60 protein-coding genes and 1 tRNA gene (1 of these 61 cut by a window edge) are annotated in these 55111 nt (G+C 59.4%); 24 read left to right on the top strand and 37 right to left on the bottom strand.

What is annotated here, in order from left to right; genetic code table 11:
* Positions 1–114: 114 nt before the first annotated feature.
* Positions 115–191 (bottom strand) — tRNA-Arg (locus JZX87_RS16625).
* A 262-nt stretch (positions 192–453) separates the two neighbouring features.
* Here JZX87_RS16625 and JZX87_RS16630 point away from each other — a divergent pair.
* Complete coding sequence (locus JZX87_RS16630) at positions 454–666, top strand: DUF3329 domain-containing protein (RefSeq protein ID WP_148145743.1); 213 nt, start codon at positions 454–456, stop codon at positions 664–666.
* Positions 667–683: 17 nt separating this feature from the next.
* On the opposite strand, the gene JZX87_RS16635 is transcribed toward JZX87_RS16630, so the two are convergent.
* From JZX87_RS16635 to JZX87_RS16650, 4 genes are all read right to left on the bottom strand, one after another.
* Positions 684–1187 (bottom strand): hypothetical protein, encoded by a 504-nt coding sequence (locus JZX87_RS16635; protein ID WP_183821269.1) that lies wholly within the window; start codon positions 1185–1187, stop codon positions 684–686.
* Positions 1188–1252: 65 nt separating this feature from the next.
* Positions 1253–2074 carry a transglutaminase family protein gene (locus tag JZX87_RS16640; protein WP_206826854.1) on the bottom strand — a complete coding sequence of 274 codons (822 nt, stop codon included), beginning with the start codon at positions 2072–2074 and terminating at the stop codon, positions 1253–1255.
* A 32-nt stretch (positions 2075–2106) separates the two neighbouring features.
* The gene (locus tag JZX87_RS16645; protein WP_148145740.1) at positions 2107–3051 is read right to left on the bottom strand and encodes an alpha-E domain-containing protein; all 945 of its coding nucleotides are present in this window, start codon (positions 3049–3051) and stop codon (positions 2107–2109) included.
* A gap of 12 nt (positions 3052–3063) precedes the next feature.
* Positions 3064–4473 carry a circularly permuted type 2 ATP-grasp protein gene (locus tag JZX87_RS16650; RefSeq protein WP_206826855.1) on the bottom strand — a complete coding sequence of 470 codons (1410 nt, stop codon included), beginning with the start codon at positions 4471–4473 and terminating at the stop codon, positions 3064–3066.
* Between the two features lie 305 nt (positions 4474–4778).
* On the opposite strand from JZX87_RS16650, the gene JZX87_RS16655 reads away from it, so the two are divergent.
* Positions 4779–5687, top strand: a complete 909-nt coding sequence (locus JZX87_RS16655; protein ID WP_183822324.1) for an EamA family transporter — start codon at positions 4779–4781, stop codon at positions 5685–5687.
* Here JZX87_RS16655 and JZX87_RS16660 read toward each other — a convergent pair.
* From JZX87_RS16660 to JZX87_RS16685, 6 genes are all read right to left on the bottom strand, one after another.
* Positions 5659–6207, bottom strand: coding sequence for a hypothetical protein (locus tag JZX87_RS16660; RefSeq protein WP_206826856.1), 549 nt, complete (start codon positions 6205–6207; stop codon positions 5659–5661). The two genes, JZX87_RS16655 and JZX87_RS16660, sit on opposite strands and share 29 nt — an antisense overlap.
* An 85-nt stretch (positions 6208–6292) precedes the next feature.
* Positions 6293–8083, bottom strand: coding sequence for a DEAD/DEAH box helicase (locus JZX87_RS16665; RefSeq protein ID WP_206826858.1), 1791 nt, complete (start codon positions 8081–8083; stop codon positions 6293–6295).
* 321 nt (positions 8084–8404) lie between these two features.
* Positions 8405–9739, bottom strand: a complete 1335-nt coding sequence (locus JZX87_RS16670; protein ID WP_148145736.1) for a solute carrier family 23 protein — start codon at positions 9737–9739, stop codon at positions 8405–8407.
* Between the two features lie 252 nt (positions 9740–9991).
* Complete coding sequence (locus tag JZX87_RS16675) at positions 9992–11353, bottom strand: sensor histidine kinase (RefSeq protein ID WP_206826861.1); 1362 nt, start codon at positions 11351–11353, stop codon at positions 9992–9994.
* The gene (locus tag JZX87_RS16680) at positions 11350–12009 is read right to left on the bottom strand and encodes a response regulator transcription factor (protein WP_206826863.1); all 660 of its coding nucleotides are present in this window, start codon (positions 12007–12009) and stop codon (positions 11350–11352) included. Before JZX87_RS16680 ends, JZX87_RS16675 begins: the two co-directional genes overlap by 4 nt.
* A 5-nt stretch (positions 12010–12014) precedes the next feature.
* Positions 12015–12326 (bottom strand): PepSY domain-containing protein, encoded by a 312-nt coding sequence (locus JZX87_RS16685; RefSeq protein ID WP_206826865.1) that lies wholly within the window; start codon positions 12324–12326, stop codon positions 12015–12017.
* A gap of 138 nt (positions 12327–12464) precedes the next feature.
* On the opposite strand from JZX87_RS16685, the gene JZX87_RS16690 reads away from it, so the two are divergent.
* Positions 12465–12755, top strand: a complete 291-nt coding sequence (locus tag JZX87_RS16690; protein WP_183821278.1) for a PepSY domain-containing protein — start codon at positions 12465–12467, stop codon at positions 12753–12755.
* Positions 12756–12824: 69 nt separating this feature from the next.
* Here the strand turns inward: JZX87_RS16690 and JZX87_RS16695 are convergent, their stop codons facing one another.
* Together JZX87_RS16695 and JZX87_RS16700 are read right to left on the bottom strand one after the other, a co-directional pair.
* Positions 12825–13175 carry a hypothetical protein gene (locus JZX87_RS16695; protein WP_206826867.1) on the bottom strand — a complete coding sequence of 117 codons (351 nt, stop codon included), beginning with the start codon at positions 13173–13175 and terminating at the stop codon, positions 12825–12827.
* 205 nt (positions 13176–13380) lie between these two features.
* Positions 13381–14970, bottom strand: a complete 1590-nt coding sequence (locus tag JZX87_RS16700; protein ID WP_206826868.1) for a trimethylamine methyltransferase family protein — start codon at positions 14968–14970, stop codon at positions 13381–13383.
* Positions 14971–15238: 268 nt separating this feature from the next.
* Here JZX87_RS16700 and JZX87_RS16705 point away from each other — a divergent pair, with 268 nt between their 5' ends.
* A complete protein-coding gene (locus tag JZX87_RS16705; protein ID WP_206827096.1) occupies positions 15239–18877 on the top strand; it encodes a PAS domain-containing hybrid sensor histidine kinase/response regulator in 3639 nt (1212 codons plus the stop codon).
* 9 nt (positions 18878–18886) lie between these two features.
* Here JZX87_RS16705 and JZX87_RS16710 read toward each other — a convergent pair whose 3' ends face one another.
* The 5 genes from JZX87_RS16710 to mnmC2 all read right to left on the bottom strand — a co-directional run bounded on the left by JZX87_RS16710 (position 18887) and on the right by mnmC2 (position 22739).
* The gene (locus JZX87_RS16710) at positions 18887–20023 is read right to left on the bottom strand and encodes an acyltransferase family protein (RefSeq protein ID WP_206826869.1); all 1137 of its coding nucleotides are present in this window, start codon (positions 20021–20023) and stop codon (positions 18887–18889) included.
* 181 nt (positions 20024–20204) lie between these two features.
* Positions 20205–20774 (bottom strand): NADPH-dependent FMN reductase, encoded by a 570-nt coding sequence (locus JZX87_RS16715; protein ID WP_183821282.1) that lies wholly within the window; start codon positions 20772–20774, stop codon positions 20205–20207.
* A gap of 203 nt (positions 20775–20977) precedes the next feature.
* Positions 20978–21337: a hypothetical protein gene (locus JZX87_RS16720; RefSeq protein ID WP_286194789.1), complete on the bottom strand. Its 360-nt coding sequence runs from the start codon at positions 21335–21337 to the stop codon at positions 20978–20980.
* A gap of 155 nt (positions 21338–21492) precedes the next feature.
* Positions 21493–21891 carry a hypothetical protein gene (locus JZX87_RS16725; protein ID WP_206826871.1) on the bottom strand — a complete coding sequence of 133 codons (399 nt, stop codon included), beginning with the start codon at positions 21889–21891 and terminating at the stop codon, positions 21493–21495.
* Positions 21892–21974: 83 nt separating this feature from the next.
* Positions 21975–22739, bottom strand: a complete 765-nt coding sequence (gene mnmC2, locus JZX87_RS16730) for a tRNA (5-methylaminomethyl-2-thiouridine)(34)-methyltransferase MnmC2 (protein ID WP_206826872.1) — start codon at positions 22737–22739, stop codon at positions 21975–21977.
* On the opposite strand from mnmC2, the gene JZX87_RS16735 reads away from it, so the two are divergent.
* Positions 22738–23961 carry an NAD(P)/FAD-dependent oxidoreductase gene (locus JZX87_RS16735; RefSeq protein ID WP_206826873.1) on the top strand — a complete coding sequence of 408 codons (1224 nt, stop codon included), beginning with the start codon at positions 22738–22740 and terminating at the stop codon, positions 23959–23961. The genes mnmC2 and JZX87_RS16735 overlap by 2 nt on opposite strands.
* A gap of 126 nt (positions 23962–24087) precedes the next feature.
* Entirely contained in the window at positions 24088–24795 is a 708-nt protein-coding gene (locus JZX87_RS16740) for a DUF1045 domain-containing protein (protein ID WP_183821286.1), read from the top strand.
* Positions 24796–24803: 8 nt separating this feature from the next.
* Here the strand turns inward: JZX87_RS16740 and JZX87_RS16745 are convergent, their stop codons facing one another.
* Positions 24804–25520 (bottom strand): TetR/AcrR family transcriptional regulator, encoded by a 717-nt coding sequence (locus tag JZX87_RS16745; RefSeq protein WP_206826874.1) that lies wholly within the window; start codon positions 25518–25520, stop codon positions 24804–24806.
* Between the two features lie 159 nt (positions 25521–25679).
* Between JZX87_RS16745 and JZX87_RS16750 the strand changes: the two genes are divergently transcribed.
* The 10 genes from JZX87_RS16750 (at position 25680) to JZX87_RS16795 (ending at position 31558) form a co-directional block, all read left to right on the top strand.
* Positions 25680–26633, top strand: a complete 954-nt coding sequence (locus tag JZX87_RS16750; protein ID WP_206826875.1) for a homocysteine S-methyltransferase family protein — start codon at positions 25680–25682, stop codon at positions 26631–26633.
* Between the two features lie 13 nt (positions 26634–26646).
* A complete protein-coding gene (locus JZX87_RS16755; protein ID WP_148145721.1) occupies positions 26647–26862 on the top strand; it encodes a hypothetical protein in 216 nt (71 codons plus the stop codon).
* An 88-nt stretch (positions 26863–26950) separates the two neighbouring features.
* Positions 26951–27895, top strand: a complete 945-nt coding sequence (gene puuE, locus JZX87_RS16760; protein WP_210349070.1) for an allantoinase PuuE — start codon at positions 26951–26953, stop codon at positions 27893–27895.
* Positions 27892–28389: a 2-oxo-4-hydroxy-4-carboxy-5-ureidoimidazoline decarboxylase gene (gene uraD / locus JZX87_RS16765; protein WP_148145720.1), complete on the top strand. Its 498-nt coding sequence runs from the start codon at positions 27892–27894 to the stop codon at positions 28387–28389. Before puuE ends, uraD begins: the two co-directional genes overlap by 4 nt.
* Before the next feature lie 60 nt (positions 28390–28449).
* Positions 28450–28743, top strand: coding sequence for a nucleotidyltransferase family protein (locus tag JZX87_RS16770; protein WP_148145719.1), 294 nt, complete (start codon positions 28450–28452; stop codon positions 28741–28743).
* The gene (locus JZX87_RS16775) at positions 28740–29099 is read left to right on the top strand and encodes a HepT-like ribonuclease domain-containing protein (RefSeq protein WP_206826877.1); all 360 of its coding nucleotides are present in this window, start codon (positions 28740–28742) and stop codon (positions 29097–29099) included. Before JZX87_RS16770 ends, JZX87_RS16775 begins: the two co-directional genes overlap by 4 nt.
* The gene (locus tag JZX87_RS16780) at positions 29083–29601 is read left to right on the top strand and encodes an ureidoglycolate lyase (protein WP_502711320.1); all 519 of its coding nucleotides are present in this window, start codon (positions 29083–29085) and stop codon (positions 29599–29601) included. Before JZX87_RS16775 ends, JZX87_RS16780 begins: the two co-directional genes overlap by 17 nt.
* The gene (gene uraH / locus JZX87_RS16785; protein WP_206826881.1) at positions 29598–29954 is read left to right on the top strand and encodes a hydroxyisourate hydrolase; all 357 of its coding nucleotides are present in this window, start codon (positions 29598–29600) and stop codon (positions 29952–29954) included. The genes JZX87_RS16780 and uraH overlap by 4 nt, the downstream gene beginning before the upstream one ends.
* A complete protein-coding gene (locus tag JZX87_RS16790) occupies positions 29954–30700 on the top strand; it encodes a metallophosphoesterase family protein (RefSeq protein WP_206826882.1) in 747 nt (248 codons plus the stop codon). The genes uraH and JZX87_RS16790 overlap by 1 nt, the downstream gene beginning before the upstream one ends.
* Before the next feature lie 93 nt (positions 30701–30793).
* On the top strand, positions 30794–31558 hold the full coding sequence (locus JZX87_RS16795) for a hypothetical protein (RefSeq protein ID WP_183821291.1): 765 nt from the start codon (positions 30794–30796) through the stop codon (positions 31556–31558).
* A 7-nt stretch (positions 31559–31565) separates the two neighbouring features.
* Here JZX87_RS16795 and JZX87_RS16800 read toward each other — a convergent pair whose 3' ends face one another.
* Both JZX87_RS16800 and JZX87_RS16805 read right to left on the bottom strand, forming a co-directional pair.
* Positions 31566–32498, bottom strand: coding sequence for a lytic transglycosylase domain-containing protein (locus JZX87_RS16800; protein WP_206826883.1), 933 nt, complete (start codon positions 32496–32498; stop codon positions 31566–31568).
* 54 nt (positions 32499–32552) lie between these two features.
* Positions 32553–33698, bottom strand: a complete 1146-nt coding sequence (locus JZX87_RS16805) for an alpha-hydroxy acid oxidase (protein WP_206826884.1) — start codon at positions 33696–33698, stop codon at positions 32553–32555.
* Positions 33699–33876: 178 nt separating this feature from the next.
* Between JZX87_RS16805 and JZX87_RS16810 the strand changes: the two genes are divergently transcribed.
* Both JZX87_RS16810 and JZX87_RS16815 read left to right on the top strand, forming a co-directional pair.
* A complete protein-coding gene (locus JZX87_RS16810) occupies positions 33877–34122 on the top strand; it encodes a type II toxin-antitoxin system Phd/YefM family antitoxin (protein WP_206826885.1) in 246 nt (81 codons plus the stop codon).
* Complete coding sequence (locus JZX87_RS16815; protein ID WP_206826886.1) at positions 34112–34393, top strand: type II toxin-antitoxin system RelE family toxin; 282 nt, start codon at positions 34112–34114, stop codon at positions 34391–34393. The genes JZX87_RS16810 and JZX87_RS16815 overlap by 11 nt, the downstream gene beginning before the upstream one ends.
* Before the next feature lie 3 nt (positions 34394–34396).
* Here JZX87_RS16815 and guaD read toward each other — a convergent pair whose 3' ends face one another.
* The gene (guaD, locus tag JZX87_RS16820; RefSeq protein ID WP_206826887.1) at positions 34397–35707 is read right to left on the bottom strand and encodes a guanine deaminase; all 1311 of its coding nucleotides are present in this window, start codon (positions 35705–35707) and stop codon (positions 34397–34399) included.
* A 22-nt stretch (positions 35708–35729) separates the two neighbouring features.
* Positions 35730–36959: a urate hydroxylase PuuD gene (puuD, locus tag JZX87_RS16825; protein WP_183821297.1), complete on the bottom strand. Its 1230-nt coding sequence runs from the start codon at positions 36957–36959 to the stop codon at positions 35730–35732.
* A 316-nt stretch (positions 36960–37275) separates the two neighbouring features.
* Between puuD and JZX87_RS16830 the strand changes: the two genes are divergently transcribed.
* Complete coding sequence (locus tag JZX87_RS16830; RefSeq protein ID WP_206826888.1) at positions 37276–37734, top strand: GyrI-like domain-containing protein; 459 nt, start codon at positions 37276–37278, stop codon at positions 37732–37734.
* 18 nt (positions 37735–37752) lie between these two features.
* Here JZX87_RS16830 and JZX87_RS16835 read toward each other — a convergent pair whose 3' ends face one another.
* On the bottom strand, positions 37753–39240 hold the full coding sequence (locus JZX87_RS16835) for a S10 family peptidase (RefSeq protein WP_206826890.1): 1488 nt from the start codon (positions 39238–39240) through the stop codon (positions 37753–37755).
* A gap of 339 nt (positions 39241–39579) precedes the next feature.
* On the opposite strand from JZX87_RS16835, the gene JZX87_RS16840 reads away from it, so the two are divergent.
* The gene (locus tag JZX87_RS16840; RefSeq protein WP_394353617.1) at positions 39580–39951 is read left to right on the top strand and encodes a hypothetical protein; all 372 of its coding nucleotides are present in this window, start codon (positions 39580–39582) and stop codon (positions 39949–39951) included.
* 18 nt (positions 39952–39969) lie between these two features.
* On the opposite strand, the gene JZX87_RS16845 is transcribed toward JZX87_RS16840, so the two are convergent.
* The gene (locus JZX87_RS16845) at positions 39970–40866 is read right to left on the bottom strand and encodes a LysR substrate-binding domain-containing protein (RefSeq protein WP_206826892.1); all 897 of its coding nucleotides are present in this window, start codon (positions 40864–40866) and stop codon (positions 39970–39972) included.
* Positions 40867–40981: 115 nt separating this feature from the next.
* Between JZX87_RS16845 and JZX87_RS16850 the strand changes: the two genes are divergently transcribed.
* Positions 40982–41218 carry a hypothetical protein gene (locus JZX87_RS16850; protein WP_206826894.1) on the top strand — a complete coding sequence of 79 codons (237 nt, stop codon included), beginning with the start codon at positions 40982–40984 and terminating at the stop codon, positions 41216–41218.
* Between the two features lie 13 nt (positions 41219–41231).
* Here JZX87_RS16850 and JZX87_RS16855 read toward each other — a convergent pair whose 3' ends face one another.
* Positions 41232–42176 carry a LysR substrate-binding domain-containing protein gene (locus JZX87_RS16855; RefSeq protein ID WP_206826896.1) on the bottom strand — a complete coding sequence of 315 codons (945 nt, stop codon included), beginning with the start codon at positions 42174–42176 and terminating at the stop codon, positions 41232–41234.
* Positions 42177–42301: 125 nt separating this feature from the next.
* Between JZX87_RS16855 and JZX87_RS16860 the strand changes: the two genes are divergently transcribed.
* Entirely contained in the window at positions 42302–42556 is a 255-nt protein-coding gene (locus tag JZX87_RS16860; RefSeq protein ID WP_206826898.1) for a hypothetical protein, read from the top strand.
* Here JZX87_RS16860 and xdhC read toward each other — a convergent pair.
* Complete coding sequence (gene xdhC, locus JZX87_RS16865) at positions 42530–43384, bottom strand: xanthine dehydrogenase accessory protein XdhC (protein WP_206826899.1); 855 nt, start codon at positions 43382–43384, stop codon at positions 42530–42532. The genes JZX87_RS16860 and xdhC overlap by 27 nt on opposite strands.
* Before the next feature lie 198 nt (positions 43385–43582).
* Between xdhC and JZX87_RS16870 the strand changes: the two genes are divergently transcribed.
* Positions 43583–44527 carry a sensor domain-containing diguanylate cyclase gene (locus JZX87_RS16870; protein WP_206826900.1) on the top strand — a complete coding sequence of 315 codons (945 nt, stop codon included), beginning with the start codon at positions 43583–43585 and terminating at the stop codon, positions 44525–44527.
* Between the two features lie 118 nt (positions 44528–44645).
* Here JZX87_RS16870 and JZX87_RS16875 read toward each other — a convergent pair whose 3' ends face one another.
* From JZX87_RS16875 to JZX87_RS16900, 6 genes are all read right to left on the bottom strand, one after another.
* Positions 44646–44897, bottom strand: coding sequence for a hypothetical protein (locus JZX87_RS16875; RefSeq protein WP_206826901.1), 252 nt, complete (start codon positions 44895–44897; stop codon positions 44646–44648).
* A 196-nt stretch (positions 44898–45093) separates the two neighbouring features.
* A complete protein-coding gene (locus tag JZX87_RS16880) occupies positions 45094–45594 on the bottom strand; it encodes a GNAT family N-acetyltransferase (RefSeq protein ID WP_502711324.1) in 501 nt (166 codons plus the stop codon).
* A 75-nt stretch (positions 45595–45669) separates the two neighbouring features.
* Positions 45670–48006: a xanthine dehydrogenase molybdopterin binding subunit gene (gene xdhB / locus JZX87_RS16885; RefSeq protein WP_206826903.1), complete on the bottom strand. Its 2337-nt coding sequence runs from the start codon at positions 48004–48006 to the stop codon at positions 45670–45672.
* 1 nt (position 48007) lies between these two features.
* The gene (gene xdhA, locus JZX87_RS16890; RefSeq protein WP_206826904.1) at positions 48008–49480 is read right to left on the bottom strand and encodes a xanthine dehydrogenase small subunit; all 1473 of its coding nucleotides are present in this window, start codon (positions 49478–49480) and stop codon (positions 48008–48010) included.
* A 207-nt stretch (positions 49481–49687) separates the two neighbouring features.
* The gene (locus tag JZX87_RS16895; RefSeq protein ID WP_206826906.1) at positions 49688–50464 is read right to left on the bottom strand and encodes a 3-hydroxybutyrate dehydrogenase; all 777 of its coding nucleotides are present in this window, start codon (positions 50462–50464) and stop codon (positions 49688–49690) included.
* A gap of 111 nt (positions 50465–50575) precedes the next feature.
* A complete protein-coding gene (locus JZX87_RS16900; protein WP_206826908.1) occupies positions 50576–51517 on the bottom strand; it encodes a GGDEF domain-containing protein in 942 nt (313 codons plus the stop codon).
* A 268-nt stretch (positions 51518–51785) separates the two neighbouring features.
* On the opposite strand from JZX87_RS16900, the gene JZX87_RS16905 reads away from it, so the two are divergent.
* Entirely contained in the window at positions 51786–53027 is a 1242-nt protein-coding gene (locus tag JZX87_RS16905; RefSeq protein ID WP_206826910.1) for a D-alanyl-D-alanine carboxypeptidase family protein, read from the top strand.
* Between the two features lie 4 nt (positions 53028–53031).
* Here JZX87_RS16905 and JZX87_RS16910 read toward each other — a convergent pair whose 3' ends face one another.
* The 4 genes from JZX87_RS16910 to JZX87_RS16925 form a co-directional block, all read right to left on the bottom strand.
* Positions 53032–53643 (bottom strand): SH3 domain-containing protein, encoded by a 612-nt coding sequence (locus JZX87_RS16910; protein ID WP_286194794.1) that lies wholly within the window; start codon positions 53641–53643, stop codon positions 53032–53034.
* Positions 53644–53653: 10 nt separating this feature from the next.
* Complete coding sequence (locus JZX87_RS16915; protein ID WP_148145695.1) at positions 53654–54148, bottom strand: invasion associated locus B family protein; 495 nt, start codon at positions 54146–54148, stop codon at positions 53654–53656.
* A 245-nt stretch (positions 54149–54393) separates the two neighbouring features.
* Positions 54394–54924 (bottom strand): TadE/TadG family type IV pilus assembly protein, encoded by a 531-nt coding sequence (locus JZX87_RS16920; RefSeq protein WP_206826913.1) that lies wholly within the window; start codon positions 54922–54924, stop codon positions 54394–54396.
* Positions 54921–55111, bottom strand: the 3' end of a protein-coding gene (locus JZX87_RS16925; RefSeq protein WP_206826914.1) for a TadE/TadG family type IV pilus assembly protein. It continues 328 nt past the right edge of the window; only the last 191 of its 519 coding nucleotides appear in the window; its start codon lies beyond the right edge, outside the window; its stop codon occupies positions 54921–54923. The genes JZX87_RS16920 and JZX87_RS16925 overlap by 4 nt, the downstream gene beginning before the upstream one ends.

The following is a 55111-nucleotide window of genomic DNA, read 5'->3' on the forward strand; positions in this document are numbered from 1 at the left end:
AGGCCGGACATATGAACGCAAGCGATCAGATCAAATTGTCTCGAAATATCTTGCGGGTCAGGGGCCGTCCACATATGGGATCTCGGCTTACTTGGCCGGGCAGAGAAAAATAAATGGCGCACCCGACAGGATTCGAACCTGTGACCTTTGGAATCGGAATCCAACACTCTATCCAGCTGAGCTACGGGTGCTAACCGTGATGACGATGACTCGTCAGTGTCCGATGGGTGGTTCTTAGCCTAGCTCGGCAAAGGCTTCAATGCCAATCGCGCCATGGATGACGGAAAAATCGATGCTGAGGTGAGCGTCGATGCGGAATGTGAATATTGACGGTGAACGTGAGCAGGAATCGTGCCTGTGAAGAGAGTTTGTCTGCTAGTGATCTTGCATTTTCCCTGTCAACCCGGATACCCCGTGAAAGCCGAGTGTGTCCGGTCGGAGGAGGCAATTTATATGATCGATCCTAACCATCCATTTTATGATGCGCTCTGGCGCCGAGTGCTTATCCCGGCCGTATGTTTCGTCTGGGTCGGAATCGAGCTTTATGCCGGCGAGGCGGTATGGGCCGGGATCGTCGCCATCGTCGGCTTGTTTGCCACCTACAAGCTGTTCTTTGACCGGAAGGCCTCACAGGATGTGAAGCCGAGGGAGCGGCCAGAGGATTGACCCTCCGCAAAAGCCGTTTACTTGCGCCAGTAAAGAGCGTTTAGGGCCTGATCGATCAAAAGATTGGCGGTTTTCATCCTGATCGTAGCATTGTCGCGAAATTCCGCATCTATCCGATCCGGATGATTGAGCTTGGCAAATTTCCGGCGTTTTTCGTTGAGCGATGCCTCATTATCCAGTGAGGAAATTGCCAGGTCCTCGGCAATTTCCGCTTCCGTCAGGCGATTGAGATGCGCTGGCATAACGGGTTTTTCCGGCGGTGGCGCAGCCTCTTCATCCGTCGCCGCGCCTGAGTTCAGTGTCACGCGGTCAGGCTCGCTTGCGGGCCAATCGGCAAGATAGTCGAAATAGCTACCCGCATCTGCTTTTGCAGATTCCGGGCGACCATCGGGCGTCAGAAAACCGGCGCCAAGACCGCGAATGCGGAAATCCGCCGTATCGGGTACCGTATCCTCTTCGTCTCGCTGTTCTTCCTTCAGCCGGGTCAGGACCGACTGGAATATAGACTGCCCTAACAGCATGCACCCTCCGGTCCAGAAATCTCATTCTGGCAGGCGGACATGGCGCCGGGCTTGCGTTCGTCCATTCAGGACTGCGTCTGGCTTTGTTCCTGGCTCGGTTTGACCGTCAGGCTTACCGTGAGGTTTTCCCCGGCCGGTCCGATCCGCATGCCGGAAACCGGAGCGCAGTCTCGGTAGCAGAGGCCCGACGCGATGCGGACATAACGGTCATCAGGGCAGACATTGTTGGCGGCATCGAAGCCAACCCAGCCGAGGCCTGGGACATGGGCTTCCGCCCACGCATGGGTTGCCACTTGTTCCGGCCTATCCTCCATCAAAAGATAACCTGAAACATAACGGGCCGGAATGCCGGAAAACCTCGCGGCTGAAATGAAGATATGGGCGTGGTCCTGGCAGACGCCGGTCTTTGCCGCCAGCGCCTCTTCGGCCGTCGTTTCGGTCGTGGTGGTGCCGGGATTGTAGGCGACCGCCTCGTGGATTGCGTCCATCAGCGCATGCATCTGCGCCAGTTCGCTGTCACCTTTCACGTTTTTCGCCAGATCCTTGACCAGCTTGCCGGGCTTGGTGCGGCCGGTGTCGCGCAGGTAAAGCCAGAGCGGGGTACAGCCGAGATGGGCGCCGAAGACGCCGGCCTTGTCGAGCGTATCGACCTCTCCTGTGGCGGTGATGCGGATCACATGTTCCGCGCCCTCGACAGAAACAAGCTCGACATGATTGCCGTATTGGTCGAAATACCCCGTCTCGATCTTGGCGCCGTCGACCTTCACACTCCAGTTCAGCACCTTTTGCGTCGGCCCGCTGATCGGGGTCAGCCGCAGGCGCTGCAGCAGATAGGGAACGGGTTCGTCATAGAGATATTCTGTCGTATGCGAAATCTTCAGCCGCATGGGTGGTCCTTCGGGTCGAGCGGTTGGGCTGATTACTGATAAAAGCGGTAGCCGTCGGAAATCTCGGCGCTGAGCTGGTTGTTGCGATAGACGAAGTCTTCGAGGAATTCGTGCAGGCCCTGGTCCATGATCTCGGTGACGGAGCCGCGCTTGAGCATGGTCCGGATCGCATCAGCCGTGTCATGCGCCGTTAGCCGCTCGCCGCCGTAATCTTCCGACAGGTAATGCAGGTTGCTGACAATCTTCTCGTAACAATAGGCGAGCGAGCGCGGCATCTGCACCTGCAGGATCAGCATATCGGCGATGTTTGAGGCTTGGTATTCGCCGTCATAGACCCAGCCGTAGGAGCGATGGGCCGAGACAGATCGTAGGATCGATTCCCACTGGAAATTGTCGAGCGCCGAGCCGACCTGACTGACAGAGGGCAGGAGCACGTAATATTTGACGTCGAGAATGCGGGCGGTGTTGTCGGCCCGTTCGATGAATGTGCCGATGCGGGCGAAATTGTAGATTTCGTTTCTGAGCATCGAGCCGTGAAATGCGCCGCGGATGAGACCGCAGCGATGTTTTATGACGCCGATCAGCTCGGGCAGGTCGGCAGCCTTGGGCTTGCGCGACATACGGGCCTTGAGGTCGATCCACGCCTCGTTGGTCGCTTCCCAGGTCTCGCGCGTCAGGGCGGTTCTTACCATGCGGGCGTTGTTACGGCCCGCCTCGATGCAGGACATGACGCTCGACAGGTTGGTGCGGTCGCGCAGCAGATAATCGACCGCGTCGGAGGCGGTCATCTTGTCGTGGACCTCGGAATAGGCCTCGCGCACCCCCGCACTCTCGAGCACGCCGTGCCAGTCCTCATCCGAAGAGCCGGCGCGGGTCAGCGATACGCGCAGGCCGGCATCGACGAGACGGGCGATGTTTTCGGCGCGCTCGATGTAACGGAACATCCAGTAGAGGCCGTTTGCAGTTCTTCCCAGCATTCTTCTACGCCCTCAATCTTCCAGTACCCAGGTGTCCTTGGTGCCGCCGCCCTGGCTGGAATTGACCACCAGCGAGCCTTGCTTGATCGCCACGCGGGTGAGACCGCCTGGAATGATCTTCACCTTGTCGGAAACCAGTACATAGGGCCGCAGATCGACGTGGCGCGGGGCGATGCCCTTGTTGACGAAGATCGGCACGGTGGACAGAGCCAGCGTCGGCTGGGCGATGTAGTTGGACGGGCGTGCGCTGAGCTTTTCGGCAAAGTCGGAGCGTTCCTTTCTTGTCGCCGTCGGCCCCACCAGCATGCCGTATCCGCCTGACCCGTGAACTTCCTTGATCACCAGGTCCGCGATATTTTCCAGCACGTATTTGAGGCTGGCCGGCTCGGAACAGCGCCAGGTCGGCACGTTTTCAAGAAGCGCCTTGCGACCCGTATAGAATTCGACGATTTCCGGCATGTAGGAATAGATCGCCTTGTCGTCGCAGATGCCGGTTCCCGGTGCATTGGCGATCGTGACATTGCCGGCGCGGTAGACATCCATGATGCCGGGAATGCCCAGCGCCGAATCCGGGCGGAAGGTGAGAGGGTCGAGGAAATCGTCGTCGACTCGGCGATAAAGAACGTCGATCGCCTCGTAACCGCGGGTGGTGCGCATCTGCACCTTGCCGTCGAGCACGCGCAGATCCGAACCTTCCACCAGTTCGACGCCCATCTGGTCGGCGAGGAAGGAGTGTTCGTAGTAGGCGGAATTGTAGATGCCGGGAGTGAGCACGGCAACGCGCGGCTTGCCCTTGCAGCCGGGAGGGGTGACAGCCGCGAGCGACTGGCGAAGCAGGCGCGGATAATCCTCGACCCGCTGCACCTTGTTCAAGGTGAACAGTTCGGGGAACATCTGCATCATCGTCTCGCGGTTCTCCAGCATGTAGGAGACACCGGAGGGCGTGCGGGCATTGTCTTCCAGAACGTAGAACTGGTCTTCGCCGGTGCGCACGATGTCGGTGCCGACGATATGGGTATAGACGCCACCCGGTGGCTTGAAGCCGATCATCTCGGGCAGGAAGGCGACGTTCTTCTCGATCAGTTCGCGCGGGATGCGGCCTGCCTTGATGATCTCCTGCTTGTGGTAGATGTCGTCGAGAAAGGCGTTGAGCGCCAGAACCCGCTGCTCGATGCCCTGGGCCAGCTTGCGCCATTCGCGAGCGGAGATGATGCGGGGAATGATGTCGAAGGGGATGAGTTTTTCTGAACTGTCCGCGTGGCCGTAGACTGCGAAGGTGATGCCGGTCTTGCGAAAAATGTTTTCCGCATCCTGAGTCTTGCGGATCAGATGTGCGGTGTCCTGCGCCGCGTACCACTCGTGGTAGTCTTTATATGGTGGGCGCGGAAGGTTCTCCGCAGTTAACATTTCATCAAATGCCAAAGAAGCGTTCCCCTTTTTTTGGCCATAAGAATACAACGCAGAGGGCAATGCAAGAACCATGCGCAGTTGCCGAAGATAAAATCGAAACTCCACTTGGCGCTTAGGAAATAGGGTATTTGAGGCTGCCGCCCAGAGCTGAAACCGATAGGTCAAGATTTGCTAACATTCGTCAAATCAATGTGTTGCCCGTTAAAGCGCCAAGTGCTCACGGGATGATCAACGTCATTGACGATTGCCGTCAGATTTTCTGCTTTGACCGGGAAATATTGTCCGCCTATGGGAACTAACCTCTTTGACGGAAGCCAATCATGCTTGACCGCCTCGCGCCGGCGATATTTGCCTTTCTATGGTCCACGGGCTGGATCGTTGCGAAATATGCGGCCATGCATGCCGACCCGATCACCTTTCTCGCCGTGCGCCATGCTCTCGCGGCGTGCGCCTTTGCCGGCCTCTGTCTGCTGATCGGGGCAAAGTGGCCCAAGAGCGGGGTGGGATTCGGCAAGGCCATTCTCTCCGGCGTGTTTCTGCACGGGCTTTATCTTGCCGGTGTCTGGTATGCGATCGGGCAGGGGGTGCCGTCGGGCCTGTCCGGCATCATCGCCGGGCTGCAACCGTTGTTGACTGCATTGGCAGCCACCTTCCTGCTTGGCGAACGGCTTTCTTCTCGCCAGCGCATCGGCCTCGGGCTCGGCTTTGCCGGCATACTGATCGCGATTTCACCGCAGCTTCTGGCCAGCCTTGCTGCCGGGCTGACGGGGCTCGGCATTCCACTGATCATCAATCTCGTCGCCATGACATCGGTGACCTACGGAACCATCTATCAGAAGCAGCATCTGCAGCAGGCAGACCTGATGGCGACGGCGACGCTGCAGTTCGTCGGCGCCTTGATCGTCACCCTGCCGATCGCCCTTCTGACAGAGGACATGCGTTTCGACTGGACATGGCAGGCGATCGCGTCGATGGCATGGTCGGTGATCGGCATTTCGATGGGGGCGGTGTTCCTGCTGCTTCGGCTCATTCGGCACGGACAGGTCTCGCGCGCGGCATCGCTGATCTATCTGATGCCGCCCATGGTGGCTATCGAGGCCGCGATCCTGTTCGGCGAACCGCTGACCTTGCCGGTGGTGGTTGGCACGGCGATCGTGGTTACGGGGGTGTATCTGGTGAACCGGAAGGCCGCCAATTTCAAAAAGGAAACAACTTGGCGCGGGTAATGCCAGCTTTGGTAAACGTGTCGAGCAGGTCTGCTTGTCGATCGTGAGTTAAAGCGCGTAGGGGGATAGGGTCCCAAATTGCTCCTCTCCGCAAGATCAGAAGGATACTGTCGTTCATTGCCCAAGATCTGAAATCCTGCAGGGGAACGCGCCAAAGTGAAACGCCTTGTTCGAAGGTAATGGTGTCGTTGTTCCAACTAAGTTCTATAGGCTTGTTTGCTTGAAACCGAGCCTTGAAATTGCGCAATGCCGCCCGTGAGGCGATGAAACCAGCCGCCAAGCTCAAAAGGGCAATGCTCAGAGGAACGCGGACAATTCTCATCAGCATCTGCATGTTGAGGTCATCATACATCAGCTCAGCGTAAGCGCTGATAAGGACGATCAAAATCAGGCAGGATATCAAGTAAACTCGATTGCCCCATTTTGTTCGTCGCCAGAGGCGGTGGGCGCTCAGGATATCTTTGTCTGATAGGTTGTATCTTATCAATTTCGCCCATTTGGTTGTGGTCCTTATGCTCACCTAGGAGGCTCTATGATCAAAGTAAAGCCGCCTGAGGCAAGACCCGAGGCGGCTTCAATGCTTATTTGTATTTTAGATTTGCAGCTTACGCCGGACGGCGCTTGCGGCCTTGAAAACCGCCGCCGCGCTGTTCGTCGCCACGAGCAGGGCCGGGATTGCCGAAGCGGACGGGGCCGCGACCTTCGCCCTGGCTGGTCTTCTGCGGGGTATGGCGGTTCTGGCCACCGGTCTTTGCCGGAGCCTGCGCACCATCGGTCGCACCTGCCTGATGCTGCTGGCGCTGTTTGCCGGCTTCGTGGGCGCCGTGGGCGGCGCGGTCACGATTGCCGCCATTGTTCGGCTGACGCTGGCCCTGGCCCTGGTGACCACGGTTCTGGCCGCCGCCGCGCTTCTGCTGCTCGCCACGGTTCGGACGGAAGTCCGAGGTCGCTACCAGATCGTTGTCGCCTTCGGAGCGCGGAGCCTCCTCGTTGCGGCGCTGGCCACGAAACTCTTCGTTGCGGCGGTTGTCGCGCTGCGGACGATTGTTGGAGCCACCACGATGTTCCTGGCGCTCTGCGCGCTCTTCCGAAGCACCTTCTGCGCCTTCCGCGAAGAACGGCTTGCGGGCCGGGCGTTCGCGGCGCTTGGACTTGCCGCTTTCGCCGTTGCCACCACCGTTACCGCGGGCATTGCCGCCACGGGCTTTGTTGCCGCCGCGGTTATTGTTATTGCCATTGCCGCGAACCGGACGGTTCAGCGCTTCCGGGCGCTCGCCCGATACGGACTTGATCTCGATGCCCATCAGCTTTTCGATATCGCGCAGGAGCAGCGTTTCATCCGGGGCGCAGAACGCGATCGCGATGCCGTCACGGCCCGCACGTGCCGTACGACCGATGCGGTGAACATAGGCATCCGGCACTTCCGGCAGGTCGTAGTTATAGACGTGGCTGACGGCCGGAATGTCGATGCCGCGGGCGGCAACGTCGGTGGCGATCAGCGTCTTGATCTCGCCGTCACGGAAACCCTTCAGTGCCCGCTCGCGCTGGCCCTGGCTCTTGTTGCCGTGGATAGAGGCGACAGAGAAGCCGATATTGTCGAGATGCTTCATCAGCTTCTCGGCAGTGTGCTTGGTGCGCATGAAGACGATCGAGCGGCCATCCGGGTTTTCGAGCAGCGACTTGCGCAGAATTTCCGTCTTGTCGCCCTTGCCGGCAACGAAATGGACATACTGTTCGACCTTGTCGGCAGCTTTGCCCGGAGGCGTGACTTCGACCTTGACCGGATCTGTGAGGAAGTCGGCGGCCAGATCGGCGATCGCCTTCGGCATGGTGGCCGAGAAAAGCATGGTCTGGCGCTTCTTCGGCACCATCTTGGAGATCTTGCGCAGGTCATGGACGAAGCCCAGATCGAGCATCTGGTCGGCTTCGTCAAGAATGAGGAAGCGCACGGTCGTCAGGCCGATAGCGCGGCGGGCTACGAGATCGAGCAGGCGGCCGGGGGTGGCAACCAGAATGTCGGTGCCCTTTTCCAGCTGCAGTTGCTGCTTGTTGATCGACACACCGCCGACGACGAGGTTGATCTTCAGCGGACGGCCCTTGGCGAAGGACTTCAGGCTGGCGGCGATCTGGTTGACCAGCTCGCGCGTCGGCGCAAGGATCAGCGAACGGGTCGTGCGGTTGTCGGGACGCGTGCCATCGGCAAGCAGGCGCTCGATCAGCGGCAGGCCGAAAGCGGCTGTTTTGCCGGTGCCTGTCTGGGCAAGGCCGATCAGGTCGCGGCCTTCGAGGAGAAGCGGGATAGCCTGCGCCTGGATCGGCGTCGGGGTTTCAATGCCAAGCGCGGTCAGCGTGGCGACGATCTGCTTGGAGACACCAAGAGATTCAAAATTCGTCAAAGCGAATACCTTTCGGGGCGCCAGAAAACGACATGCCTGCATGGCACCATGCCATGTGGGCTGTTTCTGGCGTCAAGAACCCCGCGTGATTTGGGAACTTGTGTGTTGGAAATTGCTTCCCAGCGCTTGAACCCTGAGTGTCAGGGCGATCTATCTGTGCGCCTTGTTCCTTCTTTGCGATCTTTGTTGTCGCAGGGCCAACTCACGCGGCGGCCGGAAGGTGAAAGCATGAGCCGCATTTGGTGGATTTGCCGAGAAAAGTCAAGGATATTTCGCAAATGCGAAGCGCAGGCCAGCCATGCGGCCTGCGCTTTTGTCTCGTCAGGCCTGTTGATCCGGCTTGTTTGCAGCCTTGGTCAGGCCAAGCGCGTGATAGAGCACGATCGCACCGATCGTAGCGGTGCCGATGCCGTCGAGCGTGAAGCCCGCGACATCGAGCTTGAAGTTTCCGGCGCCCAGCACCAGCGCAACGCCGACGGTGATCAGGTTGCGCGGCTCGGAAAAGTCGACCTTGTTTTCCACCCAGATACGGCCGGCAGTGGCGGCGATCAGGCCGAAGACGACGATTGAAAGGCCGCCGAGAACCGGGCCAGGGATTGTCTGGATCAGCGCGCCGAATTTTGGCGAGAAGCCGAGCAGGATGGCGACGAAGGCGGCGACGAGGAAGACCAGCGTCGAGAAGATGCGGGTGACGGCCATGACACCCATGTTTTCGGCGTAGGTCGTCATGCCGGTGCCGCCGAAGAACCCGGAGAAGATCGTTGCGACACCGTCACCGATGAAGGCGCGGCCGAGATAAGGGTCGAGATTGCGGCCGGTCATGGCGCCGATCGCCTTGATATGTCCGAGGTTTTCGGCAACCAAAATGACGACGACCGGGGCGATCAGGGTGATCGCGGAGGCCGAGAATACCGGGGCGGTGAAGGTCGGCAAACCGAACCATGCGGCGGCAGAGACGCCGGAAAAGTCGATCGGTGTGCCGTAACCCATTCCATTCGCCAGCACGAGATAGAGGATGTAGGCGAAAGCGCCGCCGAGAAGGATCGGCAGGCGGCGGGTCATGCCGGGAGCGTAGACGGCGACGAGGCCGACTGCGGCGACGGTAGCGATTGCCACCCAGCGCGACAGCTGGCTGCCGTCGGGCGTTGCCGCACCGGTGCCGGATGCGCTGGCGATTGCGATCGGTGCAAGCACGAGGCCGATAGCGGCGACGATCGCGCCGGTCAGAACCGGCGGCATCAGCCGCTCGATCCAGCGGTGGCCGGCCATCATGACGATGACACCGATCAGGGCGTAAAGCGCCCCGGCTGCAATGATGCCGCCCAGCGCCAAGGCGATATTCGGGTTAGGCGCGCCGGCTGCTGCCGCAGTTGCAACCAGAACCGGGCCGATGAAGGCGAAGGAGGAGCCGAGATAGCTCGGCACGCGGCCGCCGACAGCGATGAAGAAGATCAATGTCGAAAGGCCGGAAAACAGGATCGATACGTTCGGATCGAAACCCATGATCATCGGGGCAAGCACGGTCGAGCCGAACATCGCCACCACATGCTGGAAGCCCAGCACCACCGTCGGCCCGGCCGGCAGACGTTCGTCGGGCAGGATGCGCCCTTCCGTCTTCAGCCGCCAACGCGGAAAATACCCACCCGTCTCGCTCATGTCTCGCCCTATCCCTGTTGCGTCCCGCCAAGCGACCCGACACGTTTCCTGTGCCGTGCTTTTTCGATTTATAGTCTCATAAGGCGGGAATGAATTTTGCCTGTCGCGCGGGCACGGGATCGCCGCGGTTGCTTCGATGGATCGTGCCGGCTCGCAAAAAGCCTCGTTAACGCTATCATTGGCCGATGTCATCGGCGGGCAAGCGGTTTCCCACAGCGCTTATGCCGTCGACGGAGGAAATCCTGTCGCAGGTCAGAAGGCGATGGTGACCTGCAGTCCGGCCTGCTGCCGGTTCTCGATCGATAGGGTCAAACCGTAGACGGTGCAGATTTCCTTGACGATGGAGAGGCCAAGCCCGGTTCCCGGCACCTGCTCGTCCAGACGGACGCCGCGTTCGGTCATACTGCGGATCTTTTCGGGATCGACGCCGGGACCGTCGTCGGCAACGGTCAGTCGGCGGTTTTTCCAGGTGATAGTCACTTCGCTTGCTGCCCATTTGACGGCGTTTTCGACGATGTTGCCGATCATCTCGCGAAGGTCATGCGGATCGAGAGGAACGTCCGCCGGCTCGCCGATCTCGACATTCCAGTTGAGCGCTTCACCTTCCGGCGTTCGTTTCAGCGTGCGGACGATCTGGCCGGTGATCTTTTCGATGTCGGCATCGGATTGGCGGAGTTCTGCATTGGCGACGATGCGACTTCTTGCCAGTTCCGCTTCGACATGGGCGCGCATCAGCGCCACCAGCCGGTCGATCTCGTCTGCCATCTCGGTCTCGCCCTTCTGGCGCAGCGTCAGGGCGTCGTTGGAAAGCACCGTCAGCGGTGTTTTCAGCCCGTGCGCCAGATCGCCGGCACGGGCGCGAGCCTTGGCGATTGCCTGAGCCTGAGCGTCGAGCAGGCGGTTGACCGATATCTCTACGGGTTCGAATTCCTTCGGCAAAACGCCTTCCAGCCGGCCGCCGCGCCGCTCGCGAATACGGTCTAGGCCGGTAGTCAAGGCTGCCAGCGGCTTCAGGCCGAAGACGACCTGGATCAGCGACGCGCCGATCAGGAAAACTGCGAGGCCTGCAAGATAGGGCAGGATGTCGAAGGCGAAGCGATAACCGGCTTCCTGCAATGGCTTGCGATCGGCCGCTACGATGATCTGCAGGGTCTTCAGGCCTGCGGGCGTCGGCACCATGATCTGGCGCTGCTGGGCGGTCAGTGTCGCGCCGTCCGGCCCGGCCATGTCGTAGCGAAGAACCCGCCCGTCGCTCGGCAGATCGGCAGGTGAAGTAAGCGTATAATCCCAAAGCGAGTGGGAGCGCAGGCGGGCAGGGGAGGTGTCGTCGCCGATCTGCCAGTAGAGCCCGCCATAGGCATCCTCGAAACGCTTGTCGAAGAAGCCGGCCGGGCGTTCGGGTGTGCCATCGGCAGCAAAACGCAGCGAGGCGGCGATATTGTTGATATGGCCGGTCAGTTCCGCATCGAGCCGGCGTTCCAGATTGGCGGAAAAGACCGAGACCATAAACAAGCAGGCCAAGGCAAGTGCCGCCGGGACCGTGACCAGCGAGACGATCAGAAAACGGTTGCGGATCGAAAGCGGACGTCGCCCGGCCTTGATGTTTTCGCTCATGCGGTTCCGATCCGGTAGCCGTAACCGCGGCGGGTAGCGATGATCTCCTTGCCGAACTTCTTGCGCAGACGCCCGACAAGGACTTCGACCGAATTGCTCTCTCGCTCGAAATCCTGTGCGTAGAGTTGCTCGGTCAATTCCATCTGCGAGACATGCCGCTCTGCATTGGCCATCAGAAAATGCAGGCAGCGATATTCGAGCGGCGTCAGTTCCACAGGCAGGCCGTCGATCGAGGCGATCTTTGCGCGCGGATCGAGCTTCAGCCTGCCTGCCTGCATCACTGGAGCTGCCTTGCCCTGCGAGCGGCGGATGATGGCGCGCAGGCGGGCCAGAAGCTCCGGCATCTGGAACGGTTTTACAAGGTAATCGTCGGCGCCGGCATCGATGCCCTCGACGCGCTCTTCCCAGTTGCCGCGGGCAGTCAGGATGAGAACGGGCAGTTCCCGCTCAGTGGCGCGCCAGCGCTTGAGAACCGACAGGCCATCGAGCTCGGGCAGGCCGAGATCGAGAATGACGGCGGCAAATTCTTCTGCGTCACCGCGGAACCAGCCGCTCTCGCCGTCACGTTCATGCTCGACCAGATAGCCGGCATGTTCGAGATGGCGGGAGACATCACGGGCGATCAACGGGTCGTCTTCAACAAGCAGGATACGCATGGCAATCAATCGTCGTCATTGTCGACATCGAGAACGCGGCCATCCCTGGCGTCCATCTCGATTTCGACAAGTCGACCATTACTCTTCAGCACCTTGAATTCGTAGATGAAACGCCCGTCGTCTTCATCCAGCTTGACGCGGATGATCTCGCCCGGAAACGCGCGCCGCACTTCCTCCTGCAAGGCGGAAAGCGGCATGACCTCACCGCGGTTCACGGCATCGCGCAAGCGGTCAAGATCATGGTTGTCATCGCCTTTCGAAGGCGGGGCCGTAAAGACCAGAGCAGACAGAAGGGCGAGGGCAGTGAGGCGTTTCAACATCCGCTTCCTCTAACACGGGTTTGCTGAAATTTAGCTGACATGGCCTGTCAGTTATCGCTCAGCGCCACTTTCGTAAGGTCTGCCCATCGGTCAGGCAAGGATGCCTCGGCCGGATCAGTTCGAAAGGAACCCGTCATGAAAAGCATTATCCTTGCCGCCGTTGCTCTCTCTTCCGTTGGCTTTGCCTCTGTCGCCCATGCGGATGACGATGATCGTCGCCGTTGCGGCAATGTGCCGATCGCCGACTGGATGAGCGAAGCGGATTTGCGCAACAGGATCGCGCCGCTTGGTCTGGAAATCCGCGATATCAATATCGATGACGGTTGCTATGAGGTCGAGGCCCGCAACAAGGATGGCCGCAAGATGGAAATCAAGTTCCACCCGCAATCCGGCGAACAGGTGTGGATCGACGGCGACGACGATTGATCGCGTACAATAGATAAAAAAAGGCGGCGGTTCTTTCACCGCCGCCTTCAGCATCTCTGACTTCAGATGTTAATAGCAGACGCGGGCGCGATAAGCTTCGCCATATTCGTTTTCCACCCATTCGAGATGGCAACGTGGCGGCGGCGGGGCCGGCTCGTAGTAAGCAGGGCGGTAAACGACCCGCGGCGGCGGCGGCGGTGCGTATTCGTATTGCGGCTCGACATATACCGGTCGCTGCGAACCGGAAACGATTGCGCCTCCGATAAGACCGCCGGCAAGACCTGCGGCGGCGCCGATCAGGACGTCGTCGCCGTGATGATGGCGGTCGCGCGCTTCTGCGGCAGGTGCGGTCGCGGCAAGTGCGCCTGCGACGGACAGGGCGACGAGGCTCGCGGAAACTGTTTTCTTCATGAACGTCATGATCGTGGTCCTTTCCCTCTGGTTCGTTCCAAGGGCACGTTCATAAGATGGTGCTCAATCTCGGCAGATTGATGGAAGGAAACAGGACTTAGTCTGAACGCCTGTTCACACTCGATCATCCAGAGGTTGATTTTTGCCGTTGACACGCAACCCCTGTCTCGCTTTGTGGCGAGATTGCGGCGACGCTGCGCCGGTTTGAAGGCGTTCAGAAATCGGTTGTCACACCGCCTTCAGCCTTGCGCCTGGTCACGAAAGAATCGAGTTCTTCTCCTATTGCGGAATCAAGTGCCGGCTGCTGGTAATTGGTCAGTGCTTCCTTGTAGATCCGGTTGGCATGGTCATAGGTGGTCGGCCTGCCTGCCTCGGTCCACGTTTCGAAATTGCGCCAATCTGAAAGGATAGGCGAATAGAAGGCTGTTTCGTAACGTGCGAGTGTATGCGGGGTGCCGAAGTAATGGCCGCCGGGGCCGACATCGCGCACCGCATCTAGCGCCAGGGCGTCGGCGCTTACGTCGAGCGGCGTCAGGAATTCCGCCACCATCTGCAACATGTCGACGTCGAGAATGAATTTCTCGAAGGATGCCGTCAGTCCGCCTTCCGTCCAGCCCGCGGAGTGAAGCACGAAGTTGCCGCCCCCTTGCGTCAGCGCCCAGAGCGACATGGAGCTTTCGTATGCCGCCTGTGCATCGAGCGTATTGGCGGCATTGGTGTTGGAGGTCCGGTAAGGAATGCCGTAGCGGCGGGCCAGTTGCCCACCGGCAATCACCGCCTTCATATATTCCGGGGTGCCGAAAGCGGGTGCACCGGTCTTCATGTCGACATTGGACGTGAAGCCGCCATACATGACGGGTGCGCCCTTTCGCACCATCTGGGTGAAGGCGATGCCAGCCAGCGCCTCGGCATTCTGCTGCACCAGAGCGCCGGCGATAGTTACCGGCGCCATGGCGCCCGCCAGCGTGAACGGCGTCATGATGACGACCTGGCCGCGCGACGACATTTCGATGATCCCTTGAAGCATCGGCCCGTCGAGACGGAGCGGGGAGGATGAGTTGATGACGGTAAAAAGCGATGGCTCCGTCGCCATCTGCTCCATCGATATGCCTCTTCCGATACGGGCAATTTCAAGTGCATCGAGATTGCGCTGTGCGCCAAGCGAATAACAATGAAAGACCTTGTCGGTCAGTTTCACCAGATCGGACAGGCAGTCGAGGTGACGAACCGAAGCATGAATGTCGATCGGCTCGACCGGATAACCGCCGGTCGTGTGGATGATGTCGTAATGCTGCGCGAGTTTGATCAGCTTGCGAAAGTCTTCCTGATTGCCGGCGCGGCGACCACCCTCGCGATCGGCAACGAAAGGGGCGGAAGCGACCTGCGCGAAGACCAGGTTATTGCCGCCGATGCTGACATTCCGCTGCGGATTTCGGGCATGCATGGTGAAGCTTGACGGCGCGGATGCGATCAGTTCCTCGATCAGGCCACGGTCGAAACGCACCCGGTTGGAGCCGGGCGTAACATCTGCTCCCGCGATCTTCATCCGCTCACGCGCTTCCGGTAGGATGATGTCCATACCGATTTCCTCGAGCACGATCAGCGAGGCGCTGTGAATGTCTTCAATCGCTTCGGGCGAGAGGATGCTAGTCTTGTCTATCGTGTTGACCAGGTTGCGGTATTTTGTCCCGCTCAGGCCTGAGCGGAGGCGTTCGCCACCTCTGCCGCCGCTGCGGCGGCGTCTTTCACCGCTCGTCGGGCCAGCATCTGCTTCAGCAGAAGAAGGCGTCGTAATCTCGCTCATGACTATCCCATCTGCGGCGGTCCTTTCGCAGACTGTGTCAAATTCTCTTCACGGTTGCCCTCGCCATTTGCGACGATGTGCCGCCTCTTCCAGGACATCACGCCGCTCCGGCGAAAATTCTGCAATCGCTACATGAAAATCCGGGTATCGACTTGTGGTAAAAACGCGTTGTTAACACTCTCCATGGTGTTATCGTCGCCATCACGGCCGCAGTGAATCGGCCCAAAAAATTGCCCGGGAACATAATAAGGGACAGCAGCGCTTGGATATGCACAGCGACTTGCTCGACAAAGCCTGTGCGCGGATCCAGGATCTGCTGCAACCGGCCTATATCAAGGATAGCGCGCTGCGCTATGTGGCGGTCAATCTCGCCTATGCGGAACTTTTCGATGCTAGTCCGGACGATTTCGTCGACGGCGCCAGCAACACTCTGACGGGCACTGTCGATGCCGGCGACCGCAAGGAGAAGGAAAGTCGGACTATTGTTTTCGGCAGCGACGAGGTCGCGCGGTTGTTCGATGCCGCCGGTGCGCTTTTATATGAAGTTCATATCGAGCGCTTTCTGACCGAAAACGACCATACCTATCTGTTCGGCACTATCGAAGCGATTGCGCCGAAGGCGGAGCTTTCCTCCGGCACGGCCAAGATCGTCCCATTGCGCGTTGCAGGCGGCACTTCGCCCATGTTCGACAACAAACTTCTCGACGATGCCCTAGACATGCTGGAAATGGGCATCGGCATCTACGACCGCAACGACGTGTTGCTCTATTGCAATTCGCAGCTTACCGAATATGGCCGCACGCTGGATATCGATCTGCAGGTCGGGATGAGCCTGCCCCAGATCCTGGGGCAGGCCTACGACCGCCGCCGAAAGATCTATCAGTCGGACGATCAGGTTCTCGCGCTGGGACGGGACGGATGGCTCGCAGAGCAGATCAAACCTTTCCGGCAGCCCTATCATGAAAGCATCGATCATCTCGCCGACGGGCGCTGGCTTCGATCGGTCAACAAACGGCTGGAAAACGGTGTTCTGATCGCGATCCGCCAGGACGTCACCGATTTCAAGGAGCAGGAAATGCTGCTCCGCAATCAGGTGGCGGAAACGGAGCTGTTCCGCGCCATCCTCGAGGACCTGCCGACGCCGGTCTTCGTGCGCAATGCCAGGCATGAACTGACCTATGCCAACCATGCCTATGAGCGGATGCTCGGCGACAGCCGGGACCGCTATATAGGCCAGACGGAAGCGCAGATGTTTCCCTGGGCCGCCGAACGTTTCTGGGACGAAAATGCCCGGGTTCTGGATGGCGAGAATATCGACAAGTCCGAGGACATGACCTTTCCGGACGGATCGGTCATACCGGTCCTGACCCGTCTTCGCTCTATCCAGACCGAGGATGGCAGCAATTACCTCCTTTGCTCGCGGACGGATGTCTCGCAGATCAGCGAGGCACAGGCGAAGGCGGAGAAGGTCAGCCGGGACCTGCAGACCATTCTCGACGCCCTTCCTGTCGGCGTCGCCATCCTGACGGATCAGTTCGATTTCGAATATGCCAATCCCGCTTTCGGGGAGTTCTGGGATACGAAGCGGAGCTTCAATCTCTCCGGCCGTTCCTACCGCGACTTCCTTCTGTTCCTTTTCGAGAGCGGCGTGTTTGCCGATTTCGGTTCCGATTTCGAAGCGATCTACGAGCAGCGAATTGCAGCGCTGACGGAGGACGGGCATCCGCCGCTGGAGATCCGCTCTCTTACCGGCAGGCAGGTGCTGATTTCGCCGTCGCGGCTTTCTGACGGCAAGCTCCTTCTCAGTTATACCGACATCACCGTCATGCGTAAGCGTGATGCGGAAATCCAGGAGGCGCGGGCGGCGCTTGAGCGTCACGGCGCGCTGATGCGCGATGCGACCAGCGCGATGTCGCAAGGGCTGCTCATCCTGCATGATGGAGAGGTCGAGCTTTCCAACGATGCGCTTGCCGCCATGCTGGAAATGCCCGCTGAGATGGTTTCTCCCGGCGCGCAGTGGCGCGATCTGTTCCGTTATTGTGTCCGTCGCGGCGATCTCGGTGCGAGCGGTGAAGCGCTTGGAACGTTTCGGTCGCTGGAAGAGAACATGGCTGCGGGCCGGCCGTTCTATGCCTCGTTCAAGATCGAGAACCGCAAATGGGTTCAGGTCGAGGCGCGGCAGACCGACAGTGACCATTGGCTGGCCGTCTTTACTGACGTCACCGATGTCAAGGCGCGCGAAGAGGACCTGACGCGGCTGCTGCAGCGCGCCGAGGCTGCTGATCGTGCCAAGTCGGAATTCCTCGCCAATATGAGCCATGAAATCCGCACGCCGATGAATGGCGTGCTCGGCATGGCGGAACTACTGGCCAAATCCAATCTCGACACGCGGCAGAAGACCTTCATCGACATCATCGTTAAATCCGGCAATGCGCTTTTAACGATCATCAACGACATCCTCGATTTCTCGAAGATCGATGCCGGGCAGATGAAGCTGAGGAAGGCGCCTTTCGATCCGGTGGAGGCGATCGAAGATGTGGCCACGCTGCTTTCGTCCGCTGCCGCCGACAAGGATATCGAACTCATCGTGCGCGGTGATGCTTCCGTGCGGGAAACTGTGCTCGGCGATGCCGGGCGCTTCCGCCAGATCGTCACCAATCTCGTCGGCAATGCGGTGAAGTTTACCGAGAAGGGGCATGTCTTCATCGACCTGAAGTCGGAACCCGTGGGAGCTTCTGACCTGATGCTGACGATCCGGATCGAGGACACCGGGCTCGGCATTCCGGACGAGAAACTCGCCTCGGTGTTCGAAAAATTTTCGCAGGTCGATACGTCCTCGACGCGGCGGCACGAGGGCACGGGTCTGGGGCTGGCGATCACGTCGGGTCTCGTCGAACTGTTCGGCGGATCGGTCAATGTCGAAAGCGAACTTGGACGCGGCTCGGTGTTTACCGTGAGCCTGCCGTTCCCGGTCGTCGCGGAGCGCAAGACCGAAACCGTGCTGCCGGTCAGTACCAGCGGCGCGCGCGTGCTGATTGTCGACGACAATGCCGTCAATCGCCGCATCCTTTCCGAACAGCTTTCCATGTGGGGTTTCGATACGGTCGCGGCGGAAAGCGGTGCCGAGGGGTTGGCCGTCCTTGCCGAGGCAACGCGCCTCGGGATCACGGTCGATGCGATCGTGCTCGACTATCACATGCCGGAAATGAACGGGCTTGATTTCGCCAAGTCGCTGCGTGGAGACAATCGCTTCGACCGCACAGGCATCATCTTCCTGACCTCAATGGACATGGCAAATGACGAAAGCATGTTTGCCAGCCTGCAGATCCATGCGCATCTTATGAAGCCGGCGCGGGCCAACCTTCTGCGCAGCACTGTCATCGACGTGGTGCGATCGGTCAGAAGCCGGCGGCAGATGGAGGCAACTGTCGTTGCAGAGGCTATCGCGCCGATTGCAAGTCCTCAGTTGGTGACTGGTGCAAAGTCGACGCCTCCCGTTCAGGCCATGCCGTCGCTCGACGTATTGGTGGCCGAGGATAACGAGGTCAACCAGATCGTCTTCACCCAGATCCTGCAGACTACCGGCTGGTTGTTCCAAATCGTCAAGAATGGTGCGGAAGCGGTCGACGCCTGGCAGGCGCATGATCCGGCGATCATCCTCATGGATGTCTCCATGCCGGTGATGAACGGTCATCAGGCGACGCAGAAGATCCGCGAACTGGAGGAGCGCACCGGCACCCACACGCCGATCATCGGTGTGACCGCGCATGCGCTGGAAAGCGACCGCGAGCTCTGCTTCCAGGCCGGCATGGATGACTATCTGTCGAAGCCGATCAGCCCGGAAGCGCTCGAAGACAAGATCCGCACCTGGATCGGCGGCGCGCGGCTTTCAACGCAATCGCGCTGAGAGAGATGATCAGGCCGCGGCGGTCCGTGGCCGGGTCAGGCTTCTGCCGATCTTCGACCCCTGCATTTCGATCAGACTGTAACCAATCGCCGCCACTGCATAGGTGAGGGGGAGGGTGATGACCAACGTCACCAGCCATCGTGTCGTATCGCTCATTTCGAAATTCCGGATCAGGAAGGCTACGACCGGCTGCATGATCAGCAGGTGGGCGAGATAGGCTCCGAAGGAGAGTTCGCCGAGCGTGTGGAAGAGCCGGTTGCCGAGCTGATTTGAGATCGTCTCCGCCACGCCGGAGATCGCCGACGGTAGGCGGTGTGCATGGACAAGCGCGAAAAAGATGGCGACCAGTGCCAGACGGACGATTTCGTGCATCGGGTTCATCACGCCGCCGACCGGAATGAGCACGAACAGGCAGGCGAGCGCCGCATAGGCAAAGGCACGCCGATTGCTCAAGTCGAGCGCTGCCGCGAGCAACATGCCGGCGGCAAAGACATGCATCTTGAGCGGCAGGAAAGTCGGCATCGGGAAATGATAGCCGATCCTTGTGACGACATAGACGGTGGCGATGCCGGCCGCGACGACACCGATCATGGATCTGACCCAGCCGAGCCGGCCGACGATGATCATGATGAAGGGAAGGGCCGCATAGAACTGCATTTCCAGCCCGATGCTCCAGTCCGGCAGTGCCGTCCGATAGCCGTATGTCGGGCTGAGGCCGAAAAGGAAGCTCAGGTGCAGCAGGTAGTTCGTGAGGCTGTCGTCGATATAGCGGGCTGCTGGCTGTGGCGGAACGGCATTGAAGGCGTCGATCGTCGAGCGGGCGTCATAGATCATCGGGCCGAGCGCCAATGCTGCGAAAAGCATGACGTAATAGAGCGGGGCGATGCGGAAGAAGCGCCTGATCCAGAAGGCGGACCATGTGCCCGGCGCCTCCCAAGGCTCCTTCTTCTTCCGAAGCTGATAGTGAAACACCATCAGGAAGCCGGAGAGCATGACGAACAGGTCGACGCCGAGGTCGGGATCGCCAATGATGGGTATGCGGAAACCCGTCAGAATGTGAGCGTGTCCGACCAGCACCCAGAGTGCTGCCAGGCCGCGTAAGCCATCCAGGCATGCGATACGGTATCCCTGCTCGGCTTTCGCCATAAGATCGTCTCCCGTTGGCATCGGCTACCCCAGCCTAATAGCCTGAAAATGTTGCAGTGCGACAAAAAGGAAAGGGATGTGGCCTCAATATGGCTCCGGTCTGCAGAACCTAACATAACAATCAAAAAGGGGAGCCGGATGTGACGGCTCCCCTTTGAATGCTTTGCAGCTTTCAAACGGCTCAGCCCTGGCGGCCGGCCTTCAGGGCCGTTGCCCACGTTGCCAGCTGGTCGAGTGCTGCGTTCAGGCCCTCGTTCATCGGGGCGGTCGGGTTGAATACCTTCTGCTCGTCGATGAAGTTGGTGAAGAAGGGGATCGGAACCGTCTGCGGGATCGGCATCATGTTGAGATTGGAGATCAGCATGCGCAGTTCCTGGGCGGCACGAAGGCCGCCGGAGACGTGGGCGTAGCTCAGAACGCCGGCAGGCTTGAACGACCATTCGAGCGACAGAACCTGCAGTGCGTTGATCAGCGCGGCATTGGGGTAATAGTCATATTCCGGCGTCAGGAACAGATAGGCGTCGGCGGATGCGACGCTTTCGGCCCAGCGCTTGGTATGCTCATGCTGGTATTTCTGCATGCGCGGATGGTTCGGCTCATCGAGAAGCGGCAGGTTGAAATCGGCGAGATCGACGAGCTCGACTTCGAACTTGCCGTGTGTCTTTGCGTGTTCGGCGGCCCATTTGCCAATGGCCGGGCCCGCACGGCCGGGACGGGTGCTGCCGATGATCACGTTAAGCTTCAATGACATGCTGAAATTCCTATGTTGAACACAGGCATCTGTTTGACCCCTGGGGCAGAAGGATGCAGGTGCTCATTGCGAATAGCTGCTATGTGCGGGCGGAAGAGCTTTGTGGAGTTCAGGCGATCTCAGGAGCGAGTGGCAGCAAGGTCGCCGGTCAGATTGATAATCTTCGGAGGCAACGCATCAATTGCGCTCATCAGAAGGTGCCGTCACGGCTTATCCACCAGGAAAGGGCCAGCCAGAGGCTTCGGTTTGTTGCCCTTGTAGAACATCAGCCGCGCTGCCTTGCAGTAGTTCTCGATATCGCTTCTGGCATCCTTCTCAATCTTTGCCACCTCAGCCCTAAAATCAGGATCCAGGGGTGGATAAACTCCGGTAGCGTATTCGTATCCCAAGAAGAAATCGCCGTTTAATTCGAGTTTTCCGCAGTACATGCCCGCAACGACTGCGCTTGCGGCATAGTACAGAAACTGCTCCTTACTCAGTATATTAGGGGACTGCGTTGCCTGGGCCGCTGCAGTCGAGCAACTGATCAGCAATCCAGCGAAGACCAAAATTGCATTTTTCAAACCGACTCTCCTGCGCATCGCTCTGACGATGATCGAGATCGATCACCGTCGCTGTCGTTTCGTCAATTTCAGAGTGACTTAAGTTCAGTGATTGAGGCTTTCACGAAATTCCTTCCGGTCTATTACCGAGTTGAGGACCGTTGGTCGCAGTACCGTCAGATGGCCTCGTCGAATGCGTCTGCCTCGCTTTGGGTGGCGAAGTTGAATGTGACGAGTTCGCTTTCATCATCCTGACGGATGCCAACCGCCGTTACGATCAGCCGAGCAATCTCGTCCTGCGCTTCGCTTGCCGACCGGGACGGTTTCACGGCCTTTTCGATAGCCGCTGCGAATACTTCGCTGATCAGACCGAGGCGCATATTGTGCTTCATGATGATATCCCGGTCCTCAAGGATCGCCACCTGTTCAGCCTGCGGGATACCGGCATTGTCCATTGCAGTCAGCGTGGCATTGGTCGCGAGTTTGATCGGGCCTTCCTGAAGCCAGCGATCGACCATCTGGTGGAACTGGCGTATGCGCGCGGCGGGGATTGTTTTCTGTACAGTGATCGACATCTGCGTTCCTTTGTCGGTTTTCAGTCAAACCGATATGCGCTCTTCGGATAGAGGATCGGTTGCGGAATTTCGAGTTTCCGGGATCAGTCGACCGCGGACGAGAGATTGGGCCGCGTGCCGCAGAGCATTTCGCGCTTGCCGGCAAAACCGGAACGGCGTTCGACGATGAAGCCGGCGGCTCCGAGGTTGCGACGGACGAAGCCCGCAGCGGCATAGGTGGCGAAGCCGCCGCCCGGTCTGGTGCGATCAAACAGCGCCTGCATCAGTTCGGGCGACCACATGGCGGGATTGCGCGACGGGGCGAAGCCGTCGAGGAACCACGCATCGAAATCCGGCTCCGCCGCCGTGACGCCATCGAGTGCCGCGCCGCAGACGACGGTCAGGTGGGTCTGGTCGTCGAGTTCGAGCATGACATGCCCCGTCGGGTCGTCCGGCCATGCCGCAACAAGCGCCTGCCGCTCAGCATCGATTTCCGGCCAGCGGGACAGGGCGCGCTCGATCTCGTCGCGCTTCATCGGATAGAGTTCGAACGAGGTGAAGTGCAGATGCGTGCCCGGCTTGCGCGTGAGTTTCCACTGCCGCCAGGTTTCGCAGAAATTCAGGCCGGTGCCGAAACCGAGTTCGCCGATGCGGAAGCCGTCTCCGGCTGGTGACATCGTCTCCCATCGCTCCGGCAGGCCGTTGCCGGAAAGGAAGACGTGGCCGCATTCCAGCCGCCCGTCGGTGCGGCAATAAAAGTGATCGCCAAATTCCTGGGAATACGGCATATCGCCTTCGTGCCAGTCGAGTGTCTGGAATGCCGGGCTTTCGCCCTCAACTGTCTTCAATTCGGGATCATTGTCGCTCATGAGCAATGCGGATAATCCGGCTGGCGCCGGCGGTCAATCTGGAGAGCGGACTATCGGTTCTCCGCGTGGCGCGGCAACCCTTCCGGCCTTTGCCGATCTGGTCATTCTCGGCGGCGGCATCATGGGCCTGTGGGCCGCGGTAAAGGCCGAGCGGCTTGGCATCCGCACCGTGCTCGTCGACAGCGGAAAACTCGGCCGCGGCACGAGCGGCGGGCTGCTCGGTGCGCTGATGCCGCATATGCCGGACAAATGGAACGACAAGAAACAGTTCCAGTTCGACGCGCTGCTGTCCCTCGAGGACGAGGTGGCGCAAATCGAGGCCGATACGGGGCTTTCATGCGGTTATCGCCGCACCGGTCGCCTGATCCCGTTGCCGAAATCGCATCTGCGGGCGATCGCGTTTCGCCATTCCGAGGACGCCGCCACGCACTGGGATCAGGCCGGTCGTCGCTTTCACTGGCATGTCGCCGACCAGACACCGCATCCCGGCTGGCCGGATGCCTCGTTCTGCGAGGCCGGAATCGTGCATGACACTTTCGCTGCCAGGGTCTCGCCGCGCAAGCTGACCGAGGCGCTCGGTGCAAGCCTCAATGCCGGCCGTCACGTTACCGTGGTGGAGGGGCTTTCAGCCTCGCGCATCGACGGCGCATCGAGCCGTGTGGAATTTGCCGATGGGACGAGCATCGCCTTCGGCGCCTGCATCGTGGCTGCCGGCCATCAGGCTTTTCCGCTGATCGAGGGCTTGTCCGATCCGCTGCCGCAACCGATCGGCCAGCCGGTCAAGGGACAGGCGGCACTGCTGAGGGCCGGGGCCGATCCGGACCTGCCGCTTCTTTATCTCAACGGTCTCTATCTCGTGCCGCATGACAATGGCGATATCGCGCTCGGCAGCACCAGCGAGGAGGCTTTTGACGAACCGTACTCCACCGATCATCAGCTTGAGGATCTCGTTGCAAAGGCGAGGGCGCTGGTGCCGTCGCTCAGCAATGCTCCGGTTGTGGAACGATGGGCCGGCCTGCGCCCAAAGGCGATCGATCGCGACCCGATGGTCGGGCCGCATCCAAACAACGCGAACGTGATCGCGCTGACGGGGGGCTTCAAGGTCAGTTTCGGGGTGGCGCATCTTCTGGCCGAGGCTGCGCTTGATGCCGTTTCCGGCAGAATAATGCCGGTTCCTGCATCGTTTTTGCTGGAGAACCACCTTTCTGTAGCTTCGCGCTAAACGCGAATCTTCTTCATCTTCGTCGTTAATCTGTCACGCAAATCGCATAGGTCCCTGATCAGGGACTGAATAAGCAAATGCGTAATTAAACAGGGCGTTTGACAGGGATGCACGAGAAGGTGACGCATGCGCTATGCCATATATTTCACGCCACCGGCACATGATCCGCTGACGCTCGCCGCGTCGCAATGGCTCGGCCGTAACGCCTTTTCCGGAGACGCTACCGAGCCGCCTGCCATTCGTGGCGTCGGTCTTCACGAGATCTCCTTCCACACAGCCATTCCGCGCCGTAGCGGGTTTCATGCTGCATTGAAGGCGCCCTTCAGGCTAGCGCCCGAGATCAGCGAGCCCATGCTGCTGCGGCACCTGATGCGGTTTGCAGGCTCTCACGAGCCATTCCAGCTGCCACCACTGGAAGTGGCAAGGCTCGGCAATTTCTTCGGCCTCGTGCCGGAAATTCCCTGTGAACGGATGCGACTGTTTGCCTGCGCCGTCGTGCAGGAGTTCGACGTATTTCGCGCACCGTTGTCGGATGCGGAATTCGAGCGCAGCGATCCGGGCGATCTCTCGGCTCCGCAATTCGCCAATCTCTATCGCTGGGGCCATCCTTACGTAATGGACGAGTTCCGTTTCCACATGGCGCTGACGGGGCCGCTCCTGCCGCGCGACAGCACATTTATCGAACCGGCACTGAGGGATTATTTCTCGCCCTATCTGACGAAACCGGTCGAGGTCGCCAACCTGGCGCTGTTCGTCGAAGAAGAGCCGGGTGCGCCGCTTCAGGTTCATTCGCTGCACCCGATGGGACGCGTGGCAGCCCGCAAGATCGCCTGAGCACCGCTTCAGACCGGTCGATCCGGCTGCGGCTGGATGAACAGCAATTTGATGAAGGTGCGGTAGCTCAGGATCTGCCGTTCCAGATGGGTCGGATCGTTCAGGACCTTGGACATGATGATGGCGCCGTCGAAGGTGCATGACAGCATGTTGGCGAGATCCTTCAGTTCTATCGGCTCCTGCGGCGGGTGCACCGCGGCGATCTCTTCCAGATAACCGAGGAAGCGCCTGTTCCATGAGGCAACAGAGCTGGCGTTCAGCATGTGGATCTCGCGATCGAACAATCGCTCCTGATAACAGATAGAAGCGATGATGCAGCCAGGATGCACGCCCGGCAGGTCGCGCGCCAGTTCCGACAGCAGTTTGAGGCCAATCAGGAAAGCCTGCAGCGGATCATCCGCGAGTTCTCGCCCGCGGTCGAAAATGTCGTCGAAAAGGCGGTCGTTCTCGGTCACGTAGCGGCGCAGCATCTCGCAGGCGAGTTCGTTCTTGTCGTGGAAGTGGTAGAAAAAACCGCTCTTGGTGATACCGGCTTCAGCGATGACTTCTTCGATCGAGGTCGCGGCAAAGCCCTTGGACAGCACGGATATCTGCGCGACCTCGAGGATTCGCTCGCGAGTTGCTTCACCCTTTTTCGGTACGCGGGCGTAGGAAAACTGTACCGGAGGTACGGTTTTTGCGCCATCCAGGCCTTGCCCGGCCAAATCCTCGGTCTTTCGGGACATGGTATCCCCCTGAGCGAGCTCACGTTTTCGATATGTTGCCGTGCTGTACCGCAAGCCGCGTAGATCAAAGCGTCCACCGGGCGCAAAACAAACGGGCAAGCTGCAGCTTCGGGACATACCTGTTTTCGCGCCGCGGCGATCATATCACAGGAGATGACGATGAAAAACGATCGCCAACGCCTGCCGCATCTGGGGCAAGAGATATATCTGACCGATGGCGGGCTGGAGACGACGCTGATCTTCCACCGTGGTCTGGAACTGCCGTTTTTCGCGTCCTTCCCGCTCATCGATGATGCCAGCGGGCGCGCCGAGCTGGATGCTTATTATGAGGCCTATCTATCGCTCGCACGGAAGTATGGGCGGGGTTTCCTGCTCGATACACCGACCTGGCGGGCCAACCCGGACTGGGCGGCAAAGCTCGGATATGATCTTGCTGCACTCTGGGCGCTCAATATTCGCTCCGTCGACTATGTCGCTGGCTTGCGGGAAAAATGGCAAAGGCCGGGTATGCCCATTCTGCTCAACGGCGTGATCGGGCCGCGGGGAGACGCCTACAAGCAGGGCCGGATGTCCGTGGCCGAGGCGGAGGATTATCACGCCCATCAGATCGATGCCTTTGCCGAAACACCGGTTGATATGCTGAGCGCCATGACGATCAACACAACCGAAGAGGCGATCGGTATCGTGCGGGCTGCCAGGGAGACAGGGCTGCCCGTCGTGATCTCTTTCACGGTCGAGACCAATGGAAGGCTCGCAAACGGCATGTCCTTGCGGGAAGCGATCGAGATGACGGATGACATGACCGCAAATGGCCCCGCCTATTACATGGTCAACTGCGCCCACCCCGTCCACTTCGAACAGGCTTTCGTCGACGGTGATACCTGGCTGCACAGGATCGGCGGTGTGCGCGCCAATGCCTCTTCCAAGAGCCATGCAGAGCTGGACGAGGCGACTGAAATCGATATCGGCGATCCTCAGGAGCTCGGTCGACATTACCGCAGCCTGAGAGCACGTTATCCGTCGATGTGCGTATTGGGTGGCTGCTGTGGCACCGATCACCGGCACGTGGCAGCTATCTGCGAGGCCTGCATGCCACAAGCGGCGGCCGAATGAAGGAGAAGGTTCCATGTCTATATTTGCATTCCCTCCGGCACTATCCACGGCATTCTCTGCCCTGACGCATATTCACTGGCGTGGGCATCACGAGCTCGACATGTCCGCCGAACCGACCGTCGGGCGGCCGCCATTCGCGTCTAAGCTGGAATTCGACGAATATATGCTGCGCGATATAGGTCTCGGCGACGGGGGCTATCACGAGTGGCAGGATGATCGCCTCAACTGATCAACTCGGCTGATCACGGGGACAAGTTTGCATCTCGACATCTGCGGAACCGGTGCGCTACCGTTGCCGTAAATAATCGAGGTGGAACATGCCAATAACCATAAAAGACTACCCGCGCGATCTCGTCGGCTACGGCCGAAACAGTCCCGATCCGAAATGGCCCGGCGGCGCCAATGTCGCCGTGCAGTTCGTCATCAACTATGAAGAGGGTGGTGAAAGCTCGATCCTCGACGGCGATGCGGCTTCCGAAAACCTGTTGTCCGAGATCGTCGGCGCCGCCCCTTGGCCCGGTCAGCGCAATCTCAATATGGAATCGATCTACGAATACGGGTCGCGCGCGGGTTTCTGGCGGTTATTCCGGCTGTTTAACGAACTGAAGATGCAATGCACGGTCTATGGCGTGACACTTGCCATGGCGCGCAATCCGGAAGCGGTCGCCGCCATGAAGGAAGCAGGCTGGGAGATTGCCAGTCACGGTTACCGCTGGCTGGAATACAAGGATTTTCCGATCGACAAGGAGCGTGAGCACATCTTCGAAGCTGTGCGCCTGCACACCGAGCTTGTCGGCGAGCGGCCATACGGCATGTACCAGGGCAAGCCGTCCGACAATACACTGAAGCTTGTGATGGAAGAGGGCGGGTTTCTCTATTCCTCCGACAGCTATGCGGACGATCTGCCCTATTGGGTGCCGGGCAGCGATGGCAAGCCGTTCCTGATCATTCCCTATACGCTCGAGACCAACGACATGCGGTTTGCCACGCCGCAGGGGTTCAATTCCGGCGATCAGTTCTTCACTTACCTCAAGGACGCCTTCGACACGCTTTATCGCGAAGGCGAGGAAGGCAGCCCGAAGATGATGTCGGTTGGCCTGCATTGCCGCCTCGTGGGGCGTCCGGGTCGTGTGGCAGCGCTGCGCCGCTTCATGGAATATGTCGCTTCCCATGAGAAGGTCTGGGTTCCGCAGCGTATCGAGATCGCAAAACACTGGCATGAGCACCACAAGCCGGCTTACCGGCCTGCAGGTGCCGTATGACGGCAAGAGGGGATTTCATTGCGACCTTCGGCGGCGTGTTCGAGCATTCGCCTTTCATAGCAGAACGCGCCTATGATGCCGGCCTGATCTTCGTGCCTTTGACCGCGAAGGGCGTGCATGCGGCGATGGTTTCGGAGTTTCGCAAGGCGGGCGCAGGAGAACGGCTTGCCGTGCTGCGCTCGCATCCCGATCTGGCGGGCAGGCTTGCGATCGCCGGCGAGCTGACCGAAGACAGCAAACAGGAACAGGCCGGCGCCGGCCTCGACCGATTGAGCGCCGAAGAGCACGCCCGCTTCACGACCCTGAATGCCGCCTATACAACGAAATTCGGATTTCCGTTCATCATTGCGGTGAAAGGGCTGAACAAGGACGATATTCTGGCAGCTTTCGAGACACGCATATCCAACAGCGCCGAGGAAGAGTTCGCGACCGCCTGCGCGCAGGTGGAGCGGATCGCGCATCTGCGATTGCTGGCGCTTTTACCCCAAGGGTGAGGGGTACGCTTTCTTCCACATTCGCTGTCGCCTATAGTGGTGATGACAGGAGTAGTGCCGATGCGACCGTCGGAAGTGCTTGAAAAGAACCGCGAGGCGATCCGCGAAGCGACGAAACGCTTCAACGCGGCGAACCCGCGCGTTTTCGGCTCGGTCGCCCGCGGCGAGGATGGGCCTGACAGCGATATCGATATCCTCGTCGATGCCTTGCCGGGAAGCACGCTTTTCAGCCTTGGCGGGCTCCAATACGAGCTGGAGCAGATGTTTGGCGGGATCAAGGTGGACTTGCTCACACCGGGTGATCTGCCGGCCATGATACGATCCCGCGTGCTCGCTGAGGCGAAGCCTTTATGACAGACAAAACACGCTTGTATCTGCATCAAATGCGGACTGCCGCGGCGGATACCTGTCGCTTTGTCGAAGGCGTGGATCGCGAAGCTTTTCTGAATGATCTGATGATTCAGAGAGCTGTGGGCATGAGCATACTCATGCTTGGTGAAGCCGTCGTCCGCATGGCCCGGGAAAATCCCGAATTTCTTTCCGAACATCCCGAAGTGCCATGGTCCGAAATCCAAGGCCTGCGCAATCGTATCGCCCACGGCTATTTTGAAATAGATCTCAACATAGTCTGGGAGACAGCGCGTGTCTCGCTCCCGGACTTTTTGGAAAAGCTGCAAGTCGTTGAAAATTGGCATGCGCAAGGCGAATGAATTGACCAAAATTCTCGAAATCCTGCCTCTCACCCAAGAAGCCTTCGCGCCGTATGGCGATGTCATTGAGGCCAATCCTTCGAAGATGCGGCTGATCAATAATGGTACGACGGAGCGTTATCATGCGCTGGCAGAGCCGGTGGTGGTCGGCGCCCCCGAGCGGCTGATCCTCAATATCTTTCGTGGCCAGCCCCGGCAGTTTCCCTACGAAGTCGGTATGATGGAGCGGCATCCCTTTGGCAGCCAGAGTTTCGTGCCGCTCTCCGGCCGACCGTTTCTCGTCGGCGTGTCGGATGATGTGGATGGCAAACCGGGGAGGCCGAGAATATTTCTGGCTGCGGCGCATCAGGGGGTGAACTATTTCCCCAATACCTGGCATCATCCGCTGATGGCGCTCGGCGGGGTCAGCGATTTCCTTGTTGTCGACCGTGACAATACCGCCGCCAATCTCGAAGAGTTCTTTTTCGAGATGCCCTATCAGATTTCGGAGCCAAGCCTATGACCGGTCTCACCACTCATGTGCTCGATACGGCAAGCGGCAAGCCGGCCGAAGGGCTTGTGATCGAGCTTTACCGGATCGAGGGAGCCACGCGGACGACAGTCAAGTCGGTGAAGACCAATGCGGATGGGCGGGTCGATGACGGACCTATCCTGATCGGAGAGACTTTTGTCGCCGGAACCTATGAGCTGGTTTTCCATGCGGGCGATTATCTGCGTGCCCAAGGCATCACTCTTGCCGAGCCGGCTTTTCTTGACGTTATTCCGATCCGTTTCGGCATTTCAGACATCACGGCGCATTATCATGTGCCGTTGCTCATCTCACCCTACGGTTATTCCACCTATAGGGGCAGTTGATGCGTTTTGCTGCGATCGCCGATGTTCATGGAAATCGTGCGGCTCTGAAAGCCGTGCTTGATGACATCTCTGCGCTCGGCATTCGCGACATCGTCAATCTCGGCGATTGTTTCAGCGGGCCGCTTCAGGCGGATCAGACAGGCGACCTTCTGTTGCTGCTCGACCTGAAGGCTGAGCGGACGGTGCGCGGCAATCACGATCGCTACCTTGTCGAGAAGACTGCCGATCAACTGGAGGCGTCGGACGCGCATGCGCATCGCCAGATGTCGCCCCGGCATTTCGACTGGCTGCACAAACTGCCGTTCAGCATGATCTGGCGAGATGAGGTTTTCCTCTGCCATGCGACGCCTAAAGACGACAATCTTTATTGGCTGGAGACGGTCTCGCCGCAGGGGCATGTCACCTTGCGCCCTCAAGATGAGATCGAGGTGCTGGCGGAGGGCATCGAGCAGTCGCTCATTCTCTGCGGCCACAGTCATATTGCGCGCATGGTGTCGCTGTCCGACGGTCGGCTGATCGTCAATCCCGGCAGCGTCGGCCAACCTGCCTATGACGATGACGCGCCTTTCTACCACAAGGTGGAAACCGGCCACGCCATGGCTTCTTATGCGGTGATCGAGAAGACGGGGCACGGCTGGGCGCCGCTTTTCCGCAACGTACCCTATGACCACATGGCAATGTCGAGGCTTGCTGCCGCCAATGGCCGGGCTGAATGGGCAAGCGCGCTAGCAACAGGACGTGTGTAAAACATCCTGATGATCGGGACACGGCTATTTCTGGAAACCATTCGGCAAGGCTTCCTGCCGATACTCCTATCCGATTCGACAGGAGATGATTCCATGGCCCCATCGCGCGCAAAATCAGGCTCGAAACGCAAGAGCAGCAGACGTGCGCCGTCGCGGTCTGGATCCTCGTTCTGGCCGTGGATGGCTGCGCTCGTCGCGATCGGTGGCGGCATTGCGCTTTACGACAATTTTTCACCGGCCCGGAAGTTCGTCGCCAGCCTGACGACAGATAAGCCAGCTCACACGACCACACGGGAAGAGACGCGGGAAAAGGTGGCTGTGGCCAAGCCGCAGCCCGCACCATCACATCGCAGTGTCACTCCCGTTCCACCACGTCCGGTCGGACCGCCGGATCAGACCCAGACAGCCGCAATCATTCCACCGGCGCCGGTCGGCAAGCCGGGTCTGGAGGTTGCCTCTCTGTCTGCTGCTGCTCCGAAATCAGGTGAAAGCCTTGCTGGCGGCTATCAAGGCAAATTCTTTCTCTGTGGCACGGCCAAGCAGGACGATTGCGTGGTGACCGCTGACCGCTTCGTTTTCCACGGCCAGAAAATTCGTCTTGTCGGCATTGAGGTGCCGGATATCAAAAAGCCCCGTTGCGAGGCTGAGCGGATCAAGGCCAGTGATGCGAAACTTCGGGTGCGGGCCTTCCTCGATTCCGGCCCGTTCGAACTCGTCACCTGGCAGGGAAACAATTCCGCGGTTGACGGGCATCAACTGCGCGACGTGACCCGCAACGGCCGGTCGCTCGCCGACGTGCTGGTCAATGAAGGTCTTGCCAAGCGACCGGGAGCCGGCAAAGGCGGCTGGTGCGGCTGACGGGGCCCTATCTGTTTTTGAAGACGGTACAGGCACCGCCTGCAGCCTTGATCGCGGTGCAGAGTTTTGTCGCCTCCTGCCGCGTCTCGCGGCCGATCCTTGCGGCATAACGCGGGCGATATCCGAAATTGCCGCCGCGTTGCCTGACGATTAGCGCCCGCTCCTCATTCAGCGGTGCCGGCAGGTCAAGGATCGCGCGGGTAAAAAGGCGGTCGACGACGGCGGGGCGATGGTGGGCCGCCAGCTGAACGCCCCACGGCGCCCAGTCGGCGGAGGTGGTCAGTACCGGTTCCGTCATCCGACGTGTTGAAGCCAGTGTCGTGCAGGCCTCCTGAAAGGACTGGCCCTTGCTGAGAGGCGGGGCTACGACATCAGGCGGGTCGTCACGCCATGTCTCGATCAGCGTGCCGGTAATGGCAAAGACATAATCACGTGTCTCGATCGGCAGTCTTTCGGAGGCAAGAAAGCGGGAGAAGCCGTTCTCCCCGGCATTGTAGGCCGCAGCTGCAAAGCCGAGATTGCCGAAACGTATGCTCATTTCCTTCAGGTAGGCGGCGGAAGCATCCAGCGCGTCGAGGACATGAAAACTGTTACCAAGGCCGCGCATCCTTGCCGTCGATGGCATGAACTGGGCGATACCTTCCGCTCCCTTATGGCTGACGGCTTCCGGGCGGAACAGGCTTTCCCGCCAGATAAGACGCGCGAAAAATTCAGGTGGAATGGCGTGGCTATTGGCCGATCTCTCGATCGCGCTGCAAAGATCGGCATTGAAGAAGTCCTTGCGGATGCAGGTCGGCTTGCCGCCGACAGATCGCTCGTAGAGGCAAGCCGGTTCTTCGCGCTTGGTGGTCTCGGCTTTTTCGGACGCAATACCGCTCCCTGCGCCGAGCATGGCCAGAGTTGTCGCCGCCACCGCAAATGACTGCAAAAAGCCGCCCATTTAGCCCCCGCCGCATGTGGAGGCATCCTAACCGGCTTTCCGCATTATCCCAAATCAGAAGGGAGAGGAGGCGATGATATTCGTGCCGCAATCCTTGATGTCGCGCTTGCCGCACAGAGCCATGGTGATGTCCATCTCCTTGCGGATGATTTCGAGCGCCGTCGTCACGCCCGGCTTGCCCATCGCGCCGAGGCCGTAGAGGAAGGGGCGGCCGATATAGGTGCCTTTTGCGCCGAGGGCCACGGCCTTCAGCACATCCTGTCCGGAGCGGATGCCGCCGTCGAAATGCACTTCCATCCGGTCGCCGACCGCATCGACGATCTTTGGCAGCATGGAGATGGAGGAGGGAGCGCCGTCGAGCTGCCTGCCGCCATGGTTGGATACGATCAGGGCGTCCGCGCCCGTATCGGCGGCGGCGCGGGCATCTTCCTCATCCAGAATGCCCTTGATGATCAGCTTGCCGCCCCACAGGTCCTTGATCCAACGGATGTCGTCCCAGGAAAGCCGCGGATCGAACTGTTCCGCGGTCCAGGCCGACAGCGAGGAAAGGTCGGATACATTGCTGGCATGGCCGACGATATTACCGAAGCCGCGGCGCTTGGTCTGCAGCATGTCCAAGCACCAAGACGGCTTGGTCGCCAGCTGCAAGGCGCTGTTCAGCGTCCATTTCGGCGGGGCGGAAAGACCGTTGCGCAAGTCCTTGTGGCGCTGGCCCAAAATCTGCAGGTCGGCGGTGACGACCAGCGCGCCGCAACCGGCGGCCTTGGCGCGGCCGATCAGCCGCTCGATGAAGCCGCGATCCTTCATCACGTAAAGCTGGAACCAGAAGGGCTTGGAGGTGACCGATTTCACGTCCTCGATCGAGCATATGCTCATGGTCGAGAGGGTGAAGGGTACGCCGAATTCTTCCGCAGCCTTGGCTGCCAGCATTTCGCCATCGGCATGCTGCATGCCGGTCAAGCCCGTCGGTGCGAGCGCGACAGGCATCGAGACATCCTGGCCGACCATGGTGGTCGCCAGCGAGCGGTTGGTCATGTCGACCAGCACGCGCTGACGCAGCTTGATCTTGGAAAAATCGTCCTCGTTGGCGCGGTAGGTACCTTCGGTCCATGCGCCGCTATCGGCATAATCGAAGAACATTTTCGGCACCCGACGACGGGCCATTGTCTTCAGATCGGCGATGGTAAGCGGCTTGGACATGATGATCGGTTCCTCCTGAAATTGATTTCAGACAGGTAGCATATCGATGCCCGGAGGAAACTGGAATTCGAGCCTTCAGGCATTTTTTGCGGTGCTCGCCGAGAGGTTTCAAATCTGATAAGAGTCCCAATATCGGTACGATATATAGTGCTAAATATAGCTCCAATGAGGTGAGACGATGCAGCGTGTCGAGGCGGAAATGGCAGTCAGCGTATCGGATCTGAAAAAGAATCCGAGTGCGGTGATTGATGGAGCTGCTGGCGGTGCGGTGGCCATTCTCAACCATAACCGGGTTATGGCCTATATGGTGCCGGCCGAAACCTATGAAGCCCTGATAGACGCCCTGGACGACCAGGCACTTGTCGAGATCGCCAAGGCGCGCGCCGGTGAGAAGGGCGTGCCGGTCGATCTCGATGACCTATAGGCTCGAATTTCTGCCGGTAGCGCGGAAGGAGTGGGACAAGCTCGGCGCGACCGTGAGGGAGCAGTTCAAACGAAAGCTCTTCGAACGGCTGCAGCGACCGAAAGTGCAGGCCGACGCGTTGCGCGGCCTGCCGGATCACTACAAGATAAAGCTCCGATCCGCCGGATGTCGACTGGTTTATCGTATCGAGGATGAGCGGATAACCGTCGTTGTCGTTGCGGTTGGGCGTCGCGAGCATTCCGAGGTCTACAAGAGCGCCAAGACGCGATAGCTATCAAAGCGTATTCTTCATCGCCTTGCCGGCCACGTAGGTTTCCACCACGGCGCGGTCGTCGCCCATGGTCTGCAGCAGGAAGAGTTCTTCCGGCAGCGTGCTTATCGTTTCCATCCGCAGCTTCATCGCCGGCGTGGAGGCTGCATCGAGGATGACGAGGTCGGCCACGGAGCCCAGATCCAGCGTGCCGATATCGGTTTCCATCGATAGCGCCTCGGCATTGCCTCTGGTCATCATGTAGAAGCTTTCGAGCGGGTTCAGCCGCTCGCCCAATATCTGCTGGATCTTGTAGGCCTCGTCCATGGTTCTCAGCATCGAATAGCTGGAGCCGCCGCCGATGTCGGTGGCGACCGCGATGCGCACCGGCTTTTCACGGCGTGTCAGCGGTCGCAGCGGAAACAGGCCGGAGCCGATGAAGAGGTTCGAGGTCGGGCAATGGACGGCGATGCTGCCAGTTTCCGACAGGACATCCATTTCCCGCTCCGACAGGTGGATTGCGTGGCCGAGCAGGGTCTTGTTTCCGAGCAAGCCATACCGGGCATAGATATCCGTATAGTCCTTTGCCTCCGGGTAGAGTTCGCAGGTATAGCGGATTTCCTCCCGGTTTTCCGACAGATGCGTCTGGATGAAAAGGTCCGGAAACTCCTGCGCCAGCGCCTGCGTCGCCGACATCTGTTCCGGTGTCGAGGTGATGGCGAAGCGTGGCGTGATGGCGACGTGGTTGCGGCCCTTGCCGTGCCATTGTTCGATCACCGCGCGGGTCTCGTCATAGCCCATTTCCGGCGTGTCGAGCAGGCCCTGCGGGGCGTTGCGGTCCATCATCACCTTGCCGCCGACCATGCACATATTGCGCCTCAGGGCTTCGGCAAAGAAGGCGTCGGCGGAGGTCTTGTGGACGGAGCAATAGGCGACGGCCGTCGTCGTGCCATGGCGCAGGAACTCGTCGTAGAAATGTGTGGCGATGCGCGTCGCATGCTCGCTCTCGACGAAGCGGCATTCCTCCGGGAACGTATAGGTGTTCAGCCATTCAAGCAGGTTCGCGGCATAGGAGGCGATGACCTGCATCTGCGGAAAATGCACATGGGTGTCGATGAAGCCCGGCAGGATCAGATGTGGCCGATGGTCGATCTCGACCACATCCTCCGGCGCGGCGGCCTTCACCCTGGCATAATCCCCCACCGCGGTGATCTTTCCGTCGGCATCGACCAGCAGGCCGCCGTCATCTTCGTAAAGATAGCTGTCGCTGTCGGTCAGAGACTGAGGCGCGCGCTTGAAGGACAGGAGGCGTCCGCGGATGAGGGTGTCTGTCATGTGAACCTTGGGTCGGTGAACTCTATTGCGAGGCGATGGCGCTTTCATACCATGCAACCAGCAGCTTGCGCTCGTCCGGCGTAAGATCCGTTATATTGCCGGGCGGCATGGCGTGGCTTCGTCCTGCCTGGATATAGATTTCCCGCGCATGGCTGGCAATCTCCGCGTCGGTTTCGAGTTTCACCGACTTGGGCGTGAAGGGAACGCCATCCCATACCGGTTCTGCCGCATGGCACATGGAGCAGCGCGCCATGACGACATCACGGGCCGCCTCGAAATGGGCGTTGGAGGCGAATTTCTGGCTCACGGGTGACAATGCCGTTTCGGTCTCGCCGGTCAGCAGTTTCGGGACCGTCGACAGCCAGATGATCAGGATGAAGAGGATCACCGTCACCAGCCATGTCCATGTCGGCTTGCCCTTCCTGGCATGGGTGGTGTTGAACCAGTGCCGGATGCTGACGCCCATCAGGAAGACCAGCGAGGCGATCACCCAGTTGAAATGGGTGGCGAAGGCCAGCGGATAATGGTTCGACAGCATGAAAAAGATCACCGGCAGAACAAGGTAATTGTTGTGCAGTGACCGCTGCTTGGCAATGCGGCCGTATTTGGCATCCGGCGTGCGGCCGGCGATCAGGTCGGCGACGACGATCTTCTGGTTGGGAATGATGATGAAAAACACGTTGGCCGACATGATCGTCGCGGTAAAGGCGCCGAGATGCAGAAAGGCGGCGCGGCCGGTGAAGACCTGCGTATACCCCCAGGCCATGATGACCAGCAGGATATAAAGCAGGATCATCAGACCCCAGGTATTGTTGCCGAGCTTCGACTTGCAGAGCTGGTCGTAGAACAGCCAGCCGATCGAGAGCGAAGCCAGCGACAGACAGATGGCCTGCCAGTTTTCCAGTTCCATCACCGTGCGGTCGACGAGGAAAAGTTCGGCGCCGCCATAATAGACGATGCAGAGCAGAAGGAAGCCGGAAAGCCAGGTGAAATAGCTCTCGTATTTGAACCAGGTCAGGTGCTCCGGCATCTGGGCCGGTGCGACCAGATATTTCTGGATATGGTAGAAGCCGCCGCCATGGACCTGCCATTCCTCGCCATAGGCGCCCGGCGGCAGATGCGGTCGTTTTACCAGCCCCAGATCGAGTGCGATGAAATAGAAAGACGAGCCGATCCAGGCGACCGCGGTGACGACGTGCAGCCAGCGCACGGCAAAACTCAGCCATTCCCAGGCTATGGCATATTCATACATTGCGTTGTTCCCGTTCTTTTTGTTCCCGACTCGTGAGTGTGAGGAAAAAAACGAGAGGAGGGAAGGGGCAGGAGGACGCAGGGAGGACATATGACCCGTGTCGTTGCACGAGACAAGCAAAGATCTAAAAGCAGGTGACCAACAAGCCTTAGCCGGCGGCTAAAAGCATGAGGCAAGCTCCTTTGGAAAACGATGCTAAAAAATCGAAGCCTCGGTGCGCAATAGAGAACACCATTTCGCCTTTCGATTGGCCCCGTTTCTCTAGGCGATCTACTGACGGCGAACAGAAACTCCGATCTTTGCTGGATTTCAAGCTATGGATATCAAGGAAACACCGGATTTGTGGGTGCTGCGCGAAAAACGCCGGCTGCGCATACCGGATATCAGGCAGGTGGCAGCCGATTGCTTGGCGAACATGCAGAAAAATATGATTGAGGAGGGGTTGGAAATCGATGGTCCATGGCTGTTCATATCCTACAATCTTCCCAAGGACGGAAAGACGTTTTTCGACTGGGAAATATGCTGTCCGATAAAGATGCCTGCAGATTATCATGGTAAGGTCGAACTCATCCATCTTGAGCCGATCATGGTGGCAAGCCGGGTTTATCAAGGATCTCTGAGGACGCTTTTTACCCAAGGTTATGCGCCGCTCATCGCCGAGCTGGATAGGTCGCGCTACATCTATTCCGGCGAAAGTCGCGAAATCTATCATGGCTGGAATGGTGCCGGCAGTTCCTATCACAGAATAGAAATCCAGTTCGGACTGTCGCGCTGACCGCAGCCCCATGCCTGCTCAATCCGGTGCGGCATCGGCGCCGATGTAAAACGACCGCATATCCTCGTTTGCCTGCCGCCGCGAGCCGGGATCGCTGTAGAACATATGGCCGCCGCGATAGAGTTTCAGTTCGGTGCGTCCTCTGGCGAGCTGTTCGGGCAGATGGTCCAGAATAAATTTCGAGACGCCATAGGGTGTCAGGATGTCGCTGTAGCCGTGCAGGACAGAGAGCCTGAAAGAGGGGATGACCGAGAGCAGATCACGGATGTCGTCAGATGCAGAGGCATTCGACTGGCGGCCGTCCCAGTCCCATTGGCGGTTAACCTCTCCGTTCAGCAGCGTATAGGTCATGTCGGTTTCGAAGCGCAGGTCGTTCCTCGCGTAGGCGGCGAAGAGTGCGCCGTAGGCACGTGTATATCCGTCCAGAATATTGTCGTCATTGGTAACGTTCGAGCGTTCCGGATAGGCGTCCGCCACCATGTCCGATGCATCATAAAGGCTGACGATCCGGCCGTCCCCGACAGCCTCCGTCCGATATGCCGAACTGACGAAACCGCGGCTGCGGGCAACGATATTGACCGGCAGTCCCGTCAGGGCCGAAACGCGTGCGTAAAGCGCCTCTGCTTCAGTTCCGGATGGTGCGGGGCCTGTAAGCGAGACGAGATAGGTACTCATCGCATAGGTTTCGGCGGACTGAACCTTCTCTGCCGAGAATTCTCCCTTGCGTTCAAGCTCGGCGGCTGCCAGCGATGGCAGTTGCAGGGCTGCGGTGACTGGATCGGTATCCGCGGCCATCAGGAAACGGCCATCGATCATCGGCGAGACCATGACAATGCCGGAGACCAGAATGCCCTGGCTGTCTTTCAGGGCCTTTGCCACCTTTGCGGCGCGGAAGCCGCCGTAGCTTTCCCCGGCGAGATATTTCGGAGAGGACAGGCGGTTGTTCTTCTGCGTGTAGAGGGCGATGAATTTTGCAAGGCTCTCGGCGTCCTGCCGAACCCCGTAAAAGGCGTTTTGTGCGTCGGGTGCGGCCCGGCTCCATCCGGTGCCGACCGGATCGATGAAGACGAGGTCGGTGAAGCCGAGCCAGCTTTCCGGATTGTCTTGAAGCGCCGGCGTCGTGCCGTCTTCCTTGCGGCTGCCGAGATTGGCGACCTTGGGTCCCATCAGACCGAGATGCAGATAGGCTGAGGCCGCACCCGGGCCGCCATTAAAAGCGAAGGTGACGGGGCGGGGCGTTTTCGCGTCCGGAACGGTATAGGCCGTGTAGAAGATCCTGGCGTTTTTTGCGCCGGTCTGGCCGAACAGGTCCATGGTTCCGGCGGTCGCCCTGTAGCGGAGATCGCCGCTGGGCGTTTTCAGCAGGTGCTCGGTGGTGGAATCTGCCGGGATGAGGTCGAAGATCGATCGCCCTGTGGCAGGGCTTCCTGCATCCTGGGCGTGCGCAGGGCCGGCAACGATTGCCAGCAGAACAAGGCAAAGGATTGCGCGGCTGCGGATTGACATGGCAAATCCTCCCTTCCGGATGTTGGCGAAGGATAGGCGATGTCGCCGATCACCGGAACTCAACTCTTGCTCAATTCGTCGTCGAATTGAACAAGAGCTTCGCCCCCGCCAGATGGATTCTGTTTCCGCTTTGGAACCGGTCGATGTGACAGGGCGTTGATCGGCGGCCCCAGTGTGCCTTCGAAGTCGCCAAACAAGATAATTGTGCGTTGCACCAATTTGGGGCTTAGCCGGCTAAGGCGACTCGGGTATTGTAGCAGTTGCGAATTCAACCGGCAGTGCCGGGTATTGCGTCCGTCACGCTGCCGGGGATGACATCCATCAACGGAGAACAGGCTGATGCCCAAACACAGGCGATGCATTTCTACAGGTGTGATGATTGCGTTCTTCTCCGGTGCCGGGGCGCTTCCCGCCGCTGCTCACGAAGCCCACAGTCCCATGGGCGTAAAATGGAAATATGACGGTTACTGCTGCAACGGCGACAGCAAGAGCGGCGACTGCCAGATGATCTCGACGCGGAACGTCAAGATCACCAATCAGGGGTACGAAATATCGCTCGGTCCCGGAGATCACAGGCTGATCACGCGGCCGCATCACTTCACGATGCCGCAGAGCGAGGCGCGTCGGTCGAAGGATGAGGAATATCACCTCTGCCTCTATCCGACCGAGGATACGCTGCGCTGTTTCTATGCACCCGACATGAGCTACTGATATTGCCCGCGGCGGTGATCAGTCGCGAAATGTCGGCATCATCCTGCGCATGAAATCCCGGAAGGCGCTGATCTTTTTCGAGTGTCGACGTGTCTCGGGATAGGCGAACCAGTAATCGCTGCCGTCCGTTGCCCTCAAGTCGAAGGGTTGGATCAGGCGGCCAAGCGCCACGTCATCGGCATAAAACTCCGGTTTGAGGATTGCGACGCCCTGGCCGGCGATCGCAGCTGCCGCCTCGATGGTCTGGGCGCCGAAGCGGCTTATCGGTCGGCCGTGAAGCTCTTCCTCGGGCAGGCCTGCCGCGGCGAACCAGTGCGACCACCAGACATCGCCGGGATCGATGATCCTGAGCTTCAGGATATCTGCCGGCTCGTGAACGCCACCGATTGTTTCCGCCAAAGCCGGGCTCAGCATCGGGGTGAAATCGCTCTTCATCAGAAAATGTGATTTCAGGCCCGGCCACTTGCCGCTGCCGCTGCGGATCGCAATATCGGCTTCGGTGCGGGTGAAATCCACCATTTCCTGCGAGGTTTCCAGTCTGACCGCAATCCCCGGATTTTCGAGCTGGAAGGTGCCGAGATGATGTGCCAGCCAGCGCACTGCGAAGGTCGCCGTCGTGTGAATGATCAAAGTGCTGTCGGACTGATTCTTGGTGCCGGCAAGGGCTTCGTCGATCATTTCGAAGGCCGCGGTGATCTTTGGGGCAAGCCTTGCGCCGGCATCCGTCAGCATCACCTGCCGCGGCCGACGCAGGAAAAACTGCTCTCCCAATGTGTCTTCCAGAAGCTTGATCTGATAGCTGACGGCCGTCTGCGTCAGCCCGAGTTCCTCGCCTGCACGGGTGAAACTCATGTGCCGCGCCGCCGCTTCGAAGACGCGCAGGCTGTTCAGCGGAAATTGCTTCGACATCTTCATGGATCAAATCTCTTTATGCATGCAGACGGATGTTTCGTTGGAAATACATCATAATCCAGCGCATCTTCCAATCATAGACATCAGTTGAGTGATGGTGAGACAAGGAGATGCGACCATGGCCAATGGTTTGCTGACGGGCTTTCTGCGCCTTAAAGACAGAAGTGAAAGTCTGGCAGTTGTGTTTTTCGGTATCCGTGCCGGTGCGACCAATCATGTCGAGGAGGAGGCTTTGAGCGAGCATGACCTGCGGGATTTGGGCATGCTTGACGGACGGGTGTCGCCAAGCACGGTCGACCGGTCGTGCCGGTCGAGCGCCTGGGATCTTATCGAGAGAGCGCCGCATTCGCTTTGAGGCGAACAACGGGTCAGGCGGTTGTGGGGCGCGCTTCGGGAAGCAAGGTTTGCAGAGCGTGGTCAGCAAGATCGGTTGCCATGGTCTCTTCGATCCATTGCCTGAACGCCTGGATCTTCCGCATGTTGCGCCTTGCGGCCGGATAGGCCAGCCAATAGGTCTTGCCGTCGCCGGCGGACAGGTCGAAGGGCTGGATCAGACGACCCGACGAAAGATCGTCACGAAAGAAAAAGGGACTGAGCATCGCCACGCCATGGCCGGATATCGCTGCCCTAGCTTCAATATCCTGTGCGCCGAGCGCATCAAGGCTTGTCGGCCGGATCGAAGCTGGGCTGATCTTGGCACTTTCGAACCAGTCCAGCCAGGCGCCGTCGATTTCGGAAATCCAGGGTAATTTCAGGAGGTCCGCCGGTTCATGGATTCCCCCGATGCTGGCAGCAAGTTCTGGAGATAGCATGGGAGAATAGCGAAGGCGCATGATCGGATGGCAGACGAGGTTTTCGGGCGGCTTGGCCGAAATTCTGATGGTGATGTCCGGTACCGTGCCCTGCTTCTCCGAAGCGTCCATCATGCGCAGTAGGCGCACGCCGATATTGGGGTGGCGTGCGCGAAAACCGGCGAGGCGAGGTGATAGCCAGTGAGACGCAAATGTTGGCGGAGAGTGGATGTCGAGCGTGGCATCGATGGTGTGCCGGGCCGCCTGCATCGCCTCTGCCAGCAGGTCGAAAGCTTCGGCCACTTTCGGCAGTAGATGTGTGCCGGTCTCGGTCAGTTGCAGAGCCCGCGGTTTGCGGATGAAGACTGTCTCGCCGAGATGTTCCTCGAGAATCTTGATCTGGTAGCTGGCGGCTGTCTGCGTCATGCCGAGTTCTTCTGCTGCCCGGGTGAAATTCTGCAGCCGTGCGACCGCCTCGAAGACCCGCAGGGCATTCAACGGAAGCTGGCGCGACAGTTTCATCTCGTGTGCCTTCAGCGATAAGCTCTCTTTATCGCGGCCGACTGTATTCGAATTGGAAAACTCCCGCAATCGGCGGCATTGCTGGAACCATCAAGACAGTTTCAACAACCGATGTGGAGCAGAACATGCCGTCCGCAAACGCGAATTCTTTGCCTGTTACAGAGGCTCCGCCATCGTTTTCCCGCCCCGCTTTCCTGCAACGTCTTCGCATGCATCTTGCTGGCTTCATCCGTCGCCTGTTGAGCGCCAACAGCAGAGTTGCGCTGACCCTGCCCGAAGAGCTGCATGGCGATATCGGTTTCCAACCGCCATTGCCGGAACGCGGCGAGGCTTTCTGGCAAGACAGGCGGCGTTCAATCGGCCGCGATCTGCCGCTCTGAAAGTGTTGCCGGTGCCGACAGCGGCAGGTGTTGCAGCAATTCTGCGGCAACGAGGGCAGCGATAACTTCCGGACGCTTGTCCCTGATGGCGGAACCGCCGATCGGCAGTACAAGCCGGGACATCATCGCGGCGGTCTCCTGTTTTCTTGTCTCCTCGCCTTGTTGGCGTTGCAGCCAGTGGGAGAAAGTCGCCCGTTTGGTGGCAGAACCGATCATCCCGACATAATTCAGGTCCTGCCTCGCCAGGGCGCGTTCGGCGATCAGGAAATCCAGCGCGTGATCGTGGGTGAGAATAACCGCCGCGCCACCGGCCGGAATGTGATCCACGGTCGCTTCCGGCATCGCCGTGAGGCGCGGTGTCACTCCCGAAGGCAGGTCTTCCAGCGCCTGTCTGCGCGTCTCGACGACCGTTACGGCAAAGGGCAGGGGCAGAAGCGCGGTTGCGAGCGCAAGGCCGACATGGCCTGCACCAAACAGATAGACCGCCGTGCGCTCGTCCCGCTCACGCAACAGCCGATGCTCTAGCGCCTCGGCAATCGCTGGCGTCACGAGAGAGAAGCGGAGTTTCGTGCGGCCGCCGCAACATTGACCGATCTCCGGGCCGAGCGGAATGTCCATGATTGTTTCGCCGCCGCCCCTCAGGATCGCGCGGGCATTGTCGATCGCCATGTATTCGAACTGGCCGCCGCCGATCGTGCCCCAGATCTCGAAGTCCGCCACAAGCATATAGGTGCCAGCTTCTCGCGGCGTCGAGCCTCTCGTCTCGATTACGTCGACGAGAACCGATCCATTGCGCGCGAGAAAGCTGGAGAGGGAGTGTTCGCTCATGAAGGAGAACATAGCATCATCGCGACTGACTGCATCGTGCATTTTTCTTCGCAATTATTGCGGGAAACATCTGTATTGCCGGTCATAACGCGGGAAATTCTATTAAAAATATATCAGTAATTTCGCCTTAGATGTTTGCCGGCGCAAACTTGATTTTTGATAAATGCTGCGCGTCCTACAAGTATACGACGGGATACTATGACCAAGAGAGCATCGATTGCCTCGCTGATTCCAGCCTCCCAGGATATCTACAGGAAAATCGTCTTTGAGATCGCCGATGGCATTATCGGCATCGATGACCATGGCATCATTCGCCTCTGTAATCCTGCCACCGAAAGCATCTTCGGTTGGCAAAGCGGAGAACTACTGGACAAGCCTCTGGAAGTCCTGCTGCCCGAACGGGTTCATGGCTTCCACCAAAGACTTGTGGCCGGGTTTCAGTCGGGAAATACCGAGGCTCGCTATATGGGGCAGCGAAGTGCGACCATTGTCGGCTGCCGTAAGGATGGCACGGAAATCAACCTCGGCATCACCATCCTGAGAACGTCTGCTGCCGGTGCGCCGATGATGGTGGCCGTCATCCGGGATATTTCCGATCACGTCCGTTACCAGAACGATCTCAAGCGGCTGGCCGAAACCGACAGTCTGAGCGGCCTTCTCAATCGCCGGGCGTTTCGCGCAAGTGTGTTGCAGAGCGTGAGCGCCAATGTCGCCAAGCTTTCCTCGATGGCGATCTTCGACCTCGATGGCTTCAAGAGCGTCAATGATCGCTTCGGTCACGACGCCGGAGACGACGTCATTGTCCGTTTTTCGGAGGTTCTTCGCACTTCCATCCGCGCCACGGATGTTGCGGGACGCTGGGGCGGAGAGGAATTCGTGCTGTTCCTGCCTAACCTGAAAGCCAATGAAGCAATCGCGATTGTCGAGCGCATCAGGGCCAATTTTACCAGCGTGGACTTTAATTGGGACGGCCACCTCGCGGCGAATTTCACTGTCAGTGCTGGACTGGCGTTTGCCGAACCCGGGTTTGCAGACTTTTCCGACATGATCGCATCGGCGGACAAGGCGCTCTACGATGCGAAGCGCGGCGGTCGTGACAAACTGGTTTCGATCGAGATGCAGCAGGAAGCCCTGGCATCCTAACGAGTTTCTGCCTCGGCATTTACCAATGTGAAGGCCGGCGGTGGGAGGAGCCGCCGGCCTTCTGCAATCCGATCCCTTTCGAGGAGGGGACGGGGAGGTAAGGATCAGATTGCTGTTTTCAGCTCTGGTTGCCCGCGAGTGCCGCAAGCTGCGAGAGCATGACTTCCATATTGTGGTTATCCTGCTTGAGTGCGTTCAGCAGATTGTCGGCTTCGTTGCCCGTCGCGGCATAGCGATCGGCCTGCTTCATCAGGATCTGTTCGATCGTGGGGATCGGCCCCGGCAGATAGTGCACCCGGCCCGGTGCGGTATCCCCGTTGAAGGCAGGTCGGGCGACGGGCGGCATTTGCTGCAACGAGACAGGGATCATCTTTCGGACCTCTTTCATGCGGTGAACCGAGGATCATCAGGTTCCTCGGCTTCGCATCTTCAATGGGTCCATCATACCGGAGCGCCTGTTATCCGATATTGTGTTGATGTTTATCGTGGATATACGTTGGTATGGGTGTTGCAACCGAAAAGGCACGTTTTCGTGCAGCTATCCTTCCGAATATGTAGCTGTCTGTTCACTGTTTTACTGCGAAAGCCGGTGAAAAGGTCAGCACGCCATGGGGCGTATGGCCCGAAAGCGTGAGGTGCTGCACATAGATATCCGGCACGCCGTCATGGGTCAGCCGTCCGTCGCTGACAAAGCCGACGCCCTGATAGACCGCCTGATCTCCGACCAGGGCACAGCCTTTGGCGCCTAGCGCCTTCAACTTATGGATCCCTTCTCGGATCAGCGCGTGGCCGATACCCTGTTTCTGCCGGTCAGCTCTCACAGAAATCGGCCCAAGCCCGAACCAGTCGTCGTAATGGCCGTTGATCGTGACGGGTGAAAAGGCGACATGGCCGATGATCTCGTGATTGTCTTCCGCCACCAGTGAAAGCGTCAGGTCACCGCGGGCGCGAAGCGCCCGGATGATCGCCCCTTCGGTTCCTGAACTGTAGGACATGGGCGCGAATGCGGCCTGCGTCAGGTCGTGGATCACGTCTTCGTCGCCCGCACGTTCGGCACGAATGGTGATGGTCATCTCTGCCTCCTTGATATTTCGCTCCTCACCCGTAAAAATAGGCCTCGGCAGCGAAATATCGAAGCGTTTTTATAAGGCTTTCATCCGTTCCACCGCCATCAGCACCCGCTCCGGTGTCGCAGGGGTGTCGAGGCGTGGGCAGATGGCGTAATCGGCAACGCTTGCGACCGCCATGGATATCGCCTCCAGAACCGAGATCGCCAGCATGAAGGGCGGCTCTCCCACCGCCTTGGAACGGCCGATCGTCGGTTCCGCATTTTCCGACCATTCGGCGAGCTTCACATTGAAGATTTTCGGCCGGTCGGAAGCAAGCGGGATCTTGTATGTGGAGGGCGCGTGGGTGCGTAAGCGTCCCTTGGCGTCCCACCACAGTTCTTCCGTGGTCAGCCAGCCCATGCCCTGAACGAAGGCGCCTTCGATCTGGCCGATGTCGAGGGCAGGGTTGAGCGACTTTCCGACGTCATGAAGAATGTCGGTGCGCTCGACGATATATTCGCCGGTCAGGGTATCTATCGAGACTTCCGAGACGGCTGCGCCATAGGCGAAATAATAGAAGGGATGGCCACGGCCGGCGGCGCGGTCCCAGTGGATCTTTGGCGTCTTGTAGAAGCCGGCGGCCGACAGTTGCACCCGGTCGAAATAGGCGGCCTTGATGAAGGTGTCGAAGGGCACGATCTCGTTGCCGATCTTTACCCGGTTGGGCAGGAACTCGATCCGGTCGCGATTGACCTGCCATTGCCGTGCGGCGAATTCGATCAGCCTTTCCTTGATCTGGCGGCAGGCGTCATAGGCCGCCATGCCGTTTAGGTCCGAGCCGGACGAGGCGGCTGTTGCCGAGGTATTGGGCACCTTGCCGGTCGTCGTCGCGGTGATTTTTACCCTGTCGATATCGACCTGGAAACAATCGGCAACGACCTGCGCCACCTTGGTATAGAGGCCCTGGCCCATTTCGGTGCCGCCATGGTTCAGGTGGATGGAACCGTCCGAATAGACATGCACCAACGCGCCTGCCTGATTGTAGGCGGTCAACGTAAATGAGATGCCGAATTTCACCGGCGTCAGCGCGATGCCCTTGCGGATGACCGGGCTTGTCTCGTTGAATTTCAGGATCGCCTTGCGGCGTTTCTTGTAGTCGGATGAGGCCACAAGCTCATCGACGATGCGGGCGATCACATTGTCATGGATATCCTGATGATAGGGCGTCACCGTGCGGCCCGATCCGCGTTGTCCATAAAAGTTCAGCTTGCGGATTTCGAGCGGATCCTTGCCGACCGCATAGGCGATCTCCTCGATGATCCGTTCCCCGCCGAGCAAGCCCTGCGGCCCACCGAAGCCGCGAAAGGCTGTGTTGGAGACGGTATGGGTCTTCAAAGGCTGCGAGGTGAGGCGCACATGCGGGTAGAAATAGCTACTGTCTGCATGAAAGAGGGCGCGGTCGGTGACCGGGCCGGAGAGATCGGCGGAATAACCGCAACGCGCGGCATAGGTCGCGTCGACCGCATGGATACTGCCTTTCTCGTCGAAGGCGACGTCGTAATCGACGCGGAAATCGTGCCGCTTGCCGGTGATCGACATATCTTCATCGCGGTCAGGGCGGAATTTTACCGCCCGGTTTAGTTTCTTCGCCGCGACGGCGGCGAGAGCCGCAAATTGGTTGCTCTGGGTTTCCTTGCCGCCGAAGCCGCCACCCATGCGCCGGGTTTTGACCTCAACCGCGTGATTGGAAACGCCGAGCACATGCGCCACCATGTGCTGAACCTCGCTCGGATGCTGGGTGGATGACCAGACCGTCACGTCCTCGTCTTCGCCGGGAATGGCAAAGGCTATATGGCTTTCGAGATAAAAGTGCTCCTGACCGCCGATATTCATCGAGGCCTGAATTCGAAGGGGCGGTTTCTCGATTTCGGTTTCAGGCTCACCGCGCCTGAGCGTCATCGGTTCGGTGACAAGAGGCGCGCCGTTCTCCCGCGCGCCCTCGATATCCGTCCAATGGGGGAGGTCGCTGTACTCGATCTTCGCAAGCCTTGCTGCACGGCGGGCCTCGTCACGCGTCTGCGCAAACACGGCAAAGATCGGCTGGCCGTGGAACTGGACGAGATCGGTTGCCAGCAGCGGTTCGTCATGCTTGCCGGTTGAGGCGACGTCGTTTGCGCCGGGAATGTCTTCGGCGGTCATCACCCAGACAACACCGGGGGCGGCGCGCACGGCATCGAGATCGATCGAAAGGATTTTCGCATGCGCCCTTTCGGCAAGGCCAAGCCCGCCATGCAGCGTGCCTGCCGGTTCGGGAATATCGTCAATATATTCGGCGGTTCCGGTCACATGCTTATGTGCTGAATCATGTTTGCGCGACACATGCATCGGCCCGTCGATCGCAGGCTTCATCTCAAAGGAGGTCTTGTCCATCCTACACCTCCTCCATCTCGAAGCGCTGCAATTGTGCAGGAGCCCCTGCCGTCTCCAGGAAGAAGCGGGTGAGCAGGTTCCTGGCCGTCAGGCTGCGATACTGCGCACTTGCACGCCAGTCGGTCAGCGGCTGGTAATCCTGATCGAAGGCCTCGCCAGCGGCGGCGATCGTCTCCCATCGCCAGGGCTTGCCGATCAGCGCCTGTTCGACATGGACCGCCCGTTTCGGGGTTGCCGCCATGCCGCCGAAGGCGATGCGGATATTTTCCACATGGCCGTCCATGTCGAGCGTCAGGTTGAAGGCGCCACACAGTGCGGAGATATCCTCGTCGCGACGCTTGGAAATCTTGTACACGGCGAAATGGGCGTTTTCCGGCGGGCGCGGCACGCTGATCTTCTCGACGAATTCACCGGCCATACGGTCCTGTTTGCCATAGTCCAGAAAATAGCTTTCGAGCGGCATGGTGCGGCGGCCGGAATGGGAACGCAGCGTCAGTTGGCTACCGAGTGCAATCAGCGGCGGCGGCGTGTCGCCGATCGGCGAGCCGTTGGCGATGTTGCCGCCGATCGTGCCGGCGTTCCTCACCTGCTGGCCACCAATACGATCTATCAGCGCGCCAAATGCGGGGATGACCGCTTCTAGAAAACCATGCGCCTCGGAGTAGCTCACGCCTGCGCCGATGGTGATGCCGGTCGGTTCCACGGTGATTGTCTGCAGCTCGGGAAGGTGATTGATGAAGATGACCGGGTCAAGCTTGAGCATCTGCTTCGTCACCCATAGGCCGACATCGGTCGCGCCTGCGACGATTGTGGCTTGCGGTTCATCTGCCAGCGCCTCGGCAAAAGCTTCGAGTGATGCAGGGATGATTGAGCGCGCTCCGTCCTTTTCGATGACGACGGTCTCCATGGCCGAGCGGATCGACCAGAGCTTTGCCATGATCTCGGTGCGGTCACGTTCCAACGGGTCGAAGAGCGAACTCGGCCGCGCCTTTGCCACCTGTTCGGCCGCCTTGACGATCGGCTCATAACCCGTGCAGCGACAGAGATTGCCCTGAAGCGCGCTTTCGATTTCGGCCCGGCTCGGATTTTCGTTGGAAAGCCAAAGGCCGTAAAGCGACATGACGAAGCCCGGCGTGCAGAAGCCGCATTGCGAGCCGTGACAGTCGACCATCGCCTGCTGTACCGGATGCAGGGTTCCGTCCGATGCCGCCAGATGCTCGATCGTCACGATATGGGTGCCGTGCATGGAGCCGAGGAGCCTGATACAGGCGTTGACGCCTTCGTAGCGCAGGCCGGTTTCCGTCAGGCGGCCGACCAGCACGGTGCAGGCGCCGCAATCGCCTTCGGCGCATCCTTCCTTCGTCCCCGTCAACCGCCGCGTCAGGCGGAGATGATCCAGAAGCGTGTCCGTGGGTGAGAAATCTCCAAGGGTCACGTCTTCCCCGTTGAGGATGAAGCGGATGGCTGAATTCATCGGTCTCCTTCGTCCGCCGTTGCCGGCTCCCAGTCAAGAATCACCCGCCCGCCATTTTGGCTGTTCGCGGGCCGATTAGTTTACCCTCATTCCTGTGCTTGTCACAGAAATCCAGCAGCGTCGCGTCTGCGGCGCAAAACAGTCTTTTTCACGCAAAGGACTTCGCGTGGCTGGATTCCTGTCACAAGGACGGGAATGAGGGGCAGCTTACTGCGCCGTCCAGCCGCCGTCGATGGAGATGTGTGTGCCCGTGATGCTCCTTGCCGCATCGCTGGCGAGATAGATCGCGGCCGCCGCCACTTCGTCTATGCCGACGAATTCCTTGGTCGCCTGCAGCCGCAGCATCACCTCGTCCTTGACCTTTTCCTCGCTGATGCCCTTTTCGCGTGCCTGATCGGGAATCTGCCTTTCGACCAGCGGCGTCAGCACGAAGCCGGGGCAGATCGCGTTGACTGTGATGTTTTCCTGCGCAAGCTCCAGCGCCGCCGTCTTGGTCAGGCCCATGATGCCATGCTTGGCGGCCACATAAGCCGACTTGAACGGGGAGGCGACGAGGCCGTGGGCGGAGGCGACGTTGATGATCCGGCCCTTGCCTGCGGTTTTCATCAGTGGGATTGCGTGGCGCATCGTGTGGAAGGCCGATGACAGGAGAATGGCGATCAGCTGATCCCATTTTTCCGGCGGAAACTCCTCGATCCTCGCGACATGCTGGATGCCTGCATTGTTGACCAGAACATCGAGCGTGCCGAAGCTGTCGCGTGCCGTCAGGATCAGGTCTTCGATATCGACCGGTTTCGTCATGTCGGCGGGATGGTATAGGACCGTGCCGGAGCCCGCCGCATCGAGCGACGAACGGATCGCCTCGATCTCGTCCTTGTCACCGAACCCGTTGATGATGACATTGTCGCCCGCGGCCGCAAATGCCTTTGCAATGCCGAGGCCTATTCCGCTGGTGGAGCCGGTGATAACCACGGATCTGTTCATGCTGTTCCTCCCAAGAACGCCTAGAGCGCGGTGTCTCCCTCACCGCGCCGGAACGTTATGCGCAAAGTCGCTAATCTGGCAACGGTCAGTTGCCAGACGGCGTGCAGAGCGTCAGAGGATGTGTTTACCGTTGACCGGAGACGCGGCCTTTGCCGGTGCCAGTTTTGCGGATGCGATTGCTTCTTCGGTATTGATGTCGTGTGCACGTCTGATGCAGTTACGGCCATCACGCTTGGCTTCGTAGAGGGCGAAATCGGCTCGCAATAGCATGTCCGGCAGCCGGTCGCCGGGACCGGCAGCGCAGATGCCGAAGCTTGCCGTCATCCGGCCTTGGCGCAATGGGGGTACGGTGGTGGCCGCCATTGCCGCGCGCAGCCGTTCGCCGATCGCTTCCGCATCGTCGAGCGAGGTTCGCGGCAAGAGAATACAGAATTCCTCGCCGCCGATACGCGCTGCAAGATCATAGGGGCGAAGGCAGGTTCTGACGATTTCGCCGGTTGCCACCAGTACCCGGTCGCCTGTCTCGTGGCCATGGCCGTCATTGATACCCTTGAAGCGGTCGAGGTCCAGCACGATGATCGACAACGGCTCTCCCTGCCGTTCAGCGCGTGCCAGCTCTTCGGCGGCGCGTTCGTTCAGCCAGCGGCGGTTGCCGAGGCCTGTCTGGAGGTCGGTCATGGCCTGGTGGCGCAGCTTGCTCATAAGCGTTTCGGTTTCCGCCACCATGGCCGTCACCGTCGATGCCAGAAGGCCGATCTCGTCCTTGCGATCTATCTGCATACGGACAGGAGTGCCGTTGGCGCGGTAGATCTTGATTGCCTGCGCCAGTTGGCTGAGCGGGCGGATCATCCACCAGAGGCTCAGGAGGCATATCGTCGTTCCCGCCACCGTGGCGGCGAGAAGCAGAAGCAGGACCGGTTCGGGCTCCGCTCCATTGCCCCCCGCAAGATAGACGATGAACACCAGTAGCGGTACGTGCACGGACACGAAGCAAATCGCGAAGACCTTGATGGTCAGAGACGTTTGCACCATGCGGGTCAGCCTCGAAGACATCGGAATCATTCCGAGCTTTCCTCCTCTGGAGATTGGATTCGGGGGCAAGCTAGAAAGTTGGCTTTAAAGTTCAGGTTAACCATTTCGTTAAAATGCAAACATTCACAGCCCTTGTCGTATTATGATACGGGATCAGTATTTCGCGGCTGAAACGAGTTGTGGGCGAGCAGATTAACCATAGGTCAAGAACTTGATTTAATTTCGGATCAGGTCATTTTCGCACCATGTTGGGTCAGTATTCATGGGCCGCAGTAACGAGGGGGAGCAAATGCTTCTAATCCGGCGGATCATGGCGTTCGTGTTTATGGCAGGCGCCTTTCTTTCAATCAGCCGGACGGCCGAGGCCGGTTATGCGCATTACATCTATGATGTGCAGAGCGGGAAGGTGCTTGCCTCGCAGAATGCGGAGACCATCAATCATCCGGCCTCGCTGACGAAGATGATGACCCTCTATCTGACCTTCGAGGCTTTGCGTACCGGCCGTCTTCGCTGGGACGACAGGATCGTCATGACGAAGAATGCTGCGTCGAAAATTCCCTTTAAACTCGGCGTACCGGCAGGCCAGACGATTACCGTGCGCGAGGCGGTCTATGGCATGGCAATCCGCTCCGCCAATGACGCGGCTGCTGCTATGGGCGATCATCTCGGCGGTTCGGAAGAACGTTTCGGCGTGCTGATGACGAAAAAGGCGCGCCAGCTCGGCATGCGCAATACGGTTTTTCGAAATGCATCGGGCCTGCCGGACAATGCACAGGTGACGACGGCCCGGGACATGGCGGTGCTGGCGCTTTCGCTCATCCGAGACTATCCGCGGGAATACAAGATCTTCTCGCAGCGCTCCTTCAGCTTTCGCGGACGCACGATCAAAGGGCATAACAACCTGATGTATCGCTATCCGGGCATGGATGGCATCAAGACCGGCTTCGTCAACGCATCGGGCTACAATCTCGCCAGCGCCGTCGTGGTCAACGGGCGGCGTTATATCGGCGTCGTGCTTGGTGGCAATACGGCGCGCCAGCGCGACAACCGCATGGCGGAACTGCTCGATCAGGCTTTGCCGGGCGGCGGTCTTCCGGGTGTTGCTGTCGCGACTTCGGGCCAGCAGAAACGTCCGGCCGAGGGCGTTGCCGCCTTCACATCCAATGCGCCGACACCTCGACCGCGTACCGAAATCATTCTTGGCGGGACAACGGCGAACGCTGCAAGCGTTACGCCTTACGCCACGGTTCCGCAGGCTGCACCGGTACAAAACATCATCCAGCAGGGCGGGCCGCTCTGGGATATCCAGATCGCCGCGGCCGGAAGCCAGGCCGCAGCCACGGGTGCGCTCAATTCGGCATTGCCGCTGCTTGTCGATTTTGGCCAGATCGCACCAAGCGTCCAGGGATCGAGTTCGGGTGGCCGTGAAGTTTTTCGCGCCCGCCTGACCGGATTTGTCGATCGAGACGCTGCTGCGCGGGCCTGCTCGGTTCTGCAGAACCGGTCAATCGACTGCTTCGTCGTGCGCTAGCAGGTTACTCCACCCGCTCGTGCGGATAGACGCCCCAGAGATCCGCCTGGGCGACGTAACCTGACAGGCGACGTGTCTGCAGCGACACATCGCACCATGAACCGTCGCAATTCCTGATGTTCAATCGCACGGATGGGGCGAGTTCGGCGATCACCGAAGCCGACGGGCGAGGTGCGTCATGCAGTTTGACGGATTTTGCCATCCACGGGCCGACCACGGCCGTGCGTCTGCCTGACAAGAGAGGCGCAAACATCCAGCCGCTGGTTCCATCCTGATCCCTGACCTGCCGCCAGTTGCCATATTCCTCGATGATCTCGAGCGGTAATCCACGGGTCGAATAGACCCAGTTGGTCGCATAATCCGTCGACGGGCCTACGCGCATATGGGCATTTGCGGATTTGATCGATGCAAAGCGGGGGACGGGGTAACCCGTCACCCTGCCGGTTCTGAACCCTGCACCAAGACTGCCGGCCGCACTTGTAGACTGTACTTCGCTGGCTTCTATCCTGGCTGCAAGAGGCAGGCAGAGCGCAGCCGCCAGCGTGACGGCGACAAGGCCGCGGCGAATTCCTGTCCGTGTCATACTGGCGTGCAGCTCCGTTCTGCTGATGCTCAAGCCGGTCTCATCAGCGGCACTTGCTCACTTCCTGCAGTGCAGCGGTCACGCCGCTGAGCGAATAGGTGTAGTTGGTGGCGGTGCCTCGGCCGGAGGTTGCCTGTACCGTCATCCGGCTTCCGCCACGCATCGCATTGACCAATACCGGCTCACGGCTCTGGTCGCGCACCCATGCCGTGTTGTCGCGAGGAGCAAGATCGAACCTCTCGCTATCCACGGCAACCGTGACATCCGAACCCTGTCTCAGCGCATAGCCCATGATCGCCTGCGGCATGTAGGATTGGCCCTGCGGCGAGATCAGGAAGAAATTGTCGCCGTGATTGACACTGGAGGGTGCGGAACTGGTTGGAACCGACAGGGCATAACAGCTGGTGCGGCCATTGTTGCTATAGGAATATACGCCCCAGGCTTCGAACTGCTTGATCCGGGTGGGCTGTGCCGCACTGGCGGCGGCTGCCGAGACGAGGGTGAGGGCGAGTGCAAGAGCTGCAGTTTTGGTGCGCATGATATCTCCACAAAAAAACACGAACAGACCCGGGAGATGGGCCTAGCAAATTGAGAGGCCATACAAGGCTTCCACGGTTAGCGAGAGGTTAATTTGTGTGTCAATTCGATGATGCGTGCGGTCACAAAGGGGTGACCGCAGTTTGTGTGGAAGATGGTAATTTATTGTTTTTATATGTAAATTATGCGCATTCGTAATTGCGGCAAGCGTTTTCGCGCAGTCGTTGCCAGTGATTGTGATGCCGATCAGGAGCCTTTGACGACAGCGGTGAAGCGAGGCCGTGTGAAGGCGTTTTCAGAATAGGTGACGGTTCCGAAGCCGAACAGGGCGGAGAGCGCGGTATATTGCGTTATGCCCTCAACGAAAATGATCGAGTCACCGGCGGGGATGGTTGGCAAGGTGGTCGTGTCCAGCTTCTGCGTGGGCAGCAGAGCTGTCGTGCCTGCCTTTTTCGTCCAGTCAGCGGTGTATTTTCCATTCTTCCAGATGACGCTGGTGATGCGCAGCGCGTTCGGCATCGACTTGTCTGCCTGTAACGCGGCAAAGGTGCCATAGGTCTTGGTGAAGAAGGTATCGTCCATCGTCATCTGGCGCGCAACAATATCCGCTACGATGCCATTTGCCTCGACGATCCGGTTATAGGAGCGCAGCAGGTCATAGAGCGTCGTTGCACCCAGAAACAGCAGGATGATGATCGGAACTGTCAGGGCGAATTCGATGCCGGACGTGCCGGACTCGTTCGACAGGAGGCGCTTTGCGTAAAACTGTCTGGTCATATCGGCTCGTTGACGAAGGCGAAGCTTGAGGTGAGGCGCATGGCGCCGGTATTGTCTTTCGGCACGGAGAGCCCGTAGCCGATCCCCGGAATCATCGGATCGACGACAAAACAGGCACGGGCGAAGACAAGCTGCGAGGTCTGCCCCGCATGATAGGTGGTGACCGGATCGATCGCCACGCTTCGGT

It is taken from the genome of Agrobacterium sp. Ap1 (assembly GCF_017313375.1).
In the GTDB taxonomy this organism is placed as follows: Bacteria; Pseudomonadota; Alphaproteobacteria; order Rhizobiales; family Rhizobiaceae; genus Neorhizobium; species Neorhizobium cellulosilyticum.

Coding starts and splice junctions, on each gene's coding strand:
- JZX87_RS16630 (WP_148145743.1), top strand. CDS start 454: ATGATCGATCCTAACCATCCATTTTATGATGCGCTCTGGCGCCGAGTG.
- JZX87_RS16635 (WP_183821269.1), bottom strand. CDS start 1,187: ATGCTGTTAGGGCAGTCTATATTCCAGTCGGTCCTGACCCGGCTGAAG.
- JZX87_RS16640 (WP_206826854.1), bottom strand. CDS start 2,074: ATGCGGCTGAAGATTTCGCATACGACAGAATATCTCTATGACGAACCC.
- JZX87_RS16645 (WP_148145740.1), bottom strand. CDS start 3,051: ATGCTGGGAAGAACTGCAAACGGCCTCTACTGGATGTTCCGTTACATC.
- JZX87_RS16670 (WP_148145736.1), bottom strand. CDS start 9,739: ATGAGCGAGACGGGTGGGTATTTTCCGCGTTGGCGGCTGAAGACGGAA.
- JZX87_RS16675 (WP_206826861.1), bottom strand. CDS start 11,353: ATGAGCGAAAACATCAAGGCCGGGCGACGTCCGCTTTCGATCCGCAAC.
- JZX87_RS16680 (WP_206826863.1), bottom strand. CDS start 12,009: ATGCGTATCCTGCTTGTTGAAGACGACCCGTTGATCGCCCGTGATGTC.
- JZX87_RS16690 (WP_183821278.1), top strand. CDS start 12,465: ATGAAAAGCATTATCCTTGCCGCCGTTGCTCTCTCTTCCGTTGGCTTT.
- JZX87_RS16695 (WP_206826867.1), bottom strand. CDS start 13,175: ATGACGTTCATGAAGAAAACAGTTTCCGCGAGCCTCGTCGCCCTGTCC.
- JZX87_RS16700 (WP_206826868.1), bottom strand. CDS start 14,970: ATGAGCGAGATTACGACGCCTTCTTCTGCTGAAGCAGATGCTGGCCCG.
- JZX87_RS16705 (WP_206827096.1), top strand. CDS start 15,239: ATGCACAGCGACTTGCTCGACAAAGCCTGTGCGCGGATCCAGGATCTG.
- JZX87_RS16710 (WP_206826869.1), bottom strand. CDS start 20,023: ATGGCGAAAGCCGAGCAGGGATACCGTATCGCATGCCTGGATGGCTTA.
- JZX87_RS16715 (WP_183821282.1), bottom strand. CDS start 20,774: ATGTCATTGAAGCTTAACGTGATCATCGGCAGCACCCGTCCCGGCCGT.
- JZX87_RS16725 (WP_206826871.1), bottom strand. CDS start 21,891: ATGTCGATCACTGTACAGAAAACAATCCCCGCCGCGCGCATACGCCAG.
- JZX87_RS16735 (WP_206826873.1), top strand. CDS start 22,738: ATGAGCAATGCGGATAATCCGGCTGGCGCCGGCGGTCAATCTGGAGAG.
- mnmC2 (WP_206826872.1), bottom strand. CDS start 22,739: ATGAGCGACAATGATCCCGAATTGAAGACAGTTGAGGGCGAAAGCCCG.
- JZX87_RS16740 (WP_183821286.1), top strand. CDS start 24,088: ATGCGCTATGCCATATATTTCACGCCACCGGCACATGATCCGCTGACG.
- JZX87_RS16745 (WP_206826874.1), bottom strand. CDS start 25,520: ATGTCCCGAAAGACCGAGGATTTGGCCGGGCAAGGCCTGGATGGCGCA.
- JZX87_RS16750 (WP_206826875.1), top strand. CDS start 25,680: ATGAAAAACGATCGCCAACGCCTGCCGCATCTGGGGCAAGAGATATAT.
- JZX87_RS16755 (WP_148145721.1), top strand. CDS start 26,647: ATGTCTATATTTGCATTCCCTCCGGCACTATCCACGGCATTCTCTGCC.
- puuE (WP_210349070.1), top strand. CDS start 26,951: ATGCCAATAACCATAAAAGACTACCCGCGCGATCTCGTCGGCTACGGC.
- uraD (WP_148145720.1), top strand. CDS start 27,892: ATGACGGCAAGAGGGGATTTCATTGCGACCTTCGGCGGCGTGTTCGAG.
- JZX87_RS16770 (WP_148145719.1), top strand. CDS start 28,450: ATGCGACCGTCGGAAGTGCTTGAAAAGAACCGCGAGGCGATCCGCGAA.
- JZX87_RS16775 (WP_206826877.1), top strand. CDS start 28,740: ATGACAGACAAAACACGCTTGTATCTGCATCAAATGCGGACTGCCGCG.
- JZX87_RS16780 (WP_502711320.1), top strand. CDS start 29,083: ATGCGCAAGGCGAATGAATTGACCAAAATTCTCGAAATCCTGCCTCTC.
- uraH (WP_206826881.1), top strand. CDS start 29,598: ATGACCGGTCTCACCACTCATGTGCTCGATACGGCAAGCGGCAAGCCG.
- JZX87_RS16790 (WP_206826882.1), top strand. CDS start 29,954: ATGCGTTTTGCTGCGATCGCCGATGTTCATGGAAATCGTGCGGCTCTG.
- JZX87_RS16795 (WP_183821291.1), top strand. CDS start 30,794: ATGGCCCCATCGCGCGCAAAATCAGGCTCGAAACGCAAGAGCAGCAGA.
- JZX87_RS16800 (WP_206826883.1), bottom strand. CDS start 32,498: ATGGGCGGCTTTTTGCAGTCATTTGCGGTGGCGGCGACAACTCTGGCC.
- JZX87_RS16805 (WP_206826884.1), bottom strand. CDS start 33,698: ATGTCCAAGCCGCTTACCATCGCCGATCTGAAGACAATGGCCCGTCGT.
- JZX87_RS16810 (WP_206826885.1), top strand. CDS start 33,877: ATGCAGCGTGTCGAGGCGGAAATGGCAGTCAGCGTATCGGATCTGAAA.
- JZX87_RS16815 (WP_206826886.1), top strand. CDS start 34,112: ATGACCTATAGGCTCGAATTTCTGCCGGTAGCGCGGAAGGAGTGGGAC.
- guaD (WP_206826887.1), bottom strand. CDS start 35,707: ATGACAGACACCCTCATCCGCGGACGCCTCCTGTCCTTCAAGCGCGCG.
- puuD (WP_183821297.1), bottom strand. CDS start 36,959: ATGTATGAATATGCCATAGCCTGGGAATGGCTGAGTTTTGCCGTGCGC.
- JZX87_RS16830 (WP_206826888.1), top strand. CDS start 37,276: ATGGATATCAAGGAAACACCGGATTTGTGGGTGCTGCGCGAAAAACGC.
- JZX87_RS16835 (WP_206826890.1), bottom strand. CDS start 39,240: ATGTCAATCCGCAGCCGCGCAATCCTTTGCCTTGTTCTGCTGGCAATC.
- JZX87_RS16840 (WP_394353617.1), top strand. CDS start 39,580: ATGCCCAAACACAGGCGATGCATTTCTACAGGTGTGATGATTGCGTTC.
- JZX87_RS16845 (WP_206826892.1), bottom strand. CDS start 40,866: ATGAAGATGTCGAAGCAATTTCCGCTGAACAGCCTGCGCGTCTTCGAA.
- JZX87_RS16850 (WP_206826894.1), top strand. CDS start 40,982: ATGGCCAATGGTTTGCTGACGGGCTTTCTGCGCCTTAAAGACAGAAGT.
- JZX87_RS16855 (WP_206826896.1), bottom strand. CDS start 42,176: ATGAAACTGTCGCGCCAGCTTCCGTTGAATGCCCTGCGGGTCTTCGAG.
- JZX87_RS16860 (WP_206826898.1), top strand. CDS start 42,302: ATGCCGTCCGCAAACGCGAATTCTTTGCCTGTTACAGAGGCTCCGCCA.
- xdhC (WP_206826899.1), bottom strand. CDS start 43,384: ATGAGCGAACACTCCCTCTCCAGCTTTCTCGCGCGCAATGGATCGGTT.
- JZX87_RS16870 (WP_206826900.1), top strand. CDS start 43,583: ATGACCAAGAGAGCATCGATTGCCTCGCTGATTCCAGCCTCCCAGGAT.
- JZX87_RS16875 (WP_206826901.1), bottom strand. CDS start 44,897: ATGATCCCTGTCTCGTTGCAGCAAATGCCGCCCGTCGCCCGACCTGCC.
- xdhB (WP_206826903.1), bottom strand. CDS start 48,006: ATGGACAAGACCTCCTTTGAGATGAAGCCTGCGATCGACGGGCCGATG.
- xdhA (WP_206826904.1), bottom strand. CDS start 49,480: ATGAATTCAGCCATCCGCTTCATCCTCAACGGGGAAGACGTGACCCTT.
- JZX87_RS16895 (WP_206826906.1), bottom strand. CDS start 50,464: ATGAACAGATCCGTGGTTATCACCGGCTCCACCAGCGGAATAGGCCTC.
- JZX87_RS16900 (WP_206826908.1), bottom strand. CDS start 51,517: ATGTCTTCGAGGCTGACCCGCATGGTGCAAACGTCTCTGACCATCAAG.
- JZX87_RS16905 (WP_206826910.1), top strand. CDS start 51,786: ATGCTTCTAATCCGGCGGATCATGGCGTTCGTGTTTATGGCAGGCGCC.
- JZX87_RS16915 (WP_148145695.1), bottom strand. CDS start 54,148: ATGCGCACCAAAACTGCAGCTCTTGCACTCGCCCTCACCCTCGTCTCG.
- JZX87_RS16920 (WP_206826913.1), bottom strand. CDS start 54,924: ATGACCAGACAGTTTTACGCAAAGCGCCTCCTGTCGAACGAGTCCGGC.